Below are 57,671 nucleotides of genomic sequence, written 5' to 3'. Positions count from 1 at the left end.
ATCTCCGCAATTGGTTTATTGGGGGTATTGCTTGGTTTGGTTTATTTTCTTTTTTATCAGCCTTCAATAAACGCTCGAGTTGCCCTTGTTAGCTTGCATTTGGGTATCACTCAATTATTGACGAGCGTGGTTATTTATCGCGGCAAAGCGGTGGACAGTGCATTTCCTCGCAACATTTTAGCTACTGTCTTTGCGGGAGTTGCTTTAACCATGTTTATTCGCACTGGAATGGTGCTGTATCACGGAGAGCTGAACCACTATATGAGCGCAGGGTGGATGCATCAGGTGCCTTATCTTGCCTCTATGTTTCTTATCATGGCAATGTCGTTTAACTTAGTTTGGCTAGTGAATGGCCGTTTGATGCGTTCGGTGGAATCTTTATCAATGCGTGATAATTTAACGTCGCTTTATAACCGACGAGGCATGGATAAAATCGCTGCGAAGATGGCCAATGCAACGTTTGAAGATGACAGACCGCTTGTGGCAATGATGTGTGATATTGATAGATTTAAATCGATCAACGACCAGTTTGGTCATTTGACTGGCGATCAAGTGATTTCTCAAGTGTCAGAGCAAATTCGCATGCATGTTCGCGTCAATGATGTGGCGATTCGTTATGGTGGCGAAGAGTTTTTGATTATTTTACCCAGCACCACATTAAAGGATGCGCAAGTTATTGCCGAGCGAATTCGTGTCGCGATTCACGCCATGCCACCGCTCAATGCTCGTATGGGCGCTCTGTCCGTGAGTATTGGTCTTGCCGTTCAGCAGCCAAACCAAGATTTTTCGAGTTTGATTGGCGATACCGATGTTGCGATGTATCAAGCCAAGCAAAAAGGGCGCAATTGCATCGTTACTTATAATGATAAAGTTACTTATGATGATAAAATGACGCCTGAGTCAGTATCGGCGTGAAGGAAATATTGGCATCATTTCGGTGCCGCTTTAGTTATTGAAATTGGGTATTGAGATTAATTATCGAGAATAGTGGCAAACGGCATTGGAAGTGAGTTTTGCGCGTTTGCCTAGCGTGATAAAGTCATATTTCATTTGAGGCTGTACAATCCGACCACACCGCAAAGTGCTGCGATACCATATAAGCCATAAGATATCCACGTGCTCAGTTCAAGCAGCGGAACGGGGTCTTGGGCTAACCACATCATCATTTCTCCGTTGTTGTTTTTATTGTTGACAACATTGTAATTAATTGCGGTCGGCCATTTTGTGACGCCATAAAGGGTTTTCTTGCGCGACAAGTCAGCCAAAAATATAAAATGCGAGCTGGCTCCCAGCTCGAATTGAGGTGATTTTGCGTTCTCACCGCAACTCGAGCGGAATGTGGTATCACGGCAGCTCGGTTTTAACGCAATAAAACCGACCGCAATGGTGTCTTGCTAAGTGCTTTGACGGTGATAAAACTCAAACAGAGCGCAGAGGGGAACAAAATAACATCTCGAGCCAGATCTGAAATCCCATTCAGACCAAGCAGGTTCATCAATACGATGATCAAAAGCAAATGCAGTACGTAAACGCCAAGAATATGCGGCGTGAGCTTTGTTACCCAAGGAACAGCGCCAATATTGGGATAATTTAGCAGCAATAGAAATAACCCACAGGCCCACAATGGCGTACCGAACAAAAAATCATGACTATTGAACGCCACGTTCGCATTCATTAACCAGCGAGCTTCCGTAAAATGAAGAGCCATGCCTATCACGGTCAGTATGACGGCTGTCAGCGAAGAAAGTCGCCAGTGGCGCAGGGCTATGGTAAACCCTATTGCGATCATCAGCGTCGCAAAAAATGGTCCATTTCGAGTAAAAAATGGAGCTGGCCATTCAGTCAAAGTGATATAGCTACCTGCCATAACACCATAGAAGTAAAGTGCTATGCTGAGCGGCAATAGCCACGCGAGGAGCCGATAACGCGCCATGAGAGCAATTATTGCTACCCCACAGACCAGCGCCGGAATAAACCATAAATGCACCATTCCCCCTTCTAAAGCGCTATTTAGCGGCTGACTCAATAGGTATTGCCAATAGGCTTGGCGTTCGGCTAAGTAGCCTTCAGAAAGAACCAGGTGCCAGCGCAAAGGCACAAGCAAATAAATCACACTCCAGATCAGCCAAACTTTAAGTAAGGGGGCGCTATAACGTTTGAGGGTACTGATTGGCGTTTTTGATACTTTTGGCGCGATTAAGAAGCCCGCAATGATAAAAAACAGTGGTACAGCAAATCGCGCACACTGGTTAATGATATAGCCCACCCATGGAACGCCGTCCAATTGCCAATAGGTAAGTGCCATTTGGCAATGAAGACCGACAATGGCCACAATGGCGATAAGTCGGGCCAGATCAAAGCTGGCAATATGTTGGGTTGAGTTTTCAGTCATAGCAAAGCCGATAAAAAGTAATGTATACGCATCCCGCTTGAAGTAGCAGGGGTGTTGGTTGGTTCTGATAAACCTCATCACATAGTTTATCTATGTTGACGAAGTGCTCAGAGGTTTCGTTCGTTTTCCGATTACCTGAATTCTCAAGTAGTTTCGGCATAGAAGACTGTCTTAAGCACTGTGAAAACGCAATCGACTGCAACAAGTTTGGTGCATGTTGTACAAACATTGTGGCGCATTCTCGAAACAGGTCACGAATAGTGACAGCTCAAACTATTGCTCACTCTCCAATTAAAAACAGATGTGGTGTGAATTTAGTCTTGCAGAAAAAATGACCTATTTTATTGAGGCGCTAGGCTTGTTTTTTTGTTGAATATTTTGTTAACGTAATGTTAAGTTTTCGATTTATTGCAGACAGTGAAAGGAGTGGTGATGTCTTATAATTTCAAAAATTTCGTTTTTGAAGGTGGGGGCGTAAAAGGAATTGCTTACTTAGGAGCGCTTGAAGTTCTAGAAAGCAAGGGTATTACTGAAAAAATAGAAAGGATTGGGGGAACATCTGCGGGTGCTATAAACGCGATTCTTCTAGGGCTTGGCTACACACTTGATGAAACAAATGACATTTTATGGTCATTAGATTTTAATGAATTTATGGACGATTCATGGGGAGTTGTTCGAGATACTAACAGATTAATCAACGAATATGGTTGGTATAAAGGGGATTACTTTAGGAGCTGGATTGGTAAATTAATTAAAGAAAAGACAGGAAACAGTGAATCTACTTTTGCTGATCTTGAGGCACTGAAAGAGGCAAGAGGTTTTAAGTCACTGTATTTTATGGGTACCAACTTATCAACTTCATTTTCAGAAGTCTTTTCGGCAGAGCATACCCCGAGAATCTGTGTTGCTGATGCGGTACGAATATCAATGTCTATACCTCTATTTTTTGCTGCAAAGAGAAATATCCGCGGAGATGTATATGTAGATGGTGGATTACTAAATAACTACCCGATTAAGCTGTTTGATAGAGAAAAATATGCCAGATCGGATTCGTTAAGAGATACTGATTATTATTCTCGACTCAACACCGAAATCTCGCACCTTGCTAGACCTATATCTAAGTATATATATAATAAGGAAACGTTGGGTTTTCGATTGGATACTAAGGAAGAAATATCAGTATTCAGAGATCAAGCGGAACCGAAACGTGAAAATATCGATGATTTCTTTTCTTATAGTTGGGCTATGATAAATACGCTTTTGGAAGCACAACAGAGTAATCATTTACATAGTGATGACTGGGCAAGAACAGTTTATATAGATACTTTAGGCGTTAAAACAACGGATTTTGATTTGCCCAATCAAAAAAAACAAGCATTAGTGAATTCTGGAAAGCAAGGCGCGATAGATTATTTTAATTGGTTTGATAGTGAACTATCCAAACCAAATAAATAAGTTCATGGTTGATTTTATCGAGACAAATATGCATTAGTATATATTTGTCTCGATTTGTTTTTCATAATTAAATAAAATATAGCAGTAAACTACATCGCGAATTTTTTATCTGCATCCACTAGACTCGACGCTTCTGCTTCTGCTTCTGCTTCTGCTTCTGCTTCTGCTTCTGGTGAAATTTGACGCCAGAAGTCCAAATGAACTTTCGCAGCCTCTTCTTCCAATAAAGGACCGATTACTTCAACCTCTCTTTGTCCCGATGAAAATACGGTTCGGCAAGGTAAATCTAGAGTCGGATTTTCAGGGTGATTGCCAGTGATCTGCTTTAATCGATGTTCAGAACAGGCGTAAACTATTCTCCCTAATCCTGCCCAATAAGCCGAACCTGCACACATACAGCAGGGTTCTGCAGATACATACATGGTGCATTCAGCAAGAAATTCCGGTCGCCATGTTTTACTTGCGCGAGTCATTAATACTCGTTCTGCATGACCTGTCATATCGTGATAAGGGTGATATGCGTTAACTTGCTCCATCAGTACGTTACCCTCTTTGTCAGCTAGTATTGCTGCAAAAGGGTGGATTCCTTGAGCGGCGATTTTTTCAGAAATATCTATCGTTTTGCGTAATATCTCAAGATCTAGTTGGGTAGCGCTCATAAATAATCCTTATATTTGGTTTTGTTAATTAAGCGTTAGTTTAATGAATATTTATATAGATTCTCGACAAAAAGTGCTATTAAGAGATTAATCTTAAGTTATTTGATATGTTATATTTATTATTAACTAATGGATTAATTTTAATTACAAACATTTCCACTTATTATCATTAAATATTTAAGTTTATTTCTATTCATCTAAACTCCAGTAGAAAAAACTTTTTTGGATAAGTTTAATACTATGAAATAAAACTAAACTGATTAAGGAAAGTACCGCTAAAGATGCAAATGCTTGTGGGATCTTAAAATAAGATGTCGAAAATTGGATGAAATAACCAAGTCCTTCTTCCGCCGCAACAAATTCTGCAATGACCGCCCCAATAATCGCAAGAGTGATCGATACTTTAAGGCCACTAAAAATGTATGGGATGGCATAGGGCAATCTTATCTGCCAAATTTCTCTAGTGGGTTTTGCTTTTAATGATTTAGAAAGCTCAATTAATTCTTTCGGTGTTGCCTGCATTCCCGTTGTTGCGGCTACTACCAATGGAAAGAAAGTAATTAAGAAGGTAATCGCGAGACGTGGTGCATCTCCGGTTCCTAAAATTACAATCAACAATGGTGCAATAGCGACAACGGGTGTCGATTGAATGACAACCAGCATTGGGTAAATAGTCTTGCTTAGATACTCAGACCGCACCATAGCAACAGCTATTGGAATACTGACCACGATGGAGATTATAAACCCCACAATGGCGATATATAGGGTAGCCCATAAATGACGTAGCCAACGATCTGCTTCGACGGCAGCAAAGGCTTGCACAATATCAGATGGGGCAGGGAGTATATAGGAGGGGATCGAGCCTGCAAAACAGAGTAACTCCCATGAAGGTAATATCATTGTTAACGAGAACAGCGGCAAATATCGTTTAATTGTTTTTGTCATATTCACCTCTTAAGCTACAGTTTTGATTTCATTTTTGCCTGCAGATTTTTCGGCAGATTTAGATTGAGGTTCATAAATATATTTGCGTATACGAGCGGTGTAATTGGTAAATTCAGACTGCTGAATGGTGTCTGCGTTTCGTGGTCTAGGAAGATTAATTTCCATTTCTTCTGCAATTGTTCCTGGCCTTTCACTCATAACGAGAACTTTATCAGCAAGTAAAACAGCTTCAGAAATTGAGTGGGTAATGAATAGAACTGTTTTAGGCTTTTCTTGCCAAATTCTTTGCAGTTCGAATCCCATATCTTCGCGGGTTAACGCATCAAGTGCCGAAAATGGTTCATCCATGATAAGGATTTCTGGATCGAGCAGTAACGCTCGGGCAATGCCGATGCGTTGCTGCATGCCACCTGATAGCTCATCAGGTCGTTGTGACACGAAATCTCGGAGGCCTACGATATCGATGAGTTCATTTGCACGTTGCTTGTCTTTTTCGTTAACAAAATTAAATTTGTGTCTAAGTGGAAATAAAACGTTATCTAAAATGCTTAGCCAAGGTAATAACGTCGGCTTTTGAAACACGATACCAATGTCGTCCCTTGGTTCAGTAATCTGATGACCAAAAGCTGATACTTCGCCGTGAGTAGCAGGAATCAACCCAGACAACAATCGAAGAAGTGTCGATTTACCGCAGCCGGACGGTCCAACTACTGCAATAAACTGATTTCTTTCAATAGTGAAATTGACATCTTTTAGAGCCGGTACCATTTTTCCATTGTCCGTCACGTAGGTATGTGACACCGCCTTAAATTCAACAAACGCAGCCATTATTTGACCTCCGTTAAAAATGCACGGTTTATTGCTTCCTCTGGATCAAAACTCGCCTCATCGATCCCTTGTGCTGCTGATGCCCATTTCCATGTTAATGCCAAGTGCTTGGAATCAAATTGGCCTAACTTAGAAGTCTCACTGATTGGGTTGTAAACCAAACTATAAATAGAAGTGATCGTATTCGTCGCGACTTTCACATCTACTTCAGGCACAATTTTGTGAATTGATTTTGCGCTTTCAACTGGGTTCTCCCAGGTATATGCTACCGCTTCTTCAAAGGCCTTGATAAAGCGTTTCGCGACATCGGAACGTTCTGATAGAAAGCGGTCACTGGCAAGTAGTGTGGTTGCGTATTGTTCTAAACCAGCTTGGTGCCACGGTAAAACCTTAAGTGTTTTACCAGCTTGTTTGGCCTGACTTTTAAGTGCTTCTGTATTTGTTATCCACGCTATTACGACATCAGTGTTGCCCGTTGCGAGCATTGGCCCTAATGCGCCAGGATCAGCTTTGGTGAGTTTAATGTCATCTTTAGACAAGCCGCTGTGATTTAATACTATTGGAAGATAAAGGTTCGATGAAGTGAAGGGGGACGTTGCGACCCGTTTTCCTTTGATGTCCTTTATCGAGTTGATCGTTCCATCATCTACAACAAAAAATGCATGGGGTGCCTGACTAAACACCGAATAGACAGCTGATACAGGTACATCGTTGTTCGCTTTAGCAACAAGCAGGGCTGAGATATCAGCGGAACCCACGTCCGAAATACCCGCGGCGAGTTTTGTGATAGCCTCTGCCTGAATTGATACTGACTTCTAGATCGTGTTTGGCAAAGATCCCTTTATCAATGCCGACATAAACAGGAGCCTTCTCACCAGCAGGTAGCCAGTCGAGTTGAAACGTAACTTTATCGGCAGCAAAGGCAGACAAACTAAGCGTGGCGAGAAGTGATATTGAGCTGAGCGTTTTAAGCATACGAGATCCTTTTCGATGTTAATGAGCAATGTCTCTATCCGTCGATTTGGTTGGATAAACGCTTCTACTCTTGGTAATGACGTTACATGTTAGTTTTTCTTATCGTCTGAATTTCATAGGGTTTACTATGTGAAGTTCACTAACGCAATTTGCATGCCAAAAATGTAAAGATTTCATTACGCGCTAGAGTGAACCTGATATTAAGAGAATAACTGGAGGGCCATTGAATTAATGGTATTCAGTTGATCACGGCCGTTTGATTCAATCTGGGGAAGTGATGCACGAAAATTGTGCATGCTAGAGGTGGTCTATAAAAGGCTCTACAATAGCAAGCAGTTAAGTGTGAGATCTGGTCTGAGTTGAATAAAAGCACGACCGTGCTATAAAGGGCGAATGAAAAAAGGAACTCTGACGAAAGATCATATTTTGACCCAAGGCTTTGCCATGGCGAGTGAGAGTGGTTTAGATAGCTTAACCATTGGCGCACTTGCAAAACGTTGCTCGCTCTCGAAAAGTGGTCTATTTGCGCATTTTCAATCAAAGCAGAATTTGCAATTGGCGGTTTTAGAATTCGCCAATCAAACCTTTGCAGAGCGTGTGATAAGTCCGGCAAGGGCGTTAGGCGATGACCCTATCGAGCGCAAATTGCGTCAATTGCTTGCTCTATGGCTGGATTGGAATTACGCGTTTCATGGCCGCTGTATGTTTCTCGACGCGTGGCAGGATGGGCAAGTTGGCGATGATCCTTTGCAACAGGCGCTGCATGCTGCGGTACACCAATGGCTTGACTATTTGCAGATTCAAATCGAAAAAGGACAGCGAAATGGGGAATTTTGTTCGCAACTCAATGCCAAGCAAGCCACTTTTGAACTTTATGGCCTCTACCTCGCAGCGCACGTCTTTTATTCTCTTGAGAACGCAAAGTCGAGTCAGGCGCACTTTTGGCAAGGTGTGGACGGGTTATTGTGCCGTTGGCGTCGGCGTGATTATTCTCTATACCCAAGTGACCTCAAGATGCTGGATTCAGAGCCAGCTCACTGGGCTGAGAGCAAGGCAAACAACGCAGCGAAATAGCCAGTCTATTTTCAAGTTGTTTAACACAGCTATCGGTTCAGTGACTGGCTCCCAAAGGGCGAGCTGTCTTGGCTCATCAGCTTTGTTGACGATTTTCGATTGAGAACCACTCAATCTTCAAATCCTCGCCTCACTGATAAACCAAGTCATGCTCGCTGAACCATGCATCTTGAGGTTACTTGGGTATACCTACAACGCCAACTTGTTTGGCTATAAAGTAAAAATTTTTAATGTAAAAAAGCACGGTCGTGCTAAATGGAAAGGATGCCTCATGAGCGAAAAAATTTATTTTAATCCCAATCAGGGACGCCGGCTCAAACGTCGCTTGATTAATCTTTCAACGCGATTGCATCATCGTCTTGCGCCGCGTCATGCGAAACGTACCGCGCAAAAGCTGTTGCTAACACCGATGAAAACCCAATTGCGCCATACTATGCCTAAAGAGATGGTCGTAGATTCGGTGGTCGGGCGCGAAGGCAGCTTGCAAACTTACCGTTTAGGAACCGGACCTGTCTGGGTATTGACTCACGGCTGGTCAGGGAATGCGAATCAGTTTTTTCCACTGATGGAACATATCGCACAGGCCGGATTTACGGCATTGGCTTACGATCATCCAGGTCACGGGCAAAGTGAAGGAAAGTTTGGCCACATACCTGCGTTTGTTGCCGGGCTTGAGGCGGTGCTAGCGCAAGAGTCAAGCATTGCAGGTGTGGTGGCTCATAGTATGGGAACCGTCTCTGCGATAGAGTCGAGCGATGCTAAATTGCACGATAAGCCTCTGCTGCTTATCGCGCCAGCGTTAGATTACATTGATAATTTGTTTGGCAGTATCGAGCGCTCAGGCTATTCAATGCGCTTGTTTCATGCGGTGATCACCGACATCGAGCAGCAGTTTAACTACCCACTTGAGTCGATTGATCCCTATCGTAAATTGGCCGCTCGCGCCGCACAATCGATCATTGTGCATGATGAGCAGGACCGTTTCACCAGCCATGCCGTGTCAGCAAAAGCGGCCTCAGAGATGGAAAATGTGAAACTCATCAGCACTCAAGGGTTAGGGCATGGCCGCGTCATGTCATCGCCTGCGGTATTTGCGGCCTTTGATGCGCTGTATACCCAAGTAACCTCAAGATGCATGGTTCAGCGAGAATGACTTGGTTTGTCGGTAAGGCGAGGATTTGAAGATTGAGTGGCTCTCAATCGAAAAGCGTCAACAAAGCTGATGAGCCAAGACAGCTCGCCCTTTGGGAGCCAATCACTGAACCGCTTTTTGTTGTAAGAAAGTGCGTTAAACAACTTGAAAATAGACTCGCTATTTCGCTGCGTTGTTTGCCTTGCTCTCAGCCCTGTGAGTCGGCTCTGAATCCAGCATCTTGAGGTCACTTGGGTATATCAATCTCAATATCTATAAAGAACGCACTATTTCTGATTGCGAAAGTGGCTACTAACCGCTTCTCGTCTCGTAGATACTGCATCTGCGCTGCGCTCAACCGTGTGCTCAAATCCAGCTTTGACAAATTGCTGCACTGGGGTACGCGGGTGAATACGCTGCAATTGTGGGGAGTCGCTGTTCCCAGTAAGGCGGTAAATTTGTCGACCACGGCCTGTGTTAACGATGATCTCTTTACCATCAAAGTCGTAGCCAGTGGCAATGCGTTTGTTATCACGCTTAACGCCATATTGGTCAAACATCAATCGCTCAGTGTCATAATGTGGCGTGCCAATTTCGATCCACTCACCATAGACATAGCTAGGCTCAAATTGCGCTCGGTAGACGATGTAACCATAGTAGGCGGTTAAGGTTGTCACAATTGACATAATAATTAATAGCATCAGGCGCAAACGGCGTAGTGCCCGTTCGCGACGCTGAAATTTTTGCACCGTTGCGGAGGTTGTATTGAGCCTTCTTTGGCGAGGCGGGTAGCTCATAACGTTCGACATGTTGCGAAAATGTCGTTCCATTAAACACTAAATACGTCATTGATGGTAATAAAGTTGTTAAGAAAGCTAGCGCCATCGCATTTTTATCGCATGTCGTCTTGTTTGTTGTGAGTTGCAAACGCACTCATAAAATCGGCACTCGCCTCAAAGGTCATCGGTGTATGGTGATACGGGTGGGTAAGGGACAGCTGCTCCGCATGCAAATGCAAGCGAGTATCGCGTTGGCCGTAGAGGCCATCGCCGACAATCGGCATATTGAGCCCTAGTTGATGAGCGCAGTGAACACGAAGTTGATGCGTTCGGCCTGTGTGAGGGTAGAGATACACCGCCGTGCGCCCGTTTTGGCAGTCAATTCGCTCCCATGTGGTGAGCGCTGGCTTGCCGTGTTCAAAACAGATCAACTGCCTTGGCCTGTCATACAAATCTCCTCGCATTGGCAGATCAATTTGGCCGTGTTGTTGGTGCAATTCCCCTTCAATTACGGCGACGTAGCGCTTTTGAGCTTGCCGAGTAATAAATTGTTTTTGTAACTGCTTGTTGGCGCGACGAGTGAGCGCAAAGACCAAAAGACCGGAGGTTGCCATATCGAGCCGATGCACAACAAACACTCCTTCGGCCTCAGGAAATTGGTCGACCAAACGTTGATAAGCACTGTCTTGAATCGTTTTTCCTGGAACCGAAAGCAGACCTGACGGTTTATTCACCACCACCATAGCCTCATCTTGATAGACAATCTCAAGTGGTAAATCGGTGGCCCAAGCTTGCTCTAATGGGTTAGGTTCGACCGTGAGTCCCTTCAGCATAAATGTGAGGATCGGGTGGCATTTACTTTGACATGAGGGGTAGAAATGGCCGTGTTGGCGAATCTCTGATTTGGGGGATGCACCCCACCAAAATTCAGCCATCGCGATCGGTTTCAAGCCGTGCTGATAAGCGTAATTGAGCAATTTAGGTGCAGCGCACTCGCCTGATCCCGCTGGTGGCGTTGGAGTGGCCGTGCTCGCGAAGAGAGTATTGAGATCGCGTATTTCCCCTTGCGCATTGTGAAATTGATAGTGAGCAAAAAGGCGATGCTGCAATGCGTTAGAACGGTGTTTACGCTCTGAGCGTAGCGCTGATAGTTTTTGCTGCTCTATCGCAAGGGCCTGCTCTGTGGCGTGAATTTTTTCGTCCCATGCGGCTTTAAGATGCTTGAGGCTATTTTTCTCGGCGACACTCTCCTTGCCAAGGCGTGCCATCAGGGCATCAAAAGCCACTTTATCGTGCGGATCGGCATCGGCTCTGATTTTTTTGCGTGCCGCTCGCTGAGTAATGATTCTTTGTCGCAGCGCTTGCTCGGCAAGGTGATAATCGGCGCGCTCTCGCTCAAGCGTGCTCTGAACGGTGGCAAGTGTTGGGTCTTGCTCAAGTCGCATCAATGTCTCAGTGATAGCGTTAATTTCAGTGCTTTCTTGAGCGAAAAAACCATTAGGATCCAGCATGTCATACACAGGCGGCACAAAACCAGGTAACCAATTTTGCTCTGCTAACTTGCCCGAAAATGCGCAGAGATAACCAAGCTCACCATGAATATTTTCGACCACAAGCACGCCAAACATTTTGCCGATGGGCTCAAGCTCGGCAAGGGTGTCGCTTGCGCCGTTGGATGGCTGGTTTAATGCTTGAAGCGCATCATCACTGTGATTGCGCGCCATGGCCACTGACCCAAAATTATGTTGCCACTGCGTAGGCTGTAACAGCCTGCGTTGCAGCTCTTGCGCTGCGATTTGGCTGAGCGGGTGCGGCTGGTAATAAAATGGGAAAGTGAACGCCTGTGGGCGCTCAACGGCTTCAACCGACGTTTCAAAACGGGTAAAGAGACGTTCGGGTGAGTGACTATTAGGCAAAGTGTGCATGAGCAACCGTAACACGAGTGGCTTGGATAAGGATCGAAGCGCGATTGTACCCGTTTGCTCTTGAAACACCAGTAATGCGTTTTTGTTAACGCTGGTAGTTAGCATCAGCGCTAACGCGCCAGTGTTTGACGGTTCCGTTGCTGCGTTTCACCCAAAGATCGTTGTGATAGGCGCTGATTTTCCCGTTAATGGTCAGATGAAAGCTGTTTTCTTCCACTGCGGATACTCGCACAAAGCGATCGGTCGTGATCAAAAAGGGTGTCAGTTCATCAACATTGGCATCAAGACCAACCACAAAGTAGTGGATCTGACCTGTGGTCGCCGGATCGGTGCTGAGGGAGCGATAGCCGACCAGTTTAAACTCTTCAGCGATCGGTTTAGAGAGCACTTCTTTGCCTAGCGTGGTGTGTGTCGGGAGAAACAGCAGTGCGGCGGCGACCGCAATGGTGATGCCAACAAGCGCCAATGTCAGTGTCAGTTTTTTCATGAAGCTTTACCGTTACAGATCAAGAGCTGAGTATAATTGAGTTGCATGTGGAGGTGTTATACCCAAATCACTCTCGTTGAACCGTGCATCTTGAGGTTACTTGGGTATGTACCCGTCTGACTAGACATTACAGCAAAAATCGCGCATGAAAGCGCAAATGTTGTTCGATAAAAGACGCCACGAAATAGTAGCTGTGATCGTAAAATGGGTGCAGCGTTAAAGTGAGGCGATCATTTTCTACAGGCAACGCGTCAAGCAATGTGTTTGGGCGTAGTTGGTCGTTGAGAAACTCATCTTGCTCTCCTTGGTCGATCAAGATGGGCAGGGCGGTGCCATGCTGCTTGAGCAACTCACTGGCATCGTATTCAAACCAACTGGCTTTTAAAGGGCCAAGGTAAGTGCTAAAGGCCTTTTGTCCCCAATGGCACTCCATCGGGTTGCAAATAGGACTGAGCGCAGATATCGAGCGGTAACGATGAGCGTTGCGCAGACCAATGACTAACGCGCCGTGCCCACCCATACTGTGCCCGGCAATCGAACGTCGTGACGTTACGGGAAAATTTGCCTCAATGATTTGCGGTAACTCTTGGGTAACATAATCGTACATTTGGTAGTGTTCAGCCCAAGGCTGCTGAATGGCATTGACGTAAAACCCAGCCCCTTGGCCAAGATCATAACTGGGATCATCGGCGACCGATTCTCCGCGTGGGCTTGTGTCTGGCACCACAATCGCCAAGCCTAAATCGGCGGCAATACGAAACGCTCCTGCTTTTTGCATAAAATTTTCATCAGTACAAGTGAGACCGGAAAGCCAGTACACCACAGGCACTTGATGGTTGTCCTCAACTTTGGGCGGCAGAAACACCGAGAAACACATTTCGCTGCGATTGCATTGAGAGCGATGACTAAAACGTTGATGCCAACCGTTGAACGCACGATTTTCACTGAGTTTGATCAGGCCCCAATCTACGGAGTCTGCATTGTTTTGAGCTGTCGTTGGATCATGGTGCTTATGGTGGCTCATAGCGACGTCCTTTTACTGGTGGAAAAACGGGTCTTCTTTAAGTGCCGTGGTCGGTGGAATAATCGGCGATACAGCCAATAAATACCATGCAGCAAAGGCGGCGTGACCATCGCAATCGTAATGCCTATTAAGGTGAAAATGATCGCTATCCAAAAAAGATCATCGGTTGTCATACTTCATCCCACGCTATTTTTTTTGCGTAACGAGTGACTTGAGGCTCGGCACTTGAGTTGTCGTTTTGGGTTTCTTGATACCAACGCTTGTCGACGTGATTGATCGTGGCAAGCTGCTCAAGAATTGCGTTTTTATTAAGATAAAAATGCTGGTTAGCAAAGAGATCAGCGATTTTTACATCAAACGCATGCGCCAGCGCTTGATGCAAATCGGCGCGGCGCAATGAAGGGAAAAACAGCAATAAACGGCCATCGGCTTGCGTATAAACATCACCCTGCCGGCGCATGTGACAGTAGTGCGCTGCATGAGCAATGTCGATTGAGGAAAAAGGGATCAACTCGACCAAAGCGTATTCCAATTGGGTGCTATCGAGAGTGTCTATCGCATCGGCAATTAAAGCTTTAAAGGCGCCAAATTCCAGTCGTCCGGTTTGACTAAACGGCACATGATATTGTGCAACCAACTCTGAGACTTGCGAGGCAAAATGAGCCATTTCGCAACGATAAGCCAGCTGAATTTGGTCGTATAACTGCCCTTCAGATTTACGATGATCGACAATCGCCTGCACGCCAGAATTGATCAGTAAATGGAAATCAGGGTAGCGAATGCAAGGCTTGATCTCTTTGATAATGATGCGTAACTCGGCGCCAAAACGGTGTTTGAGATCGTTTACCTGCTCTGCCAGGGTAATAAGATCGTTGTGATTGGCGGCACTCAGTACCGCAACCGCTTGTTGGCAAACCATAAGACGACCGCGAAGTGCGGCAACGCTTTCAATCGGCTGATAACGGTGTTCATCAATAAACGCTAATGACGCGGCTTCAGTGGCAATAAAGGTTGGCAGTGGATTGGCAATATTGGTTTTTGGCGCCTCGCCAGTTAACGAAATGACTTTGTCGGCAAGTTGGTGGTCACTCACTTGGTAGGTCACAACCTTAAGCCATTGTCTCTCGTCACTGACATGAAATGTGGCAACGCAATGGTTTTCAAAGCGAAACGCCTCGTAATCCCCACCAAGTATGGGGTTGAGTGAGTCATTCAGGCAAAGCAGCGTGTAATGGTGCTCGAGTTGGCGCAAGTGACTTAATAGGCGATTGAACTCCTCGCTTGTGATCATATTTGGCGCCAGTAACAGCAGGGTGTGCCCTTGAGGCAAATTGAGCTGAGCAAAGTCGTGGAAAAATTGCGCCATTTCAATGTCATGGTCGGGACAGTAACAGGCGGAAAAATCGTGTTCTAAAATACCAATTGCTGCTTCGCCTTGATCTAATGCGCGCAACTGTTGGCTAATGGTCTCAATGCTGAGCTGGGAAGCAAATTGATCAAATTGATGGTGAATCAGCGGCAGTTGCCAATGACGAAGGATCAGCGATTGCAACACGTGCCAATCTTGAATGCCGATGATTTGTTGGATCATGCGCGAAGGGCTCCTTTGTGGTCACAAACGATTTCTTTGAGCCTAATACAAAAACGCTGAAATCACCGAAAAAATAGCAAAAGCGAGGGAGATCGAAAATACTTGTAGCTGGGCGCGGTGACGATAAAGGATAAAGGCTATGGGCATCATTTCAGTTCAAGGAGCAAATTGGGGCGTTGGAAGTAGTACGATTGCCGCCAATCTTGCCGCTGCGCACACCGATCTGCATCAGCGTGTATTAATCATTGAAGCAGACAGCCGCAACTTAATGGGCATGTGGTTTGGTCGACATGAACATCCTGATATCGGTTGGGCGCCGCATTACGCGGTGAACCAACGTTGGCAAGAGGGCTTGTATAAAAGCCCGCTTGGCACCTATTTTCTCCCCTTTGGTACCGCCGCACTTTCTTCACTTGAACTGCTTAATGCGTTGCAATCGATGCTTGTGACTGCTCGAGAACGTTTTGAACACACCATTGTTTTGTTACCAAATCAGTTTGATGGCAAGCAATTGGCGCATTTGGTCGATTTGCCATTAGTGGTGGTCAACCCATCACCGGGCACGGTGACGTTGCTGGCGCGTCAATTGGTGGAGCAGCAGTATGCCACTCGCACCCGTTATGTGCTCAATATGTGCCGCTACAACGCGCGTATTGCCCGTGAATTAACCTTAATTTTGGAAGATATGCTGGGCAGCAAATTGCTTTCGTCCTACGTCTGTTTTGATTTGGCGTTACAAGAGTCGGTTGCTGCGCTGAGCAATATTTTGGCCAAAGCGCCTAAATCTCAGTCGTGTGGTGAATTTCGTCAACTGGCCAGTTTGACCTTATCGCAACTTGAGCAGCTTAATCAGGCTTGATATGACTCTCTTGTGGTGCCTCCGCATTGAACCCGCGCACGATATTGGTGGTCGTGATGAGGGCAAACAGTACCAAGACGAGGGACAAATCATCAACGCTGTCGAGCCCCAAACGCACCAATGCCATACTGACTAACGACGAGGCGATCATCTGCCCGCCTCCAGACATAGCGGCCGCCGCGCCCGCTTGTCTTTGATACGGCAACATCACCATAGTCTGTGAACACGGCAATGCAATGGCGTTACCAAAAATCATGATCCATTGACCTATCATCAAATACAGCGGCTCTAACGGGCAAAAATACCACCAGATCGCCGCGGTCACATGCAGTGCCGGAGTCCAAAAAAGCATGGCTTTGGTGCCGATAATGGGCCGAACCCGATTGCAAAAAGCACTGCCCATCAGCATACCAATCGCGGGGATCACCGCCCACATCGCGTATTCATCCGACGTCATGCCGATGCGATTTTGCATAATAAAGGGCATCACCGATACCGTCGTGATCATCAAGCTAAAGTTGAGCCAACTGATGCTGGCAAAGCTGAGAAAGTAGCGCGAACGAAGCAGGTCAAGATATGTGCGCGCCATTTTAGGTACGCTTGGCAAAGGCGACGGTTGGTGAAGGCTCTCTTTGAACTTGAAGCTTATTACCAGAGCGGCAAATAGCACGTAGCCAAAAAGAGAGGTAAACACTTGCAACCAGCCATAGTGATAATTAATAAAGCCGCCCAGCACTGGCGCTATCACAGGTGTGATTGAGGCCACCATAGCAACGTAGGAGAGCGCCAAAGGCAAGTCATTACCATTAAATTTGTCTCGTACCGATGCGCGGGCCAATACGGCGCAGCAACCGGTGCCCAAACCTTGTAAAAATCGCCCTGCTACCATGCCGCTAAACGAATCACGCCACAAAATGATCGCAGCTAAACCAAGCAGCGCAATGGTTAAGCCAAATAACAACACCTTTTTGCGCCCGAGCGAATCGGAGATAGGACCGTAAAGAAATTGTGATGGGCCAAAACCGAGCAGGTAGGCGCTGACAAGTAATTGCGCGTGTTCAAGTGAGATCCCAAAATCTTTGGCTATCCATGGCAGCGAGGGAAACACCAAGCCCATCGAGAGTTGCCCGATGCTGATGATAAGGCAAGCTATAAGAATAAATTTAAAGTTAATACTGCGGTTCATTAACGCCTCAAATGAGTCAGCCGCACTGATACTCTTTCCACTTGAAGTTGCAGTGCACCTGCCTCTTCAAGTGGTTGGGAATAGGTCTTTTATAGACTCAGTGGGCACCACGACTCCGTGACATCCTATCTTTGAGGTTAAATCATGACATATTGTATGGTTTTTTGCGCGAACTTTATGCGTTCTATGTTTGGGAATACTCAAGTCGTGTCTTGATTAATTGCTGCGCATTAACCGAGCTTTGAACTGGCGACCTTTCATTCGACCATTTTGTAACTGTTTGAGCGCTTTATCGGCAACATCATGAGCGACAGCAACATAAGAGACCATCGCCATAATATTAATTTTGCCAATCCGTTTTCCATCGATTCCGGCTTCTTTGGTTAGAGAGCCCAAAATGTCACCTGCTCGCACTTTGGCTTTTTTGCCACCCAAAATCTGAATGGTGCGCATGGGCGCAATAAGAGGGCGCCATTGATGCTTTTCTGGCACGGTCGATTCATTAATGCTAAGGGTCATATAATCGGCAATGCGTTCCAAACGGTAGCGCTCTTTATCGGCAAAGAAACTAAAGGCTTTGCCTTCAGCGCCTGCGCGCCCAGTGCGGCCAATACGGTGAACGTGCACTTCAGGATCTCGTGATAGCTCAAAGTTAAACACGGCATCTAAGTTATCGACGTCCAAACCGCGCGCGGCAACGTCGGTTGCAACCAATACCGAGACACTTTTGTTGGCAAACATCACCAGTGCTTGGTCGCGTTCACGTTGTTCCATATCGCCATGCAACTCAACAACACTAAAGCCGCGATGAGCCAGCTCATCGGTCACATCCAGCACCTGTTTTTTGGTATTGCAAAACACCACTGAGGATTCGGGACGATAGTGGTGCAGCAAGCTTTCTAATGCATTATCACGCGCTTTATCATCGTCCAATTGGTAGAAAAATTGCTCGATGGTGCTGGTGCTATGCTGGCTTTCGACTTTGATCCAGCGGGCATCGCGCGTAATTCGCGCCGCAATCGCTTCGATTTGATCGGGGAATGTTGCACTAAACAACAAGGTTTGGCGTGATGGCGGTGTGGCCGCAATGATGGCATCAAGGGCTTCTTGAAATCCCATTTCCAGCATGCGATCCGCTTCGTCAAGTACCAGCGTGTTGAGTTCATTGAGCTGAATTCGACCTTTGGTCAAATGATCAAGAATTCGGCCCGGTGTCCCAACCAAAATATGCGCGCCATGCTCGAGCGAGCCAATTTGTGGCCCCATCGGCATGCCACCACAGAGCGTCAGCACTTTGATGTTGTGAATGCCGCGCGCTAAGGTGCGGATTTCTTGCGCAACTTGGTCGGCAAGCTCTCGAGTAGGGCAAAGCACTAGAGACTGAACGCGAAAACGCTGCACATTAAGATTACTTAATACGCCAAGCGCAAAGGTCGCTGTTTTGCCTGAGCCAGTTTTGCCTTGGCCAATGATGTCATGACCACTGAGTAACTCAGGTAGCGCTTGCTGCTGAATCGGCGTCATTTGGTGATACTCAAGTGAGTTGAGTGTCTCTAGTAGCTCGCGGCGCAGCGGCAAAGTGGAAAAGGAGGCTGTGGTCATGAGTGAAGTCTCTTATAAAAGGGCTGAGTATTATGCCGATTTTGCGCGCAAGCGAAAGTAAAATTCGCGCGGAAAATCGCCCGACTCTTGACAGTTAACGCTGCATCTCAAGATAGCCACCGCCATTGTGAACTCGTGTAAAACCGAATTGATGCAGTAATTTTTCCGCATGTGCAGAGCGTTGGCCACTGCGACAATAGACCACAATAGGCTGAGTTCTTGGGATCAGTTTGACCTGTTGCTCAAGTTCTGCAAGCGGGGTATTTATCGCGTGAGTTAGGTGACCGGCGTCAAATTCAGCTGGTGTCCGCACGTCAAGCAATAGCGCGCCTTGTTCTACCCAGGTCCAAGCTTGGTCGGCTCGAACGCTGGCTGATGAGGGAAAACTGATGACAAACGAAGCGAGGATCAGAAAAAGGGACGTGCGCATGGTGGTGTTCTCTTTGAGTGTCTTAAGCATTTGAGGTTACTTGGGTATAGACACGAGCTTATCACGAGAAAACAAAAAAGCGTGTGGTGAGCACCACACGATGAGTATTCCGTTTATTCACCTTTAAGCGCAAGTTTGACTGTGCTTTTCAGATTCTGCATGAAGGCTCTAAAGTGTGGCATAAAATCGACAAACAGCGGGTGTTTGCGATCGGCCATCATCACAGGGCCTAGTAAGCGCACTGCCACCGCCACCTTAGTGGCGACGTTAGGCTCTAGCCCACTGCCTTGCTGAATTTTTTCAACGGCCTTGAATAAGTCTTCGCGATCTTGATATTCAAACTGAAGAGTTTTGGGCTCATCGACGCCCATTTCTTCAATCGTGATCGTGTAATGTTTGTCTTTGCGAATGTTTAGGGCCATATGAGCTACCTTATTTCGTTTGGGAATTGGGGCTGTTATCTTGAATTAGCCATTAATAAAGTTGATAATATCAACCATAGTTTAAAAGGTTGACAATGTCAACCACATGCGTAAAGGAGTGAGTGTGTCTGAAAAAACATCACTGGATACGATTTTCAAACTGGTGCATAGCCTGAAAAGAAATCTGCAAGATAGGATTAACGCGTTAGAGTTGGCGATTGCGCCCATGCACGTGCGCGTGCTTAAAATCATTAGCAAGAAGCCGAATTGCACGGCGATGGATATCGCGCACTTACTCGATCGAGACAAGGCGCAGGTGACTCGACTACTTAATAATTTGTTTGAACAAGCGCTGATCGTCAAAGAGCCTAACCCTGAAGATAAACGGAGTCAGTGTTTGGGCCTTACTCAAAACGGGCAAATGATTGTGGCAAAGTTAGCGCAAATTGATGCCGCTATGCTGCGCGAGATACAGCAAGGCATTTCTGAGCAAGATTTAGAGTGCTTTCAACGGATAGCAAAGCAGATGACGAGTAATTTGTCTGATTTCTAATGGCAACAGCCACAGTGTGGCTGTTGCCTTTGTCGTATTTTCTCCGCCGATTAAGTTATTATTTCGACTTCATCGCCTCGGCCATCGCATTGGTCAGGCGTTCATTGTCATCACCAGCCAAATCCCACACAAATAAACCGGCATGGTTTTGCTGTTTCACCCAGTCCGCTTTTGCTTTAATTGAGCGCTCATTATCGTAGGAGATAAATACTTTTTTCTCCGCATTCCACAAATAAGGTGCTTCGGCTTTGGCGTCGTAGCCCTGTACATAACCTTCTTTAGCCGTGTAGTTACGCATTAAGTCCCAGAACATAAAGGCCCCCGGTTCGTCAGGGTGTGTGCCAAATTGAGCGCCTCGTTCTGAGGCGAGTTCTTTGGGCATGTTTTGACCATCGAAGTCTTTTGTCCCTTCCCAGCCACGGCCAAAATAGGTCGCGCCAATCACAATTTTATTTTTCGGCATACCGAGATCGATCATCTGCTGAACAAAGGCATCGGTGCCCATGCCCCACCAGCCTTCTTCTGTGGCAAATAAGTTGGTTAAATGGCCTGTTTGTGGGCCCCAAGCGCCAAGATAGTCGTATGTCATAGCAAACATCAGATCTAGATGTGGCGAGACGACGGGCCAATCCATGCTGGTGGCTTTGAAACCAACACCAACGGCGGTGCCAAGTTCATAAGTTTTTCCCGTGGTGTCACTGAGCGCATCGAGATGTTTGCGCAGTTCAGTGACGAGTAGGGTGAATGCCGCTTTTTCTTGTGCTTTTTGCGCATCCGTTAGCGCGGTTTTTTTATCCCAAGGTGAGGTTGTCAGGCCACCACCACCGGGGTATTCCCAGTCGAGGTCAATGCCGCCAAAAAAGTCGTACTGGGCGATAAGGTCAACCGCAGTTTTGGCAAACCATTTAATGTCTTCTGGGTTTTTCGCCATCGCGTGAAATGGTTCAGACATGGTCCAGCCGCCAAAAGAAGGCAGAATGCTGAGGTTGGGGTGCTCGCTTTTGAGTTGGGCCAATTGAGCAAAGTGGCCTTGATAGGGGACATCCACCGAAACCGGGCCAAAGTCGATGTTCAATGCGGCCTCTTGATCGACAACAACCGCAGTATAAGGGCGCTTGCCTTCACAAGCGGCGGCAATTTGTCCCTGCACACGCTCGCTGGCGGCAGTATGAGGGCCACACATACTTAAAAATGCATAGATAATGTGCGTCAGTTTGTCAGCTGGAATGTCTTGTACTGTGTAAGGGTTGGCTTCATTTTCATACTGCCAATCGGCAAAATAGCCTGCAACCACCGGTTCTTTGGCCAGAGCTGATGCCATTGGTAAGCTCATGGCGATAGCAAAAGCGAGTGCTTTTTTCATGGGATGTTCTCTCTTCATTATTCGTATTAGTGTCCAACTTGAAGTGGCCAATTTGTTGTCCGTCACTTCAAGTGGTTTGGGTGTATTTCATTTTTCAGCATGACGCTTGGGTGAAATAGTGTCAGATTGGCTGGCCATAAATACGAGAGAGTCCGCACGCGATGTACTGGATTTTCGAGCCATTACTCAATTTAACTCATTGTCTTAAAAGTACATTTGTAGAGTGAGTCGCAAAATGTGTTGGTATATACCCAAGTAACCTCAAGATGCATGGTTCAGCGAGAATGACTTGGTTTATCAGTGAGGCGAGGATTTGAAGATTGAGTGGTTCTCAATCGAAAATCGTCAACAAAGCTGATGAGCCAAGACAGCTCGCCCTTTGGGAGCCAGTCACTGAACCGATAGCTGTGTTAAACAACTTGAAAATAGACTGGCTATTTCGCTGCGTTGTTTGCCTTGCTCTCAGCCCAGTGAGCTGGCTCTGAATCCAGCATCTTGAGGTCACTTGGGTATAGACAACCTTAGATAGGGTGGGTATCTCTTGATGAGGAATCGGCAAGTGGCTTGAGCTCAACCACATTGCCTTGTGGGTCGCGAATGTAGATGGAACGGCCAAACCCGTAAGCACCATAACGCTCAATGAAAGGATTATTCGTCGGTTCAATCGGGATGTGATGATGGCGCAAGTGGGCGAGTAAAGCGGCTTCGTCGCAGGGGGCTAACGTGAGGCAGAAATGGTCCATATTGCGGCCGTTTTGCGAGGGTGATTTACCCCCTTGGCGACCGAGCTCACTATTGACTTCGACCAGATCAATTAACGCGCTACCTGCGCGCAATTGGGTTAACCCAAGATGAGGTAGGGCGCGTTCAAACACGCAGCCCAATACGGTTTGGTAGAAGTGGCGCATTGCGGTGATGTCGTCTGTGCGCAGCACAATATGGTCAAGCCCAAGTAGCGGGGGATGAAATTCCCCTGAAGGTAATGGCGTTTTCATGGGCTATTCCACGTGTTTTTGTCTTAGGTAAGGTTATTTAACTTTAGCAGTTCTATCCCCCCTTTTTACTTGAAACGTAAGACCTAACGCTCCTCGTCTTTGAGGTGGTCGGAATAACCCTTAGGCGGTGGTGTCCAACCACGCGCCGCACCTGCTTGGCTGTCATTACGATCGCGCTGCATTTCTTCGGCCATTTTATCTTCTAAGTGGCGAAAGAGGCGGCGATAATTATTATCAAAACGTTCTCCTTGGCTTTCATCAGCCCAAGCTTGATAGAGCGATTCTGATTTTCGAGCCTCAACCCGTTTAAACGTCATTTTTTGCTGTTCGATAAAGAAGGGGTGCAGTCCGAGTGCGCGCATCGCCTCTCCTGCCGACTCTAAAGCAGAATGGTACGTCTCTGATTCAATCCAGTCTGCGCCTGCTTGCCGCAAAAGGTAGCCGTGACCACGATCAAACGCACGAGCAATAATGAGGACATGCGGGTAAGCGTGTTTGACGTATTTAACTAATTCAGTTGCGCTCTCTTGAGTATCCATCGCCACAACAAGCGCTTTGGCGTGTTCGATGCCGGCGCTGTGCAGCAGATCTGGCCGTGTCGCGTCACCGAAAAACGCTTTCGTACCAAATTGTCTTAATAGGTCCACCTGTTCGGGCTGCTGATCTAGCATCACAGTCTTGATGCCATTGGTGCTCAGTAAACGATTCACGATCTGCCCGTAGCGCCCCATACCGGCAATAATGACACTGCCATTGTCACTAATATTGTCTTGCTCGCGTTGATTACTCTGTTTTTGATACCGAGGCATGATCAGTTTTTCAAAGATGATAAAAAGCCCGGGCGTTAGGAACATGGACAGCGCGACGACTAACGCCAACGTTTGGGTTAATTCGGCGGAGAGCACATGCTGCTGAAGTGAAAAACTTAACAAAACAAAGCCAAACTCACCCGCTTGAGCAAGACTCAATGTAAACAGCCAGCCATCGCTGCGCCGAATGCGAAATAGTAGCGCGAGAACCAGTAACACCAAGGCTTTGAGAACAATGATGCCCACCGTGAGGCCAATGACATCACCAAGGTTAGCGCTTAAATAGGCAAAGTTAATTCCTGCGCCAACGGTGATGAAAAACAGCCCTAACAGCAACCCTTTGAAAGGCTCAATGCTCGACTCAAGTTCGTGGCGAAATTCACTGTTTGCTAGCACGACCCCAGCCAAAAAGGTGCCAAGCGCGGGTGATAAACCAACCAAACTCATTAGCGCGGCAATGCCTATCACTAACATGAGCGCGGTGGCGGTGAAAATTTCGCGCAGGCCTGAGCTGGCGACAAAGCGAAATAACGGCCGGCTAAGCGTATGACCGCCGACGACTACCACCACAATCGCTGCGATAATCGCTAGTCCATACGCCCAACTTGGGAGTCCTGCCACCAAGCTTAAAGTGTCGTGATGCTCCGCGGCGTTTTGCGCAATCTCTTTGGCCGCCGTCACCGCCTCTGGCAGCGCCAGAAGAGGAATGAAAGCCAGCATAGGAATCACCGCAATGTCTTGAAATAACAGAACGGAAAAGGCGCTGCGACCTCCTTCGGTGCGACCTAATCCTTTTTCGTTGAAGGTTTGTAATACGATAGCGGTCGAAGAGAGTGAGAAGATAAGTCCTATGGTTAAGGCTACGCGCCAAGATTCCCCAAGCCACAGTGCCAACGCAAAAACCAAACCCGCAGTGAGGCTGACTTGCAATCCACCCAACCCGAGGAGTTTATGCCGCATCGACCAGAGCATTTTCGGCTCAAGCTCTAACCCGACTAAAAACAGCATCATTACGACGCCAAATTCGGCAAAGTGTTGAATAGTGATGGTTTCACTACCCACCAAGCCCACGACAGGCCCAATGATGACACCGGCCAGCAGATAGCCGAGCACCGAGCCAAGTCCAAACCGTTTGGCAAGTGGCACCGCAATCACGGCGGCGGCAAGGTAGATGAACGCTTGAAGAAACAGTGAGGTCATAACGAGCCTCCCAATTTAGCCGGTAAAATGTGCGCGTTGAGGGTTGCTGCTTCGCGCACAGTATCAAAGGGCAGGGTGTCTGTTTGCAATTGCTGCAGCAGGGTTTGCCATAGCGCAATATGGCCGTCAATGGTCTGCTCTTCTTGAGCGCTGCGTGCGCCATAAAGCATAAAGGGGGGCAGGTAGTCCATTTGAGTCAGGTTGGCCATCTGTTCAAGGGGAGCCAACAGCTCACGGACCGTGAAGTGATTGATACCATCATGACGATAAGCCGTCTCTCGCCCACCGGCGCTAATGGCGCATAAAAAGGTTTTTCCTTTTAGCGCGTTGCCTTTCGTGCCGTAAGCAAAGCCATATTCAAGAACCAAATCTTGCCACTCTTTTAAAATGGCAGGGGTTGAATACCAGTAAAGTGGAAAATGAAATAGGATCACATCGTGGTCGAGCAACCGACGCTGCTCTTTATCAATATCGATGTTGTAGGTTGGGTATTCGCCATAGAGATCAACACACGTCACGCCATCAATGCGCTGCGCTGCATGAAACATTGGCACATTGACTTCAGAACGTTGCTGTGACGGGTGGGCAAATAGGATCAGCACCCGCTTTACGCTGGCAGAGCTGAGTGTGTCATGAATCTCTATGCTTGATGTCATAATGGCCTCCTTGCCATTAAACTGAGCTGAGCGTTAGCGTGAATAACGTGCCGCCGCCGCTTCCTCCTTGGTCACCACTGTTTTCCCTATTGGTGCGAGCGAAATTGCCGCCAGTTTAAGGTGCTGCAGAGCGAATGGAATGCCGATGATGGTGACAAAACAGGCCACCGCCGACAAAATGTGACCGATAGCGAGCCAAATTCCGGCAAAAATGAACCAAATAATATTACCAATAACACCCAGTGGACTGGTGCCAATGTCGGTTTGGTTGGTTAACTCATCGCGAGAAATCGCCTCATAGCCAAAGGGCCAAAACGAAAAATTCCCCAAAACAAAACAGGCGCGTCCCCATGGGATAAAAATAATGCTGATAAACGCTAGCAGGCCAAAAAACCACCACGCGAGTCCCATAAAAAAGCCGCCGCAGAGGAGCCAAATTAAATTACCAATTGTTCTCATAGTGTTCCTTAGTTGAAGTCACTTGGGTATATCGAGTTAACAGAACCTAAGGGTGTGACTGCACAGCAAAGCATTGGTTCAAGCGCTGTTTCTGCTGGCCATGAGAATCAAAGTTACTGCTGGCTAACCACATCTGAAAACCCGGTTGCAATATTGGCCATTCATTGTCTAACACCGCAAACCAAGCGGTGTCTCGATTGCGACCTTTGTACACGCCAGCTTGGCGAAAAATGCCTTCAAAAGTAAAACCATAGCGTAGCGCAGCATGGCGCGAAGGTTGGTTAAGCGCATCACATTTCCATTCACAGCGGCGATAACCTAACTCAAAGGCTTTGGCCATCAGTAAATAGACGGTTTCGGTTGCCGCGGGTGTTTTTTGCAAGCGTGGCGAAAAGCACAGATGACCAATTTCGATGGTGCCTGCTTCAGGGGTGATGCGCAGGTAACTGATGACGCCAATAGCCTCACCCGAGGCGTTGTCCACCACCGCATAAAATTGAGGATCTTGGCTCTGCTCTGAGAGCGCAAGCCAGCTCTGATAATCGCTCAAAGTGGCAAATGGACCGTAAGGTAAATAAGTCCAAAGTGTGTCATCTTGGTTCAGCGCATTCGCGGCAAAGAGCGTTTGGCTGTGTTTGGCGACATTCAGCGGCTCCAAGCGGCAAAAATGGCCAGTTAATATCTCATGCGTGGGAAACGGCGGGGCTTGCCAGTTAGCAACGGCGTATCCTATGGGCTGAGTCATGGCGATTCTCCTAAATTTTTATGGTTGTGTTCGATGACGAATGATCAGTGCCATCTCATCAGCGTCGCTGTGGGGCTTGCCGCATAAATCATCGTATACCGAATCAATTTCTAGTTCGTGTAGTTGCAATTCTTGTTCAAGCATTGCCCGTGTGAAGTGCTGCAGCCAGTTATAGACGATTTGCTGACGCGCCGCTTCGATAACCGTGTATTTATCTAAAGTCACTAAGTCAGCATCATAGGTGAACGAGGCTTGAATACACCAATAATCGTCGGCGCTCCAAAAATGATTCATGGTGTTTTTGCCAAGCTGCAATGACGCTGGTTGTGCAGCAAATCGGCGCTGGGTGTACACATCAAGCGCAATGATGCCATTGGGAGCGAGTAGGGTTTTAAATTTGGCCAATAATTGCGCGCGTTGTGTTGGATTGAGGGCGCAAAAATCGCACATCACAAGCGAGATCAGATCAAATTTTCGCTCATCTTGATAGTCCAAGTAATTGCCGTAGTGGTATTCGATAGCGAGGTCGGCATGTTGGGCTTGTTCGGCTGCATAATTTAGTGAGTTACGTGAGAAATCCAGCCCGACAACGGTGCCGATACCGCGCGCTTTTAAGCGCTGCGTGTAGAGGCCTGGGCCACACCCAAAATCAATGGTACGTGATGTTTCGCTCAGCTGCCCTTGCTTGATTAACCAACCCACAGACTCATCAATAAAATCAAAATGTCGCGATGCCGCCGGAATGTTTGGGTTTAAATGGTATTGCAGCATCTGCGTGGCGATGTATGGGTCTGCCCATAATAGCTCGGCGGTGTAAGCCGACCACAGTGGCGGTTTTTCAGCAGCTTGCTCGAGGTGTTGGTACATGGGATCTGTATGCTCTGTTTCGTCGATTAAGGTGGCACGCCTTGAGTGCCGAATGTTTGTTAACCGTATATATCGAGGTTACTCGATTATATTACAACGAATTAACTGACATCGTCTCGGCTTATCGCTGCTGCTTTGTCGGCGCTAAATCGATTTCACGAATACAGACATTTTGTGGCTGCTGATAGGCAAACTCGACCGCACGAGCCACATCGTCGGCCATTAAAACACCGCCAATATCGACCTTCCATGCACTGTAATTTTTCTTTATCTCTTCCGAGGTGGTGTGTGACAGTAGCTCGGTTTCGACCGCCCCAGGCGCAATGGTAATGACACGGACGTTATGGTCTGCAACCTCTTCACGTACGTTTTCTGAGATCGCATGAACCGCAAATTTTGATCCACAATACGCCGCTCGGTTGGGGTATGTTTTTCGACCGGAAATGGAGCTGATGTTAATAATGGTGCCGTGATTTCGCGTCATCATTGAGGTTAACACGGTCTGCATGCCATTGAGCAGTGCCACCACATTAAGATCAAACATTTGTTGCCATTCGGCAGGATCTTGCGTATCGATTTGTCCCAATAGCATTACCCCTGCGTTGTTGATTAAGCAATCTACATCACCATACTGCGTTTGCGCTTTGTCGATGGCCGCGGTGAGTGAAGCGCGATCCAGCACATCAACGGCTTCACACAAGGTGTTAGGCAGCCCTAACGCTTGCATTTTATCCATGCGACGCGCCATCAGTAACAAAGGGTGACCCGCGGCGCTGAGCCGTTTGGCAATGGCGGCGCCAATTCCAGAGCTGGCACCAGTAATGGCAACGAGAGATTTCATTGTCAACGCTCCTTTTAGAAGAAGGGCATAAGCGATGGCAAAAGTTTAGTTGAGAATTGACGCTTCTTGTATCCGTGGTCGTAAGTCGCTATTGAATGAGAAAACCCTTTTCCGTCTTTGCTTGCTGTCTCATGTGCGAGAATTTGATAAATAAGATGAAAACCTCTTCTTAATAGCGGCATTGCCCGAGTTTACTGGTCTTGCGCATGGCGTGAGCCGTGGAAACGTCACCCAAAAGGGTGAGAGGGAAATTCATCGGCTGAGTGGAAATTCATGCTTATCGCGCTTGGTAGCTCACCTAAGCTAATTTCGACGTGGCGCTACCCGCTCAAACATTTTGACGTTGTGAACCGTGTGCAAGCGAATGGGTAGTGTCAAGCGTCGCCTAATTTGAATTTCATCATCGAAGATTGAATGGGGTAACTTATGAAGATCAAAGCTTTAGCCGTCGGCGCGATGCTCGCATCAGCCTCTTTTTTCTCGCTAGCAGACGGTCATGCCGCCAAGCCTGCCACTATGACCGTGGACATGGATTGTGAGGTGCTGTTAGGCCAGGACTATAGCTTGGTGCCTGTGGCCATTGGTTACATTGTCTCAGCAAACAGCATCACTGAGATTGCTCAGCTTGATCCGGTTGAGGTGGATGACATTGTTGAAGCGTGTCAGCAAGCGCCAAAAAGTAAAGTGAGCGATGTTGTGAAGAAAGAGATGACTAATTAGGTTAACAGACGTCACTCCTAAGATTGATTGAGCACACCGCTTGCGGTGTGTTTTTTTGTTTAAGAGCGCTTTTCGGTGTCACCTTGCATTTTTTGGTGATCACTTCGTCTTGAGGTACATTTGGCTGATTTTCATTATTGGGTTTGAATTATGTTGTCGGAATGGCAAGCGCATAAGGCGCAGTTACGTCAGTATGTGAGTAAGCGTGTCAAAGATATCGATGCGGTCGATGACATTTTGCAAGATGTGTACATCAAAGCCAGTACCAATCTGCATCAGCTAAAATCGCAAGGCAGCCTCAAAGGTTGGTTGTATCGGATTGCGCACAACACGATTATGGACTTTTATCGCAAGCACCAGCCTTATGATGAATTACCCGCCGATTTGGTAGCAGAAGAGGCCGATGACGGTTTGGAAGCACGCGAAGAGTTGGCGCAGTGTTTACTGCCGCTTATCGATGATATGCCAGAAAAATACAGTCTGCCGCTGCGTCTTGCTGAATTGGAGGGAGTGCCACAACAAGTGATTGCCGACAAACTGGGGCTATCTTTGTCGGGCGCCAAAAGTCGGGTTCAGCGCAGCCGAGTCAAATTTCGCGAAAAACTGATGGCGTGCTGCGATGTTGAAATCGGTCATGATGGCTTTCCAGATATGACGCCTAAGAAAAAGGGCGGCTGTTCGCGCTGTTAAAGTCAAAAATAAATTGCGTCTTTTACGATTGAGCGTCGTCTTATCACTATCTTAACGACGTGAATTGTGTAAATGACAGCAGTTTCTCCTCTTGGGCGCGATATCATCGCGCTATTGAACACACCAAAGAGCCAAGCCTCTTTAGCAATGATAACCCGTGGTATCGAACGTGAATCGGCACGTAGCCACACAAATCAGTTGGCAAATACCGCGCACCCAGCGGCACTTGGCGCGCCGCTGACGCATCCTTACATCACCACCGATTTTGCTGAAGCGCAGCTTGAGTTAGTGACACCAGCGCTCACCTCGCGCGCCGATACGTTTGCAGCGCTCGCGTCGTTACATCAGTTTGTTGATGCCAATTTGGCCGAGGGCGAGTGGATGTGGCCGACGAGCATGCCGCCTTATTTGCCAAACGATGATGCCATCGAGATTGCGCGCTACGGCGCTTCGAATCAAGCCAAGCTGAAAGAGCGCTATCGTCAAGGGCTGGCTCATCGCTACGGTAAACGTATGCAGCTCATTTCGGGCATTCACTATAACTTCTCATTGCCAGATCAATTTTGGCGCGACTTGCACCATGTTCAAGGACACGGTCAGCCGCTGGAAAGCTTTATCTCGGAACGGTATTTTGCTTTGATTCGCAACGTCATGCGTCACGGCTGGATCTTGGCCTACCTGTTTGGCGCTTCACCCGTGGTTGATCGCAGTTATATTGCGACAGAGGATCATGCGCTGCTGGCGTTTGATGAGACGAGTTTGTATTTGCCGTATGCCACATCATTACGGTTAAGTTCGATAGGTTACAGCAGCGCAGAGCAAGCGCGCTACCCACTGAGTTACGACAGCAAGGCGCAATATTTAGACGGTTTGTGTCAAGTGTTGCGCCAGCCCAGTCACCGCTATCAAGCTCTGCCCGCAGAAGGGCAACTTAATAGCGCGGTGATCCAGCTGGAAAATGAGCTGTATGGCGCCATTCGACCCAAAATTGTTGACGCCAATTTAAGACCGCTCAACGCGCTGTGCCACAAAGGGCTGCAATACGTTGAACTGCGCAGTTTGGACACCAATCCGTTTTTGCCTTTTGGCATTGATGAACACCAAAGCGCTTTTTTGGATCTGTTTTTACTCTACTGCGCGCTTGCGCCAAGTGACGCATTGAGTTTGGCTGAGCGGCAAAGCGTGGCTGAGCGACAAAATCAAGTGGCACTGTACGGTCGCGATCCAAATCTGCGCCTGCCAAGTGGCGAGGGCGCAATGAGTGTTAAAGCACTTGGCTTAGCGCTGCTTGAGCCGTTAGAGGCGCTGGCGACGCTGTTTGATCGCGCGCTGGGCACGTCGATTCATCAAAGCGCGTTGGCAGCTCAGCGTGCCAAATTGCACGACAGCGGTTTAACTCCATCTGCGCAGATGTTGCATGAAATGCAGACTCGCTCACAGAGCTTTGCGGTATGGGCGGGCGAAAAAGCCGCAGCGCACCGAGCGCAGTTTCGCAACCAAAGCGTTGATGAGGTGTGGAGGGCTCGTTTAACTCAAGCGGTCACTCAATCGCATCGCGCGCAAGCGGCGCTCGAAGCGCAACCACAAATGCCGTTTGATGTGTATTTGGCGCAAAAAAACCAGCTCGATTGCGATTGCACGAGCTTGGCGCTAACCGCGCGTGAACGTTCTGACTTACCACTGGCGCTTGGCGCATAAGAGGCACTATGTCGATACTTTGGGCATTGCGGCACTACATCATGCCGTATTGGCGTCGCTATGTGTGGGCGTTTTTGGCACTGCAATTGGTGGCGATATTAAATTTATTGCCATCTTGGTTGATTGGTGAACTGATTGACCGCATGAGTCAGCAAACGCTCACTAGCGAGAAAATCATTAGCCATGTCGGCGCAATGTTACTGGCTGCGTTGGCAATGTATGGGTTGCGTTACGTTTGGCAAAGCCAGCTTTATGGCGCGTCCATTGCGATTACAAAAGATCTGCGTTTGGCGCTGTTTGCGAAATTCAGCGCGCTCTCACCTCGCTTTTATGCGCGTCGTCGCACTGGAGAGCTGATGGCGCACGCGACAAGCGATCTCGATGCCGTGGAGCAAGCGGTCGGCATTGGCGTGATGACACTGGTAGATGCGTTTATTGCAGGCGTCACGGTAATTGTTGGCATGATTTGGGTGGTGAGCGGCAGTTTGACTGCCGCCGCTTTGTTGCCATTTCCACTCTTGGTTTGGGCCACGCATCGCTATGGTACTCAATTGCATCGCGGCTTTGCTCATTCTCAAGCGCAATACGGTCATCTTACCGAAGAGGCGCGCGAAACCGTTGCGAGTATGCGTGCGGTAAGAGCGCATGGGCTCAATACTCGGCAAACTCAGCGCTTTGATACCGCGCTGGATGACACCATGGCGGCCAATTTGACCGTTGCTAAGTTGGACGCCGCCTTTGCCCCGACGATACAGCTCATTTATGGCGCTTCATTGGTGGTATCACTTGGCTTGGGCGTATGGCTGATAGCAAAAGGGGAATTAACCATTGGTTTATTGACCACCTTTACCCTTTATTTATCGCAATTGCTGGGACCTTTTATGCAATTTGGCTGGCAATTTAATGTGTTTCAACGCGGGCGTACTGCATGGCAGCGTTTGGCCAACTTGTTTGATGATGACGATGAGATAACGCAAGGCACGACGGTGCTCGAAAAGCACGTGCCTAGCGACATCGCGTTTGATATTGGTGAGTTTCGTTATACCGACAAGAGCCGTCCGGCACTACGCAATGTGCGGTTTACACTGCCCAAAGGCGGGTTTGTTGGCGTGACAGGGCCAACCGGCGGCGGCAAGAGTACGCTATTGCGTTTGGCGCTGCGCCTGCATGAGTTGCCCTTAGCATCGACCATCTCAATTGGGGGCGCGTCTGGTGAAACATTGACCTTGGCTTCGCTGCGCCAGCGCATGGCGTGGGTACCACAAAAGCCGTTTTTGTTTCGTGGCACGATTGCGCAAAATATCGCATTTGCTAACCCAAGTGTGTCGCAAAGTGAGATTGAAATTGTTGCACGTCATGTCGGTTTGGCCGATGAGATTGCGGCTATGCCTCAAGGCTATGATACCGAGCTGCAAGAAGGGGGCGCCAATTTGTCGGGAGGGCAACGTCAGCGCCTAACCCTCGCGCGTGCGTTAATGTCGAGTGCCGATGTGCTGTTGCTCGATGATCCCTTTAGTGCGCTTGACCAAAAAACCGCAGCACTGGTGTTTGCCAATCTCACTCAGCATTACCGTCACAAAACGTGGCTTTTGGTGAGTCAGCGATTGAGCAATTTGCGTTATGCCGACCACATTGTGGTGTTAGAGTGCGGCGAGATCCGTGAGCAAGGCACTCATGAACAGCTTATCGCCCGCTCAGACTGGTATGCCAGTGTCTATCAACAACAGATGCTGGCGGCAAAGTCAAAAGACGATGTGGCGCTAAGTGCATCGATAACATCGACACACGCTTTGGAGGTGGTCTTTGATTACTCACACGCATAACGCTTTATTTGGGCGCATGACGGCCTTGGCACGCCCCTACTGGCGTCAGTTTACGTTCGCACTGATTTTGCTTGCGTTGTCAGTTGCCGCCGAAATGGCGATTCCTTGGCTAATGAAAGTGGTGCTGGATGATGTGGTGAGCCAAGCTGATTGGACGTGGCGAGAGGTTGCGCCCTATTTGATGGCTATCGCCATAAGTTACATCATCGGCGCGCTGCTGAGTTATCAGCAATCGTTGCGATTTCGTCACGGTGCTTTGCTGGTGGTGCGTGATGTGCGGCGGTCGCTGTTTGCGCGTTTACTGAAATTGCCGATGGCGCGCTTTGATAATACGCCGACAGGCCAACTGGTTTCACACATTACCCACGATACCGAATCGATGCGTGAACTGTTTGTCTCGACCCTGCCAACCATTTTGCAAGGCAGTGTTCGAATTGTGGCGATTTTTACCGCGATGGCACTGCTCGATTGGCGTTTAATGCTACTAAGTCTTGCGTTGATCCCTCTGTTACTTGGTGTGATGCAGCTTTATCGACGAGTGTCGATGGCCGCCTTTGATGGTGTGCGGCGCCAAGTGAGCCTTATCAATGGCGAAATTAACGAGTCGCTGCAAGGCATGACGCTAATTCAAGCGTTTAATCAGCAAGCGCGCATCGGCGCACAATTTGCCGATGAAAATCAGCAGTGGCAAGACTATCGTAATCAATCTGTGGCGATGGACAGTTGGCTATTGGTTCCGCTAACGCGTTTGATTGGCACCTTGACCGCTGCGGCGATCATCACCTGGTTTGCAGGAGCGTCGCTGCATACGTTTGTTGCGATTGGCACGGTATACGCATTTTTGAATTACATTGAACGCTTTTTTGACCCGTTTCGTCAGTTGTCGATGGAGCTGCGAAAATTACAAGTTGCCAGTGTGGCCGCTAAGCGGGTGTTTGAGTTGTTGGATGCACCAGCATATTTGGCCTTGGAGCGGGCGTCTGACGCACCACTTTCGCCGCGCTTAAACGCGCGTGACACACTGGATATTGAGTTTCGCGATGTGGATTTTTCCTATGACGGCACCAACCCCACGTTGAAAAACGTCAATCTCACGGTAAAGCAAGGCAGTTTTACCGCCATTGTCGGGCATACAGGCAGCGGAAAAAGCTCGCTGATTAATTTGTTGATGCGCTTTTATCAGCCACAACAAGGGGAGATTTACATCGGGGGGGCACCACTGTCGCAGCTCGATGAAACCGAACGTCGCGCGCTGTTTGGTTTGGTGTCTCAAGATCCGCTGCTACTTCGCGGCAGCGTTTATGACAATATTGCGCTTGGTAATGAATCGATCAGCCTTGACCGAGCCGAGCAAGTGGCGCGGCAGGTGAAAGCGGATGCCTTTATTACGCAGCTGCCTGACGGGTTTCATCACACTGCCAGTGATCACACCTTTTCCGTCGGTGAAAAGCAGCTTATTGCGCTCGCGCGCGTGCTCGCCCATGATCCTCAGATATATTTGCTGGATGAGGCAACCGCCAACATCGATAGCGATACTGAGTTGTGTGTGAAAGCGGCATTAGACCAGTTACCAAAAGGCCGCACCGTAATAAGCGTGGCGCATCGTCTGTCGACAGTGCGGCATGCCGATCAGATTTTGGTATTTGAACGAGGTGAATTGGCGCAAAGCGGAACTCATGAAACGCTCATTGAACACGAAGGGCCTTATCGCCAGCTTTATCTTGCGCAGCAGCAAGAGGCGTTACAAGCCCAGTCACAAGAGATAAGCGAGGTATTGCCGATATGCCCGCCACAAGAAATAACAATGTAATGGTGAACAGAATGACAATAGCCACAGATTTAAGTATCGCACTTGATGGAACGGCCTTAAATTCAACGAACTCGACCCCTTTAATGGCAACCCAGCTTTTGCCACCGCAAGTGATAGAAGAGGCGTGTGAGTGGGCCATTATGCATGGTGTCGCCTTTCGCCAAGGGGATAACAGCGCGCGTCATTGCCCGTTTAGCTTTGCACCTATGGTGATGGAGAAAAAGGCGTTTGCTCATCTTCAATTCGTTACCCCATTGATTGCTAAGTTGGTTGACGCGGTGTCCGAAGACGCTGATTTTTTGCAGCAACAGCTCGCTCCTATGGCACAAGCAGACGCGTTTTTTGGTCGTTTAATGGGGCTGCACCTGCAGATACACGGCTCAGCGGCTCAGCGTGCTCGCGGGGAGGTCATCCAACCACTGCGTCAACCGCTGCTGCTGATGCGCACTGATTATATGGATGACCGCCAGCAAGGCGCCAAGGTGATTGAGTTTAACGGTATTGCGGCGGGCATGGCTCCGTTTGGTCAGCGCGCTAGTGAATTGCATCGATTTTTACAACGCCAATGGCCAGTGGAATTTACGCGGTGGAGCGCGGCCAGTCAGGGTGAGTTGGTCAATAATGCGGGGATTGACCAGTTAGCCAAAGCGATTGAACAGGCGGCGCGGCGCATTCAAGCGGATTTCGCTTTTCAAGAGCCTCAGCAAGGCGCACCCACCTTTGTGATGGTGGTACAAGCCAACGAAGACAATGTTTACGATCAGCATCTGCTTGAGTTAGCCCTGCAAGCGCGAGGCGTTCGCACTGTGCGCCGAACCTTTGCACAGTTGCATCACACGTTGCTCAGTGGTGAGAATGGTCGCTTGTTGCTTGACGGGATAGGCGCAGTCGATGTGGTCTATTTGCGCGCCGGTTACCAGTGCCAAGATTATTGGTTGGATGATGAAAAAGAGTGCTGTCACACTCTAGGGCAAACGCGACGTATGATTGAACAGCATCGTGTGGCGTTGAATGCCACTTTGGGTCAACAGTTGGCGACCAGTAAAACCATGCAAATGGTACTGACTATGATGCCAGCGCAGGCGTATTTGCAATGGGGCTTAACCATAGAAGAAGCCAATGCGGTCAAAACTGTTTTAGCGGAGATGAAGCCGCTCAATCCAGAGACCATCGCTTGGTTTTTTGACCACGCTCAGCAGAAGGATTGGGTACTAAAAAACCAAGGTGAAGGTGGTGGTCACTGTGTGTTTGGCTCGGCGATTGGCGAAAAATTGGCGTCATTGCATGAGAATGAGTACAACGCTTGGCTATTAATGCAGCGCTTATATCCGCACGAACGAGATACACCAGCACTGGCCATTCGTCAGGCAGCGGCGACGCAAGTGGATGATTTAGTGAGTGAGATAGGGCTATTTACCGCGTTTTATCAGGGTGAGCCGATGACAGACTATGCTGGGTATGCAGGGTATTTGATCCGCAGTAAACCAGCGTCCGAAAACGAAGGCGGGATTCACAGCGGGCAAGGTATTTTAGACTCGCTGATGGTGGTCTAAAACGAAATATACCCAAGTGACCCCAAGATGCTGGATTCAGAGCCGGCTCACTGAGCTGAGAGCAAGGCAAACAACGCAGCGAAATAGCGAGTCTATTTTCAAGTTGTTTAACGCCGCTATCGGTTCAGTGATTGGCTCCCAAGGGGCGAGCTGTCTTGGCTCATCAGCTTTGTTGACGATTTTCGATTGAGAACCACTCAATCTTCAAATCCTCGCCTCACTGACAAACCAAGTCATTCTCGCTGAACCATGTATCTTGAGGTTACTTGGGTATAAAATCCGCCCACACAAAGTGTGGGCGGATGCATGGTGACGAAACCTTGGTGTTTAATTATGCCAACTCTTCGGTCAGTACCACACTGTTGTCTGTGCCAAAATCATTGGCGACATACGTGTCGGCTTGAGGATCATTGTCCCAATGTGTGTCATCAAATAGGTAGCGAAACTGAACTTGCTGCGCTTTTGGCAGGCGTGTTTTAAAGCGAAATTGGCCCTCTTTTTTGTTCAGTTTCATTGGCTCTGGTTGCCAATTGTTGAAATCCCCCGCAACAGCGACAGTCGCCCAATCTTGTTGTGCCACCTCAAAAGTGACTTCGACTTCATCTTTTGTTTTGAAAAAGCGTTTTTTTAGCATGAGTGTGTCCTTCCTCTCCTCGAAAATATCACCATGAACCCAAGGGATGCGAGCGAACTGTGATGCCTGATTGTGGTGCTAAGTTCGCCGCATAATGAGAGCACGTGAATATAAATACTATTACTCTGGTTTCATAAGGTTTGCAAGTCACAAGCGGTGAAATTGATAAGGCTTGTCAAGCTGTTGAGGTAAAATCGCAACAAACCAGTTACTGGCGCGGTTCGTTGCGACGTCCGTTACTGCGTCGCCCGAGCGCATAGCCAAGCCCCAGTGGTGCAAAGAATATGACCAAAACCACTAAAATGAGATAGACCGCCGTTTGCTTAATCAAAGTGGTTAATTGCTGCATGATTTGAGTAATCGCATCTTGAGCCAGCGTATCAAGATCCTGAGCGATTTTTTGTCGTTCATTATCGACAATTTCTGCCAGCGCTTTGCGCTCACGTTCAATTAATTGAACTAACTCGCTTCGTTCTCGCGCAACCATGGTATCGAGTGCCATGCGCTCTTGACTGAGTTTGGCCAGTTGCGCGCTGGTTTTGCTATCAATCTCTGTCACCAAAGGCTGTAATTGAATCGCCATCTGTTTCGCTAAGTCTTCCATATATTCTGGGTTGTTGTTGACGAAATCTTGAAACGCTTGTGAGGTGGCTTGCACACTATTTAGTGCAGCGGAGATTTCATCAGTACTGATGGTGCTATTTAATGCGATCAGTTCGGCTTTCCACGACAGTAATTTAGGGCCTTGATTGGCGGCTAGAGCCAAGCGGTTAGACACATCACCAATGGCTTCCGGAATGGTGCCCAAGGTGGTGACGGCATCGCGCGCCGAAATGCCATTTGCTTTTAACCACTCATGGTAGGCGGGCGTGCGAATAAAGCTGAGATCGGCAAACGGATAGCGCTTCGCAAACTGTTCGACAAACGACAGGTTTTTGTCAAATTCACTTTTGGTTAAGACGCTCCTAGCCATCTCATCTGCGGCTTGTTGAAGATGATTTGCCGTCACTTGCGCGACGGTCAGGCCTTGATGATCACCGGTGTCGATTGGGCTAAATAAGGTATTGCCCGCCCCGGTATTAAAAAATGCCGCCATTTGATGGGCAAAAACCCAAGAGTCAATCAAAGACGCGATTGGAGAGAGCTGATAAGCGGCGTGTTGCATTCCCTCTTCGGCATTGATCTTCCACAGCAAAATGTACGACTGATGAACCTTATCTTCTTTTGGGTAATAGTCGTGTAAGTGATCCGCCGCCTGCTCGATTTGAGCAAAGAACTGCACTGCGTATTCACGGGTTTGCAATCGAGTGTTCAACTCTTCGGTTGTCAGCGGAGTGGATTGGCTGTCTAAGCTAATGTCGAGCAGTGAGCAACCGCTAAGTGGGCCAAGCAAAGCGCCAAGAAGCATAAGTTTAGAGTAACGATGGCGAAAACCGAACATGGAAGTAAGCTCCAAATAAAACAAAGAGTTGTGATAAATAAAACATTCTACACCTAGCGTAACAGAGAGGATTCGAGGTGGAGAGCAAAACGACGCGAAAGCGCGTGAGTCTAAAATATGTGGCAAGTCGACTGAAATGAAACTGTGATTTGCCGTGCGATTTTATTCGATTTCTCTTGGTTTTTTGAGAGCATCGATGACAATGCTGGCGCGGATATGCACGCATTTAGGAAATACGCGATGAACCAAAATTCAACCACCACAGCACAGGTTATTGACGCTCACCACAGCGGTCCTTCACTGGCCGAAACGGAAGCCAAAATGCATGGGCAAGAGGTTTACTTTTGCAATGATGAAACGCTGGTGAAAGCGCAGCAGCAGTGTATGGAAATTCAGTATGATTTTAACCATACGCGACCTTCTGACATGGAAGGCCGTCAGGCGTTGATGAAACGTATCTTCGCTTCAGTGGGCAAAGAGTGTTATATCGAGCCGCCGCTGCGAGCCAATTGGGGTAAAAATACCCACTTGGGTGATTATGTCTACGTTAATTTCAACTTAACCTTGGTGGACGATACCGAAGTGCACATTGGGGACTATGTTATGATTGGCCCGAATGTGACCATTGCCACTGGCGGCCATCCCGTGCTGCCTGAGCTGCGGCGAAAGTTTGGTCAGTTTAATTTACCGGTACGCATTGAAGCGGGAGTTTGGATTGGCGCACATTCTGTGGTGTTACCTGGGGTGACGATTGGTGAAAACAGCGTGATTGGCGCTGGCAGCGTTGTGACCAAAGACATTCCCGCCAACGTGGTGGCATTTGGTAACCCATGCAAGGTGATTCGAGAGATTGGTGAATACGATAAGCAGTACTTTGCTCGTGGGCGTCGTATTGATCCAGCTCTGCTGCACTCTGATGTGGTTTGAGTATACAATCGTTATTTTCCAACGTTAGGTTGGACTTGGTAGAAAATCATGGGAGAAAAAGTGCAATACGAGTGGATTTTATTTGATGCCGATGAAACCTTGTTTCATTTTGACGGCTATCAAGGATTGCGTTTGATGTTTTCTCGTTATGGTGTCGATTTTGATGAGCAAGCTTTTGCTCAATATCAGCAGATCAATAAACCGCTTTGGGTGGAATACCAAAACGGTACGATCACCGCAGATGAACTTAAACAAACCCGATTTCAAAGTTGGGCGCAAAAGCTCGATACGACAACACAGGCGCTTAATACCGCCTTTTTGCAGGCGATGGCAGATATATCAACGCCACTGCCCGGAGCGCGTGAGCTATTAAATGCGTTACAAGGGCGAGCGAAACTTGGCATTATTACCAATGGTTTTACTGAGTTGCAGGCAGTACGACTTTCACGCAATGAGATGAGTGACACCTTTGAGCATGTCGTGGTTTCAGAAGAGGTCGGTGTCGCAAAACCTGACGCCAAAATCTTCGCTTACACTAGCGCATTGATGGCACATCCCGACCCTAAAAAAGTGCTTATGGTAGGCGATACGTTGCAATCTGACATTCTTGGCGGTGCGCGCGCAGGGTTTGATACTTGTTGGCTAAACCGACATGATGCACCGAGCGATCCTGACATTCAGCCGACCTTTACGGTTTCATCACTTGAGCAGCTACAAGCTTTGCTGTTTGCTGCGTAATCGTATTTTGAGCAAAAAAGGCCTTTGAATAGAGCCGCACTTCAAGGAGTGCGGTTTTTTTTCACCTTAAGGGTCGCGTTCTTGCGCCTGACGTTTCGTCAACTCTCTCCTAAGGTGTAATGGTATGGGTATGGGCGAGCGGGTTTACGCGATCAAAGAAGGAGTTAGCTCAACAATGAAAAAATATTGGTTAACGGCGCTGTGTTTTATTTTAGCTTTGCTTAGTGTGGTGGGATGGATCTGGATGGATGCAGAACCGAGCAACCCGCTGGAGTCTGATGGCCCTAATGCACTTGAGCCTTTTGCTTGGGGCTTTTTCATTTTAGGTGTCATGACATTCATTGTGGCAAAGCTGCGAAAGTAAGGATATACCCAATCGACTTCACTTTCTTAAAGCGACAAAAAGCTTGAGTAGCAACGTAATTACAGGTAAAACAATTCTTCTTTAAGGAATGAATTGAAATAAGGATATGACGATGGCTATCAAAGAAAGCAGCTATTTTGAAGGTAATGTAAAATCGCTTGGTTACCAAGAGCAGGTGGATAACATCAGCGTTGGCGTTATGTTGGCGGGCGAATATACCTTTGGCACCGCAGCACCTGAGCGCATGAGCGTGATCAAAGGTGAATTGACCGTGAAGCTGCCCGGCCACGTCGATTGGCAAACATTTTCAGCCGGTCAATCATTTGAAGTTGATGGCGATTCTTCGTTTAACGTCAAAGTGGCTGCAACCACAGCGTACCTTTGCGAATATCTGTAACGCCAAGTTATTGGGATATCAGCGGCTCAATTTTGTTGAGCCGCTTTTTTATGCGTTCTATACCCATTAAACGGCTTATAACGGGTAGAGCGATGCGTTATCGTCGTTGGCGTAAGCGTGAGAATAAGGTATAAACCACCCACTGCATTCCTAGGTTCATGAAGGCGCCAACAGTGGTGCACCGTCATGGGGAAGGAATAAGCTGTTTTGGATCTTTGAGAGTGACTATGACTTACGCCAACATCAAATTTATCGCCGCCGATATGGACGGCACTTTGCTTAACGAGCATGGCCAGTTGCCCGCTAATTTTTATGATGTGTTTGCGCAGCTTGATGCCAAAGGCATCTACTTTTGCGCTGCATCGGGCCGTCAGTATTACAGCTTGTGTGAGACGTTTGCGCCAATCAAAGACCGTTTGGTCTACGTGGCGGATAACGGCACCATGGTGATGTATCAAGATAAGTTGTTGTACAGCAGCACCATGGACAAAGCGGACACCGACGCCATTGTCACCACAGCGCGTGCCATTGAAGGAACGTATACCGTGCTGTGTGGTAAAAAATCGGCGTACATTGAAACGCAAGATCCTCAAGCATTAGCAGAAATCAGTAAATACTATGCTCGCTGCGAATACGTTGACGATTTGCTGGCGGTTGAGGACGATTTCATTAAAGTGGCGCTGTGTCATTTTGGTGGAACAGAAGCACTGGTCTACCCAACGATGCGCGACCAGTTTGCAGCAACACATCAAGTGGTGGTCAGTGCCAAAATCTGGCTTGATTTGATGCATGCAGACGCGTCAAAGGGCGCAGCCATTGAGCATTTGCAGCAGACGATGGGCTTTACTCGCGCGCAAACCATGACATTTGGTGACTATTTTAACGATGTTGAAATGCTGAAAGTAAGTGATTATTCCTACGCTATGGCTAACGCTCATGAAGAGGTGAAAAAATTTGCCCAATTCTCCGCGCCAAGTAATCGTGACAATGGTGTGATGACGGTCATTGAGCAAACCGTACTGGCACAAGATTAATTTATATACCCCCTTCCACTCTAAGCGGCGCGATCGCGCTGCTAGGGGAGAAGCGCTGTCATCAGCTCATCATGCGGTTGATGACGGCGTTTTGATACTTCAAATAAATCGCTGCACCCGCAATTTTGCCGTCCGTCGCGTTAGAGTGACGACCCATCGGTCACTTACTGTCTACCCTTAGTCAAAGACGCAGCGAAGTCGCTTAGGGAGACTGGCGAATATGAAGAATCACTATTTTATTGGTGTGGTTGCAGGCTTGCTCTCCGGTTTGACTTGGGCGCTCAATACCACCTTGATTGGCGTGAGTATTCATAGCGACATCCTTGCCGACCCTGCGCTAGGCCACAAAGTCCCTTTTCTAAGTAATTTTCTGAATGATATTTTTGTCACTCTCTGGATTTTACTTGCGGTCATTTTTACGCGAAAACTGGGTGTGGCGTTTCGCACCTTGTTCAGCCGCCGTGGCGGTTTGCTGGTGATTTCGGGTATTTTGGGTGGCCCGCTTGGCATGCTGTTTTTTGTATTAGGAGTAAAATACGCGGGCGTTGGCTATACCTCGGTAATATCGTCGATTTATCCGGTCATCGGCGCGGTTCTCTCCGCTTTTTTACTCAAAGAAAAACTCAGTGGCAAAAACTATCTCGGCGTGGTTGTTATCGTCATTTCCGTGAGTTATTTGTCGTATCAAACCTTGAGTCATCCTGCCGATCATCTCACTTTGGGAGTGATGTACGCCTTCTGCGCTGCGCTCGGTTGGGCAGTACAAGCGGTCTTTTTAGCTTGGTGCATGCGCGACAGCGACGTTCCTTCTCATGTGGCACTGCTTATTAATGTCAGCTCGGCGCTGCTGATTGATTTGACGGTCTTGTTACCTGCGGTCGATGCGATGCATCTTATCGAGCCTGTGATGGTGTCCCAATCAGGCCAAATTGCGTTTGGCGCGGCAACCATAGGCGCCATTTCAACTTGGATGTATTACGTCTCCATTCGTCGAATTGGCGCAACAAAAGCGATGGGGCTCGACATTACCTATGGGGTATGGGCGGAAATCATACAAGTAGTGATAACGCCGCAGAAAGCGGCGGCGAAGCTGGTGGTCACCACAGCGGTGATTGCGTTTGGCGTGATCCTCACCATCACTCACGATAAACTGCGTAACTGGTTTGGTCATGAAGATCCGCCTTAAACTGGGCGTTTCAGTGTGATTAGCCTCAGAGCGACGCTACGCGAGAAGAAGATCATAATTTTAGATTATTAAAAACATAAATAATGATAATTTCATATTGTTGCTTCGGCTGAGTATGCTGTTCCTCAACCACTGATTGCCATGCGGTATCAGGCTGCGAGGCAACCTTGCCATGAGGAAAGGCTGATGAAATTATTGCACACCATGATTCGAGTAACGGATCTCGACAAATCTATCGAATTTTATACCAAAGTGTTGGGTATGAGCGTGTTGGATCGCTTTGAGAACCCAGAGTATCGTTACACCTTGGTGTTCGTTGGTGACGCTAACGATCCGAACAACGCCACGATTGAACTGACCCACAACTGGGATACCAACGCCTACGAAGTTGGTAATGCGTTTGGTCATCTTGCCCTAGGAACCACTGACATCTACGCGGCGTGCGCTGAAATTCAGGCGCAAGGTGGCGTGATCACTCGCGCTCCAGGTCCAATGAAAGGCGGTAGCACTCATATTGCCTTTATTCGTGACCCAGACGGTTATTCGATTGAACTTATTCAACTTGAAGAGAAGTGAGGTTGGCAATGACAGTGAAATTATTTGAATCACACACTTTGGGTCAATTGACATTGGCAAACCGCATTGTGATGCCGCCAATGACCCGTTCGCGCGCCACTCAGCCGGGCAACATTGCCAATGATATGATGGCGCAATATTACGCTCAGCGCGCGAGTGCAGGCTTGATTGTTGCTGAAGGCACGCAGATCTCTCCAGAGGGACAAGGCTATGCGTGGACTCCCGGCATTTACACTCAAGAGCAAATTGCAGGGTGGCGTAAAGTGACCGACGCGGTGCACGCAAAAGGCGGTGTTATTTTTGCTCAGCTCTGGCATGTGGGGCGCGTGACTCACCCAGACAACATTGGCGGCGCGCAGCCTATATCGTCCTCGGCGTTAAAAGCCGAAGGCGTGAAAGTGTTTATTGATAATGGTACTGACGAGCCGGGTTTTGTTGACGTGGTTGAGCCTCGGGCGATGACCAAAGCCGATATTACCGAGGTGATCGGTCAATATCGACAAGCGGCGCTCAATGCAATTGAAGCAGGCTTTGATGGTATCGAACTTCACGCGGCAAACGGCTATCTCGTGAATCAGTTTATTGATTCACAAGCCAACAATCGCAGTGATGAGTACGGTGGTTCGATTGAAAATCGTCTGCGCTTTTTGGGTGAAGTGGTGGAAGCTATGTGTGACGCCATTGGTGCAGATCGCGTGGGTGTGCGCTTAGCGCCATTTACCTCACTCAATGGCACGGTGGACGACACGCCTGTAGAGACCTATTTGGCTGCGGGTGAGTTGCTTAACCGTTTGAATATTGTCTATTTGCATATTGCGGAAGTGGATTGGGACGATGCGCCAGAAACGCCAGCAGAATTTAAAGTGCGTCTGCGCCATGCGTTTCGTAACACGCTGATTTACGCTGGCCGTTATCAAGCGCAAAGTGCTGAGCATCTGTTGACAGCCGGTCTTGCAGATATGGTGGGGTTTGGCCGTCCGTTTATCGCAAATCCAGACTTGCCAGAACGCATCAAGCACAATTACCCAATCGCCGCGCACGATCCTGCAACGCTGTTCGGCGGTGCTGAGAAAGGCTTATTGGACTATCCAAGTTATCAGGCTCAGTAATTGAGTAATGAACCCCAAATAACGTCACGTTATTTGGGGTTAGATCGTGCTATCCCCACAAACCTTCACCGTATCCCATCGCTTATATTCCCATTCACATCGACAAGTGTTTTGTCATAACCGCGTTCACCATATATGGACTAGTCCAAATGGGCTTTTGATCGAGCGATTAGGCAAAATAGAAACAGCAATACGAGATTAATTTGCCCAATTTCTCGTCAAATGAAACCTAAGTGCCACAGAATATTAGTTAAAGTGTCAAGATCGTTGCGCGAAATCGTCATATTCGCTTCTTAACATAACAGTAATTTACTGACCTAGTCCAAAGGGATTAAGAGAATGAAATCACTGTTTTGCTGTTCAACAAGAATGCCGAAAAAATTCATCGCGCGTGCCATGTTAGTCACCGCCGCACTGTCTATGCCAACCCTAGCCCAAGAGAGCGATTTGCAATCGCTGATTAAAGCGGCGCAGCAAGAAGGCGCGGTATATAGCGTCGGCATGCCAGACAGCTGGGCTAACTGGAAGGGCACATGGGACGATCTGCACGCCCATTATGGTCTAAAACACCAAGACACCGACATGAGCTCGGCGCAAGAGATCGCTAAGTTTGAAGCGGAAAAGAAAAACGCCACCGCGGATATCGGCGATATTGGTGTCGCCTTTGCGCGTGTCGCAGTGAAAAAAGGAGTGACTCAGCCATATAAACCGAGCACTTGGGACGATATTCCCGATTGGGCAAAAGACAGTGAGGGCCACTGGGCATTAGCGTATACCGGAACGATTGCGTTTATCGCGAACAACAACCTAGTAAAAGACGCGCCAACTTCTTGGGCTGATCTACTGACAGGCGATTACAAAGTGACGGTTGGTGATGTGGGCATTGCCGCGCAAGCGAATAACGCGATTTTAGCCGCAGCGTTTGCGAATGGTGGTGACGAGTCAAACTTAAAACCGGCAATCGAGTTTTTCGCTAAACTTGCGAAACAAGGTCGCCTCTCCTTTACCGATCCGAACCTTGCCACACTGGAAAAGGGTGAAGTTGAAGTGGCGATCATGTGGGATTTCAACGCACTGAATTATCGTGACAAGATTGACCGCGAACGCTTTAGTGTCAATATTCCTCAAGATGGCTCAGTCATTTCCGGTTACACCACCATCATCAACAAATACGCCAAAAACCCCAATGCGGCAAAACTGGCCCGAGAATACATTTTCAGCGATAAGGGGCAGATCAATCTGGCGCAAGGCTACGCGCGTCCAATTCGCACTAACATCACGCTACCAAAATCGATTCAAGACAAATTGATTGCTAATGAGCAATACCGCAATGTTCATCCAGTGAGTGATTTTTCCGCATGGGAAAAATCTGCGCGCAAATTGCCGCGTCAATGGCAAGAAAACGTTCTAATTCACCAACAGTAACAGGCAATAACAATGAGCAATAAGGTTATCCTTGTTGTGCTAGATGGCCTGAATTATCAAGTCGCCCGTGATTGCATGGGCTACTTGAATGGTCTTTTAGAACACCATTTACCGTTATCTGATGCGCGAGCGTCACTGTATTGTCTGCAAAGCGAGCTGCCATCTCTGTCGCGGCCGCTGTACGAATGCATTTTGACCGGGGTTCGTCCGGTTGAAAGTGGCATAGTGAGTAATGATATCGTTCGCCTGTCAAAGCACGACTCGATTTTTAGCCTAGCCAAAGCGCAGGGCAAAATCACCGCAGCGGCGGCTTATCATTGGGTGAGTGAGCTGTACAATCGCGCGCCGTATGATGCCACACGCGACCGCTTTACCTGTGATGAATCGCTTAACATTCAACACGGCTGTTTCTACCAATGGGATCATTATCCAGACGAGGCGTTGTTTTTGGATGCCGAACATTTAAGACGGACCCATCAGCCTGATTTTTTGCTGATCCACCCGATGAATATTGACGACATGGGGCATAAGCATGGTTTGAACTCGCCTCAATATCGCAACAGCGCGCGTCGAGTCGATATCATTTTGTCTCACTATATTGAGTCTTGGATTCAAGATGGCTACCAAATATTGGTTACCAGTGATCATGGCATGAATGACGATCGCTCTCATGGCGGCACCTTGCCAGAAGAGCGCGATGTGCCGCTGTTTGTCATCGGCCATTCATTTAGTCACCAAGCCTGCTCCGTCAAACAAACTGAACTGTGTGGCAACGTATGCCAACTGCTCGGTCTGGCGCACACAAAGCCTTACACTCAGGAACTCTTCGCATTATGAGTCGCTCGGTTTCAATCTCTGTACCGCGTGATGCGCAAGCAACGCGCGCACGACACTACGCTCAGTTGAATCGACTCAAACCGCTGCTGTGGTTTGCGCCGTTTGCACTGTTCTTTTATTTATTTCAGCTCGCTCCAATGGGTTGGGTGCTGCTCAATAGTTTTATTTATGAGGGCGAGTTCTCTTTGGATAACTTCCAAGAGGTGTTTGATTCTGCATTTATTATGCAGGGATTTACCAATAGCCTGTGGCTTGCCGTTATCTCAAGTTTGCTGGGGTTAGGGATTGCAACACTGTTTGTCTCTTCATTGCGCCGAGTCAATTCGACAATTCGCGATGGCGTGATTGCCTTTACCAACATGAGCAGTAATTTTTCCGGCGTGCCGCTTGCGTTTGCCTTCATCATTATTTTGGGCACCAATGGCGCGATCACCTTATTGCTAAAACAGTATGGTTTGCTGGGTGATTTTGATCTCTACGGCAAATGGGGGCTTTTGGTGATTTATGTCTATTTCCAGATCCCATTGGCGGTCTTGCTGCTCTATCCCGCATTTGATGCTTTGAGCGATGATTGGCGCTCGGCGGCCGCGCTGCTTGGCGCTCGCTCCTCGCAATATTGGGCTAAGGTGGCTCTGCCAGTGCTTTCGCCTGCGCTTTTGGGCACCTTCATCATATTAATCGCTAACGCCATTGGTGCGTATGCCAGTGTCTATGCATTGACTGCAGGTAATTACAACGTCATCACGGTGCGGATCGCCAGTTTAGTCTCAGGAGATCTGTTTCTTGAACCTAACTTGGCGGCGGCAATTTCAGTTACGTTGATGGCTTTGCTTGCTTTTATTACTTTAATTAATCAATGGCTTGTGTCTAAAAGCTATGCCGGTAGGACGTCGTAATGTACACCGTGAATCACAGATACCACAAAGGCGTGGTGTATTCGCTCATGGGATTGATGTTGATCCCGATTGCCGCAACTTTGATTTACTCATTGTCATCACGTTGGGGTGCGACAATTTTACCCGATGGGTTTACCTTGCGCTGGTACGCAGAGCTGCTGACCGACCCGCGTTTTTTACACGCATTTGGGCGCTCGCTGTTTATCTGCATCACCGCATTGGCGCTCAGTGTCGCCTTGATTTTGCCAGCGATTTTTGTCGTGTTTTACTATTTTCCCAAGCTCGATAAGCTGATGAACATTCTGATCTTGCTCCCGTTTGCGGTACCGCCTGTGGTCTCTTCAGTCGGGTTATTAAAGCTTTATGCCGATAGTGACATTGCTCTGATTGGCACGCCGTGGATTTTGATTGGCACCTATTTCACCATTGCTTTGCCTTTTATGTACCGAGCGATTGGCAACAGTTTTGCGGCAATTCAACTGCGCGATTTAATGGACGCGGCGCACTTGCTTGGCGCGAGCACCAGCAAAGCGTTTTTGTTGATTGTGCTGCCGAACCTTAAAAAAGGGTTAATGGCTTCGCTGTTCTTGTCTTTTTCGTTTCTGCTGGGGGAGTTTGTCTTTGCCAATATATTGGTCGGCACTCGCTACGAAACCTTGCAAATTTACTTATACAACATGCGTCAAACCAGCGGACATTTTACCTCCGCGCTTGTTATGGCCTACTTTCTGTTTATTTTTATTCTGACTTGGCTGGCAAGTCGTTTTAGCCAAGGAGTCAAATCATGAGCTATGTTACTGCAACCCACCTGACCAAACGTTTTGGTGAGAATACTGTGTTTGAGAGGGTTAACTTCACCATTGAGCAGGGCGAGTTTGTCACTCTGCTCGGCCCAAGTGGCTGTGGAAAGTCGACATTGCTGCGCAGCTTAGCCGGGCTCAATCCGGTTGATGGTGGGCAAATTTGGGTCAATGGCGAAGACATTACTCATCAAATACCTCAAGAACGCGGTATTGGCATGGTCTTTCAATCTTACGCGCTGTTTCCAAATATGACAGTGGAAGGCAATATCGCATTTGGGTTAAAGATGCAAAAGCGCGCACCAAAGGACATTCAGCGCGAGGTGGCGAAAATCATAGCATTGGTCGATCTCAAAGGCCGAGAAAAGCACTACCCGCATGAACTGTCCGGTGGCCAACGCCAACGCGTGGCACTAGCGCGGGCATTGGTGGTTAAGCCGCGCATTTTACTGCTCGATGAGCCATTGTCGGCGCTGGATGCCAAAATTCGCAAACATCTGCGTCAGCAAATTCGTGACATTCAAACTGAGCTGAACCTCACCACGATTTTTGTTACGCACGATCAAGAAGAGGCGATGATCATGTCAGATCGCATTTTTTTGATGAACAAAGGCGAGATTGTTCAAGCTGGAACGCCAGAAGAGATATACACCCATCCGGCAAATGAGTTTGTCGCCAGTTTTATGGGCCACTACAACCTGGTCGCCGCGAACAAAGCCAAGCAGCTGTTTAATATTGAAACGCCTTGGAAAGTGGCAATTCGTCCAGAGTCGATTTATGTGAAAGAGCACGGCCGCCACTACGATAAACACATTTCTGCGCCGCAAACCGGCACCATCATCAACCATCAGCTATTGGGTAATGTGATTCGCTATCAAGTCGATGTTGGGGAGTGTGAATTGACGGTTGATTTGCTTAACCGCTCATCGGAGCGTTTGCTTGCGCGTGGCAGCCAGCTTGAGCTGCTGTTTAATCTCAATGAAATTCAACCCGTGAGGGCATAAGGATGACTAAGCCTTTGTATGTCTTTGACTTAGACGAAACCTTGATATTCGGCGATAGCGCTATGATATGGAATGAATTTATGGTGGAAAAGAGCATCGCAAGCGCGCCTGATTTTATCGCTGAAGATCGCCGCTTAATGGCGCTCTACGCCAAAGGCGAGCTGGATATGGCGCAATATCTGGCTTTTGCGATGGCGCCGCTGGCCAAAATGCCGATTGAGCAAGTGAATGCCTTAATGGATGAATGCGTTGAAACGCGCATTTTAGCCACGCAATTTTCCCAAGCGAAAAGCTTAATTGCTGAGCTGCTCAATGATGGCATCGATATGATGATCATTTCGGCCAGTGCGACGTTTATCGTCGAAGCGGTGGCGCGCCGCTTTGGGATCCCCACCGCGCTTGGTATCGATTTGGTTGAAAAAAATGGCTGCTATACCAGTGAGATCAAAGGCACGCCAAGTTTTCGCCAAGGTAAAGTGATTCGATTACAGCAGTGGCTTGAAAGCCAAGGTGAAAATTTCAGTGAGATTCACTTTTACACCGACTCAATAAACGATTTGCCACTGTGTGAATACGCTGACCGAATTTATTTGGTTAACCCTTGCCCGCGTTTAAGCGCGCATGCAAAAAATAATACGGATTGGGCCGTGCTTAAGTGGCAGGTATAAATTGAGAGTCTTCAAAAAAGAGCGATAGTCGCTCTTTTTTTTTACCGCCATTTTTATAGCGTCAATACCGTTTTCTGTTTATGCACTTTACTATGAGCAAGCGCCTCTGGCATTTGTTCAAAGGGGTAACAGGCGATTGGCGCGATAGCGATATTGCCTGCCTCGATCTGCTCTAGTAATTGCTCACCTGCGTGCATTAACACCTGCCAATCTTCTTCATCACCGTAGGTGTGAAGCGCGCCAAGCGCGATTTCATGATAAGAGATGGTTTTCGTAAATGCTGGGTCAAGTGGCGCTGGTATGCGGTCTTGAATACAGATGATATGGCCATTGGCTTTCAGTTTTGGCACGAGACTCGCGGCATGTTCACTGCCAACCGCGTCATAAATGGCAAAGTAGTGTGATGGCACCTCGGCCAAATCACGCAGCACATGACGTACACCCAATGATTGTGCCTGCTCTGCGCTAAGGCTTTGCGACAAAACATCTACCTGAAAACCGTGTTGAACCAGATATTGAGTGAGTAAGCGATTAACCGCGCCAAATCCGGCAACCAACACCGAGGCGTTGGCGCGCAATGGAATTTTTTCAAACGCTTGCCACGCGGTCAGCATTGGGCAGGGCAATGCCGCCGCTGTGGTGAATGCCATCGCATCGGGCAGTGTGAGAACGCGCTCGGCCTTCATTAACGTAAATTCGGCAAAACTGCCATTTAACGCCAGTGCGGCGTGGTAAGCCACCCGTTTACCAAGCCAGCTTTTATCCACATTCTGGCCGATTTCCACCACAATGCCTGCCCCGTCAACGCCTGGCACATGACCGACAGGCCAATTCAGTGGATTGGTCTCGATCAATTTCCAATCGACAGGGTTAATCCCAATTGCGGCATTCGCGATGAGCAGCTCGCCGGCTTGAGGATGGGGCCGTGCCGATGTTTGAAACTCGACCGAGGCGTTCTTGGGCTGATAGCCCCAAATTTGTTGTGTGGTCATTGCCTTTCCTTATTAAAGCCAACCTTTACGTTTGAAATACAGATAGGGCGCAAAACCAGAAGCGAGCATCAATAGCAGCGCCGCAGGGTAACCCCAGCTCCAATCCAGCGAGGGCATAAACTTGAAATTCATCCCAAAGATACTGGCAATCACTGTTGGCGGTAGAAACACCACGGCAGCGATGGAGAAAATTTTGATGATTTGATTTTGCTGTATGCTAATGAAACCTTGGGTGGAATCCATCAAAAAATTTATCTTATCGAACAAAAAGGTGGTGTGAGACATCAAGGACTCCACATCGCGCGCCACATCTTGAATGCGCTCTTTGTGGCTCTCACGGGATTTTAAATTGCGCAGTAAAAAGGAGAGCGCTCGCTGAGTATCCATTAAGCAGAGCCGAACTTTCCCATTGCTGTCTTCAAGAGCAGCGAGTTGGTTGATGCACTCTTCAAGATCCGCATCTTGCTCTTCAAGCACTTGATGGCTGATTTTTTCTAGCGCTCGATGAATGTCTTCAAGCATATCGGCGTGGTTTTCTATCTTCTGCTCTAAAATGGTGATGATCAGACTTTCCACATTTTGGCAGCGTATTTGTTGCCGCCGAGCGCGAAAGCGCAGCAAGCGAAAATCGGCAATATCTTCGTCGCGAATGGTGACTAGTCGCTGGTGTTGCAAAATACACGCTACCGAGGTATTGAGATAACGCCCATCACTGCGCTGAAGAAACAGAGAGTGAACATGAACGCCGCTTTTGTCGACGAAAAATCGCGCCGAGGTTTCTATCTCTTCTACCGCTTCGGTTTCTGGCAGTTCGATCTGCAATAGCTCGCTGATTGCTTGGCGTTCATCATCTGTTGGGTCGAGCGCATCAATCCATACTGCCTGTTTGGCCAGTTGAACGCGGTCTCGAGATTCATCGTGAGCCATCTCAAGTAGCAAGCCCGCTTCAATGGTGAAAAACCTCAGCATAATAAGCTCTCCTTTTACCTGATGCGCGCTTATTAGCGATATACCCGTCCTACTTGAAGTTGCAGCGCTTTTCTTCAAAAAATTAAAGGGCTGGCTCTCACAAACACCATCACATAGTTCGTCTATGTTCACGAAGTGCTCTGAGGCTTTGCTCGTTTGCCACCTAGCTGCAACTCCAAGTTGTTTGGGTATAAGTGTGGAGTTGAACCTGAATAATTGCCAGTATCAACCGGGCGATATGTTGATTATTTGTTTCAGGGTGGCTTTTTATAGATTGAAATTATTATTTATTTTTCGTTTTTATTTCTATTTGGAATATTGGCGAAAGACCGGTTTTGTGAAGGTAGCCTAATTATTGAACAATGTGATGAATGTCATTTTGTTAAATAATATGATGCAATAAAAGTTAATTAATAGCGTTGTGATATAGTGCAATAAAATGACATCCAATTAACTTATGAATTCATTTTATCTCAATGATGAAATTCGAGAAAAAGGCATATTGATTTTCTTAAAATGATGAGTAAATCAATTATCGAAATATTGATATTAATGTCTGCCTCACCCCCTTTATTGGTGGTTTTTTCTCGTTAATTGCTATTTGGTTGGTTTTATTGACTGCTATTTCGTGATCTGTGCGAGATTTAGCACCATTGCTCAATTTTTATCTAATTCTTGTTTTTTGAGAAAAGGCGATTAATTGACTCGTCCTAATAGGCAATGTTCTGATAAATTCTTTTAGGTCGGGTTTCTTGAATTCATTGGCAAATGCGAATATTTTGATGGCCCGATATTAACTGAATGATGTTTTTATGTTGATTTATTGAGGGTGTTTTTCGAGCGAAGTGCTCGAGTGAACAATTCATCACCAATAAACATAATAATTTGGCTATAAATCGAGTTATTAATTAAGAGCAGAAATCAATAACACGTAGAAGGAAAGGGAAGATGAAAGGATTATCTGTTGCAGCTGCACTGACTGTCGCATTGACAGGATTCTCATACGGTGAGAGTGCGCACGCTAGCGAGCAGTTTGTCACCATAGGTACCGGTGGCCAAACTGGTGTCTACTATGTGGCAGGACAGTCGATTTGTCGTTTTGTAAACCGCGGCAACGATAGCCACAGCATCAAATGTAATGCCCCAGCCAGTGGTGGCGGTGTGGCTAACGTGAACGGCTTGCGTAGTGGTGAATACAACTTCGGTATCATGCAGTCGGATCACCAATACAAAGCCATGAACGGGGTTTCTCCATTCCAAAACGCGGAGCCTATGAGTGACATTCGCGCTGTATTCTCTTTGCAAAGTGAAGTGTTCACCATTTTGGCGCGCAAAGATGCCAACATCTCTGATTTTGAAGCGTTGAAAGGCAAGCGTGTCAATATCGGCAACCCAGGCTCTGGTCAGCGCGACACGTTTGAGCAAATCATGGCGGCGAAGCAGTGGAACAACGATGTATTCAGCTTGGTTTCCGATCTTAAGCCTGCAGAACAAGCGTCTGCGATGAGCGACAACAACATCGATGCGATGAGCTACTTCGTTGGTCACCCAAATGGTGCGATTCAAGAAGCGTCTACTACAACGGATGCGGTTTTGGTTCCTGTCACTGGTCCTGAAATTGACAAGTTGCTGGCTGAGAAAACCTACTTCACCAAAGCGATCATTCCTGGTGGCATGTACCGCGGCAACCCGAACGATACCGTTTCGATTGGTGGCAAAGCCGTGCTTTCAACCACAGCGCAAACCGATCCTGAGTTGGTTTACCAATTGGTTAAATCCGTTTTTGATAACCTAGATCGTTTCAAGCGCCTTCACCCTGCATTTAAAGATCTGAAAGAAGAAGAGATGATCAAAGTTGGTTTGACCGCTCAACTTCATGACGGTGCGGTGCGTTACTACAAAGAACGCGGCTGGATGTAAACACACCAGCGGTGCACAGGAGCTCTAAATGGCTTGCAGTAGAGCTCCTTTCTTATTTTTTCCACTGTTTTCGCTGCCAATTATGGCTTGCTCAAGCCCGCTTGGGAGCAAAACGGTGGCATGATACCTAAGCATCTTGAAAGAAAAGCATCTTGAGCGTAGAGCATCTTAACTAATGCGACTTGGACACAGGCCGCTTAGTCGACAGGTTGCTTTGGTATTTCTCATTAATCCACCCTTTGGCTGTCGTAATTGGCCGATTTTATTTGCTTCAAATTTGAAGCCGCAAACACATTGAGCATTAAGTTTCGCCATTTTTGCGCGCATAAACTTATCGAATAAGAGAGAGATTCCTCATGGACAAAGCGATGACGCAGACAGATGCGCCTTCAGCGGAAGAGATGATTGCCCAAGACGTGGGCGCGCGACTTCCCGGTGGCGTGATGGAAAAATCCATCGCCGGTTTAGCCCTACTCTGGTCGCTATTTCAATTATGGATTGCCTCCCCATTGCCCTTTATTATTGGGTTTGGGGTAATGAATGATACTGAAACTCGTGCGATTCACTTAGGTTTTGCCCTTTTGCTCGCGTTTTTGGTGTTTCCGGCGTTTAAACGCTCGCCTCGCGACCATGTTCCAGTGACCGATATTGCGTTTGGTTTGATTGCCTGCGCCGCGTCTTTATACCTGTTTGTGCTTTATGAAGCCTTAGCTCAGCGCCCCGGCAGTTTAACCACAGGCGATTTTGTGACCGCCATGATTGGTTTGCCCTTGCTGCTTGAAGCCGCGCGTCGCGTGCTTGGCCCAGCTTTGCCAGTGATTGCGCTGGTTTTCATTGTTTATAGCCTTGCTGGTCCATACATGCCTGGGCTGCTCTCACACCGTGGCGTGCAGCTCGATGCGCTAGCCAACCATCAGTGGATCACCACCGAAGGTGTGTTTGGTATTGCGCTTGGCGTTTCAACCAGCTTTGTCTTTTTGTTCGTTCTATTTGGCGCGCTGCTCGAACGAGCGGGGGCTGGCCATTACTTCATTCAACTGGCATTTTCGATGTTAGGGCATTTGCGTGGCGGCCCAGCAAAAGCGGCGGTTGTGGCATCAGGCCTGACCGGACTCATCTCTGGCTCCTCGATTGCTAACGTTGTGACCACTGGCACCTTTACCATCCCAATGATGCGCAAAGTGGGCTTTTCTGCGGAAAAAGCGGGCGCGGTGGAAGTCGCCTCTTCGGTTAATGGTCAGATCATGCCGCCAGTTATGGGCGCAGCCGCGTTTTTGATGGTGGAATACGTTGGTATTCCGTACGTTGAAATCATTAAACACGCATTTTTACCTGCGGCCATTTCCTATATTGCGCTGCTGTATATTGTTCATTTAGAAGCGCTCAAATTGGGCATGCAGCCACTTGAAACGGCGCGGGCCAAACCTTGGTTGGCGCGATTAACCGGTTTTGCGTTTGGCGCGGCGTTGGTCAGTGGTTTATCGCTGGCCGTTTACTGGGGCCTTGGCTGGTTAAAACCGCTGCTGGGGGACTTTGTGCTGCCGGGTATGGCGATACTGCTTGCACTAACCTACCTTGGCTTGCTGAAAGTGGCTGCGTCAAATGAGCCTTTACCCGAAGAAGACCCTAACGCGCCGCTAGAGAGCCTACCTAATACGCGCGCAGTGTTACTTTCTGGTTTGCATTATTTGCTACCAGTTGTGGTGTTGGTGTGGTGTTTGATGGTGGAGCGTTTATCACCTGGACTTTCGGCGTTCTGGGGCTCGGTGATTTTGATTGTCATCGTATTGACTCAGCGCCCATTGCTCACGTGGATGCGTGGCGACGATTCGCACCATCACGGCACATTTAAAGATGGCGTGGTGGACTTGCGTGAAGGCTTAATTGCTGGTGCGCGTAACATGATTGGTATCGGCATCGCAACGGCCACCGCTGGTGTTATTGTAGGCGCGGTATCGCAAACGGGTGTCGGTCTGGTTTTGGCCGATTTGGTTGAAATGCTTTCAATGGGCAATTTGCTGCTCATGCTGATGCTCACTGCGCTGCTTAGCTTGATTTTGGGCATGGGCTTGCCAACTACCGCAAACTACATTGTCGTATCAAGCCTTCTTGCGCCAGTGATTGTGACGCTAGGCCAGCAGCACGGCCTGATTGTGCCTTTGATTGCGGTGCACCTATTTGTGTTTTACTTCGGCATTATGGCAGACGTGACTCCGCCTGTTGGTTTGGCGTCGTTTGCGGCCGCTGCGGTATCAAAAGGCGACCCAATCAAAACCGGTTTGACTGCGTTTTACTACAGCTTGCGCACGGCAGCGCTGCCTTTCTTGTTTATCTTCAATACCGATTTATTGCTGATAGATGTGGATTGGGCGCACGGCATTGCCATTTTTGTTGTGTCGACCATTGCTATGCTGATTTTTGCTGCCGCAACACAAGGTTGGTTCTTAACCCGTAACCGTTGGTATGAAACCGTGCTGTTGCTATTAGTGGCCTTTACTCTGTTCCGTCCAGGCTTTTGGATTGACCAAGTGGTGGACCCATACCAATCGTCTAACCCTGCCGAGCTTGCGCAAACGTTAGAACCACTAGAAGAAGGCGGTGTGCTGCGCATGCGAATTGCCGGAGAAGATGCGGTCGGTAAATGGCGTGAATTTTCGGTTCTGCTTGAAGTGCCTGAGGGCGAAACGGGCCAAGATAAGCTTGATGCGCTGGGCATTATGACCTACGAGCAAGATGGCAAAACATTAATTGATATGGTGACGTTTGCCAGCCCAGCAGAAGCGGCAGGTTTAACGTTTGATCAGCAAATTGTGGATATACGCATCCCGGTTGAACGCTACCGTAAAGAGTGGATGTGGATCCCAGCCGCCATGCTGTTTGTGCTAGTCATAGCGCTGCAACGTCGCCGAGTGCGCTCGCAGTTGCAAACCGCAATCGCATAGCGAAAATAAATTAAGAGGCCGCCCAGTAATACTGCGCGGCCTTTTTTTATATAAATAAATGAGCAGATGAAGGTTTGCAAGCGCCAGCCAACAACGCTGCAACTTCAAGTAGAATTCAGGTCTTTGATTAAACTCAGTAAAAATATAAGTAATTATTGATATGGTATGTGTTCATAAATGATCTGTTTAACACAATGCTTACTGTTCTCAGTATAGAACAGGATGATTTGCACTTACACTGTGACGTAAGGCAATGAATAAAAGA

At 47.9% G+C, this 57,671-nt stretch carries 55 protein-coding genes and 1 pseudogene (1 of these 56 running past the window's edge); 28 read left to right on the top strand and 28 right to left on the bottom strand.

Annotated features, from left to right (window positions below):
* A protein-coding gene (locus tag HGP28_RS03220; protein ID WP_168834993.1) for a GGDEF domain-containing protein crosses the window boundary here: on the top strand, positions 1–915 show its 3' portion. It extends 288 nt beyond the left edge of the window; 915 of the gene's 1,203 nt are visible here — the last part of the coding sequence; its start codon lies beyond the left edge, outside the window; the stop codon is at positions 913–915.
* Positions 916–1,360: 445 nt separating this feature from the next.
* Here HGP28_RS03220 and HGP28_RS03215 read toward each other — a convergent pair whose 3' ends face one another.
* Positions 1,361–2,392 (bottom strand): acyltransferase, encoded by a 1,032-nt coding sequence (locus tag HGP28_RS03215; protein WP_168834992.1) that lies wholly within the window; start codon positions 2,390–2,392, stop codon positions 1,361–1,363.
* A 432-nt stretch (positions 2,393–2,824) separates the two neighbouring features.
* On the opposite strand from HGP28_RS03215, the gene HGP28_RS03210 reads away from it, so the two are divergent.
* On the top strand, positions 2,825–3,847 hold the full coding sequence (locus HGP28_RS03210) for a patatin-like phospholipase family protein (protein ID WP_168834991.1): 1,023 nt from the start codon (positions 2,825–2,827) through the stop codon (positions 3,845–3,847).
* A gap of 89 nt (positions 3,848–3,936) precedes the next feature.
* Here HGP28_RS03210 and HGP28_RS03205 read toward each other — a convergent pair whose 3' ends face one another.
* The 5 genes from HGP28_RS03205 to HGP28_RS19160 form a co-directional block, all read right to left on the bottom strand.
* Entirely contained in the window at positions 3,937–4,506 is a 570-nt protein-coding gene (locus tag HGP28_RS03205) for a nucleoside deaminase (RefSeq protein ID WP_168834990.1), read from the bottom strand.
* Between the two features lie 189 nt (positions 4,507–4,695).
* Positions 4,696–5,451: an ABC transporter permease gene (locus HGP28_RS03200; RefSeq protein WP_168834989.1), complete on the bottom strand. Its 756-nt coding sequence runs from the start codon at positions 5,449–5,451 to the stop codon at positions 4,696–4,698.
* Positions 5,452–5,460: 9 nt separating this feature from the next.
* Positions 5,461–6,279, bottom strand: a complete 819-nt coding sequence (locus tag HGP28_RS03195; RefSeq protein WP_168834988.1) for an ABC transporter ATP-binding protein — start codon at positions 6,277–6,279, stop codon at positions 5,461–5,463.
* Positions 6,279–7,037 (bottom strand): ABC transporter substrate-binding protein, encoded by a 759-nt coding sequence (locus HGP28_RS03190; protein ID WP_343033789.1) that lies wholly within the window; start codon positions 7,035–7,037, stop codon positions 6,279–6,281. The genes HGP28_RS03195 and HGP28_RS03190 overlap by 1 nt, the downstream gene beginning before the upstream one ends.
* On the bottom strand, positions 7,024–7,254 hold the full coding sequence (locus HGP28_RS19160; protein ID WP_246225519.1) for a hypothetical protein: 231 nt from the start codon (positions 7,252–7,254) through the stop codon (positions 7,024–7,026). Before HGP28_RS19160 ends, HGP28_RS03190 begins: the two co-directional genes overlap by 14 nt.
* Positions 7,255–7,647: 393 nt before the next feature.
* Between HGP28_RS19160 and HGP28_RS03185 the strand changes: the two are divergent.
* Positions 7,648–8,235, top strand: a pseudogene (locus HGP28_RS03185) (TetR/AcrR family transcriptional regulator); the annotation flags it as partial.
* Positions 8,236–8,599: 364 nt separating this feature from the next.
* A complete protein-coding gene (locus HGP28_RS03180; protein ID WP_168834986.1) occupies positions 8,600–9,481 on the top strand; it encodes an alpha/beta hydrolase in 882 nt (293 codons plus the stop codon).
* A 266-nt stretch (positions 9,482–9,747) separates the two neighbouring features.
* Here the strand turns inward: HGP28_RS03180 and HGP28_RS03175 are convergent, their stop codons facing one another.
* The 6 genes from HGP28_RS03175 to HGP28_RS03150 all read right to left on the bottom strand — a co-directional run bounded on the left by HGP28_RS03175 (position 9,748) and on the right by HGP28_RS03150 (position 15,266).
* Positions 9,748–10,290: a DUF2850 domain-containing protein gene (locus HGP28_RS03175; RefSeq protein ID WP_246225518.1), complete on the bottom strand. Its 543-nt coding sequence runs from the start codon at positions 10,288–10,290 to the stop codon at positions 9,748–9,750.
* 62 nt (positions 10,291–10,352) lie between these two features.
* Positions 10,353–12,164 carry an RluA family pseudouridine synthase gene (locus HGP28_RS03170; protein ID WP_168834985.1) on the bottom strand — a complete coding sequence of 604 codons (1,812 nt, stop codon included), beginning with the start codon at positions 12,162–12,164 and terminating at the stop codon, positions 10,353–10,355.
* Between the two features lie 85 nt (positions 12,165–12,249).
* On the bottom strand, positions 12,250–12,651 hold the full coding sequence (locus tag HGP28_RS03165; protein WP_168834984.1) for a hypothetical protein: 402 nt from the start codon (positions 12,649–12,651) through the stop codon (positions 12,250–12,252).
* Between the two features lie 127 nt (positions 12,652–12,778).
* Positions 12,779–13,675: an S-formylglutathione hydrolase gene (gene fghA / locus HGP28_RS03160; protein ID WP_168834983.1), complete on the bottom strand. Its 897-nt coding sequence runs from the start codon at positions 13,673–13,675 to the stop codon at positions 12,779–12,781.
* A 12-nt stretch (positions 13,676–13,687) separates the two neighbouring features.
* On the bottom strand, positions 13,688–13,828 hold the full coding sequence (locus HGP28_RS03155) for a hypothetical protein (protein WP_168834982.1): 141 nt from the start codon (positions 13,826–13,828) through the stop codon (positions 13,688–13,690).
* A gap of 16 nt (positions 13,829–13,844) precedes the next feature.
* On the bottom strand, positions 13,845–15,266 hold the full coding sequence (locus tag HGP28_RS03150; protein ID WP_168834981.1) for a BcsE family c-di-GMP-binding protein: 1,422 nt from the start codon (positions 15,264–15,266) through the stop codon (positions 13,845–13,847).
* 139 nt (positions 15,267–15,405) lie between these two features.
* Between HGP28_RS03150 and HGP28_RS03145 the strand changes: the two genes are divergently transcribed.
* Positions 15,406–16,125, top strand: a complete 720-nt coding sequence (locus HGP28_RS03145; RefSeq protein WP_168834980.1) for a cellulose synthase operon protein YhjQ/BcsQ — start codon at positions 15,406–15,408, stop codon at positions 16,123–16,125.
* On the opposite strand, the gene HGP28_RS03140 is transcribed toward HGP28_RS03145, so the two are convergent.
* The 4 genes from HGP28_RS03140 to HGP28_RS03125 form a co-directional block, all read right to left on the bottom strand.
* Complete coding sequence (locus HGP28_RS03140; protein ID WP_168834979.1) at positions 16,112–17,311, bottom strand: multidrug effflux MFS transporter; 1,200 nt, start codon at positions 17,309–17,311, stop codon at positions 16,112–16,114. The genes HGP28_RS03145 and HGP28_RS03140 overlap by 14 nt on opposite strands.
* 216 nt (positions 17,312–17,527) lie before the next feature.
* On the bottom strand, positions 17,528–18,913 hold the full coding sequence (dbpA, locus tag HGP28_RS03135; protein ID WP_168834978.1) for an ATP-dependent RNA helicase DbpA: 1,386 nt from the start codon (positions 18,911–18,913) through the stop codon (positions 17,528–17,530).
* A 94-nt stretch (positions 18,914–19,007) separates the two neighbouring features.
* On the bottom strand, positions 19,008–19,373 hold the full coding sequence (locus tag HGP28_RS03130) for a rhodanese-like domain-containing protein (RefSeq protein ID WP_439333824.1): 366 nt from the start codon (positions 19,371–19,373) through the stop codon (positions 19,008–19,010).
* Between the two features lie 83 nt (positions 19,374–19,456).
* Positions 19,457–19,765 carry a DUF3861 domain-containing protein gene (locus HGP28_RS03125; RefSeq protein WP_168834977.1) on the bottom strand — a complete coding sequence of 103 codons (309 nt, stop codon included), beginning with the start codon at positions 19,763–19,765 and terminating at the stop codon, positions 19,457–19,459.
* A gap of 124 nt (positions 19,766–19,889) precedes the next feature.
* Between HGP28_RS03125 and HGP28_RS03120 the strand changes: the two genes are divergently transcribed.
* Complete coding sequence (locus HGP28_RS03120) at positions 19,890–20,318, top strand: MarR family transcriptional regulator (protein ID WP_168834976.1); 429 nt, start codon at positions 19,890–19,892, stop codon at positions 20,316–20,318.
* Between the two features lie 58 nt (positions 20,319–20,376).
* Here the strand turns inward: HGP28_RS03120 and HGP28_RS03115 are convergent, their stop codons facing one another.
* The 8 genes from HGP28_RS03115 to HGP28_RS03080 form a co-directional block, all read right to left on the bottom strand.
* Positions 20,377–21,681: a glycoside hydrolase family 18 protein gene (locus HGP28_RS03115; RefSeq protein ID WP_168834975.1), complete on the bottom strand. Its 1,305-nt coding sequence runs from the start codon at positions 21,679–21,681 to the stop codon at positions 20,377–20,379.
* A 521-nt stretch (positions 21,682–22,202) separates the two neighbouring features.
* Positions 22,203–22,676: a VOC family protein gene (locus tag HGP28_RS03110; RefSeq protein WP_168834974.1), complete on the bottom strand. Its 474-nt coding sequence runs from the start codon at positions 22,674–22,676 to the stop codon at positions 22,203–22,205.
* 83 nt (positions 22,677–22,759) lie between these two features.
* On the bottom strand, positions 22,760–24,685 hold the full coding sequence (locus HGP28_RS03105; RefSeq protein WP_168834973.1) for a monovalent cation:proton antiporter-2 (CPA2) family protein: 1,926 nt from the start codon (positions 24,683–24,685) through the stop codon (positions 22,760–22,762).
* Positions 24,682–25,341 carry an NAD(P)H-dependent oxidoreductase gene (locus HGP28_RS03100; protein ID WP_168834972.1) on the bottom strand — a complete coding sequence of 220 codons (660 nt, stop codon included), beginning with the start codon at positions 25,339–25,341 and terminating at the stop codon, positions 24,682–24,684. Before HGP28_RS03100 ends, HGP28_RS03105 begins: the two co-directional genes overlap by 4 nt.
* 33 nt (positions 25,342–25,374) lie before the next feature.
* Positions 25,375–25,800 (bottom strand): YccF domain-containing protein, encoded by a 426-nt coding sequence (locus tag HGP28_RS03095; RefSeq protein ID WP_168834971.1) that lies wholly within the window; start codon positions 25,798–25,800, stop codon positions 25,375–25,377.
* A gap of 46 nt (positions 25,801–25,846) precedes the next feature.
* Positions 25,847–26,545, bottom strand: a complete 699-nt coding sequence (locus tag HGP28_RS03090; RefSeq protein ID WP_168834970.1) for a GNAT family N-acetyltransferase — start codon at positions 26,543–26,545, stop codon at positions 25,847–25,849.
* A gap of 18 nt (positions 26,546–26,563) precedes the next feature.
* The gene (locus tag HGP28_RS03085) at positions 26,564–27,412 is read right to left on the bottom strand and encodes a class I SAM-dependent methyltransferase (protein WP_168834969.1); all 849 of its coding nucleotides are present in this window, start codon (positions 27,410–27,412) and stop codon (positions 26,564–26,566) included.
* A 121-nt stretch (positions 27,413–27,533) separates the two neighbouring features.
* Positions 27,534–28,253 (bottom strand): SDR family oxidoreductase, encoded by a 720-nt coding sequence (locus HGP28_RS03080; protein ID WP_168834968.1) that lies wholly within the window; start codon positions 28,251–28,253, stop codon positions 27,534–27,536.
* 426 nt (positions 28,254–28,679) lie between these two features.
* Here HGP28_RS03080 and HGP28_RS03075 point away from each other — a divergent pair, with 426 nt between their 5' ends.
* The 6 genes from HGP28_RS03075 to HGP28_RS03050 all read left to right on the top strand — a co-directional run bounded on the left by HGP28_RS03075 (position 28,680) and on the right by HGP28_RS03050 (position 36,547).
* A complete protein-coding gene (locus HGP28_RS03075; protein WP_168834967.1) occupies positions 28,680–28,973 on the top strand; it encodes an HdeA/HdeB family chaperone in 294 nt (97 codons plus the stop codon).
* Between the two features lie 150 nt (positions 28,974–29,123).
* The gene (gene sigZ / locus HGP28_RS03070) at positions 29,124–29,663 is read left to right on the top strand and encodes an RNA polymerase sigma factor SigZ (protein ID WP_168834966.1); all 540 of its coding nucleotides are present in this window, start codon (positions 29,124–29,126) and stop codon (positions 29,661–29,663) included.
* Positions 29,664–29,735: 72 nt separating this feature from the next.
* Positions 29,736–31,361 (top strand): glutamate--cysteine ligase, encoded by a 1,626-nt coding sequence (gshA, locus tag HGP28_RS03065; protein WP_168834965.1) that lies wholly within the window; start codon positions 29,736–29,738, stop codon positions 31,359–31,361.
* An 8-nt stretch (positions 31,362–31,369) separates the two neighbouring features.
* Positions 31,370–33,184 carry an ABC transporter ATP-binding protein gene (locus HGP28_RS03060; RefSeq protein ID WP_168834964.1) on the top strand — a complete coding sequence of 605 codons (1,815 nt, stop codon included), beginning with the start codon at positions 31,370–31,372 and terminating at the stop codon, positions 33,182–33,184.
* The gene (locus HGP28_RS03055) at positions 33,165–34,994 is read left to right on the top strand and encodes an ABC transporter ATP-binding protein (RefSeq protein WP_246225517.1); all 1,830 of its coding nucleotides are present in this window, start codon (positions 33,165–33,167) and stop codon (positions 34,992–34,994) included. Before HGP28_RS03060 ends, HGP28_RS03055 begins: the two co-directional genes overlap by 20 nt.
* Before the next feature lie 83 nt (positions 34,995–35,077).
* A complete protein-coding gene (locus HGP28_RS03050) occupies positions 35,078–36,547 on the top strand; it encodes a glutathione synthase (RefSeq protein WP_168835098.1) in 1,470 nt (489 codons plus the stop codon).
* Between the two features lie 331 nt (positions 36,548–36,878).
* Here the strand turns inward: HGP28_RS03050 and HGP28_RS03045 are convergent, their stop codons facing one another.
* Together HGP28_RS03045 and HGP28_RS03040 are read right to left on the bottom strand one after the other, a co-directional pair.
* A complete protein-coding gene (locus HGP28_RS03045) occupies positions 36,879–37,181 on the bottom strand; it encodes an isoamylase early set domain-containing protein (protein ID WP_168834963.1) in 303 nt (100 codons plus the stop codon).
* A 208-nt stretch (positions 37,182–37,389) separates the two neighbouring features.
* Positions 37,390–38,622 (bottom strand): OmpH family outer membrane protein, encoded by a 1,233-nt coding sequence (locus HGP28_RS03040; protein WP_168834962.1) that lies wholly within the window; start codon positions 38,620–38,622, stop codon positions 37,390–37,392.
* Positions 38,623–38,943: 321 nt separating this feature from the next.
* On the opposite strand from HGP28_RS03040, the gene HGP28_RS03035 reads away from it, so the two are divergent.
* The 14 genes from HGP28_RS03035 (at position 38,944) to HGP28_RS02970 (ending at position 50,583) form a co-directional block, all read left to right on the top strand.
* A complete protein-coding gene (locus tag HGP28_RS03035; protein ID WP_168835097.1) occupies positions 38,944–39,549 on the top strand; it encodes a sugar O-acetyltransferase in 606 nt (201 codons plus the stop codon).
* Between the two features lie 60 nt (positions 39,550–39,609).
* The gene (gene yjjG, locus HGP28_RS03030) at positions 39,610–40,287 is read left to right on the top strand and encodes a pyrimidine 5'-nucleotidase (RefSeq protein ID WP_168835096.1); all 678 of its coding nucleotides are present in this window, start codon (positions 39,610–39,612) and stop codon (positions 40,285–40,287) included.
* A 175-nt stretch (positions 40,288–40,462) separates the two neighbouring features.
* Positions 40,463–40,651 carry a hypothetical protein gene (locus tag HGP28_RS03025; RefSeq protein ID WP_168834961.1) on the top strand — a complete coding sequence of 63 codons (189 nt, stop codon included), beginning with the start codon at positions 40,463–40,465 and terminating at the stop codon, positions 40,649–40,651.
* 112 nt (positions 40,652–40,763) lie between these two features.
* Positions 40,764–41,048, top strand: coding sequence for a pyrimidine/purine nucleoside phosphorylase (ppnP, locus tag HGP28_RS03020; protein WP_168834960.1), 285 nt, complete (start codon positions 40,764–40,766; stop codon positions 41,046–41,048).
* Between the two features lie 227 nt (positions 41,049–41,275).
* On the top strand, positions 41,276–42,082 hold the full coding sequence (locus HGP28_RS03015) for a Cof-type HAD-IIB family hydrolase (protein WP_168834959.1): 807 nt from the start codon (positions 41,276–41,278) through the stop codon (positions 42,080–42,082).
* A gap of 220 nt (positions 42,083–42,302) precedes the next feature.
* Positions 42,303–43,268 (top strand): DMT family transporter, encoded by a 966-nt coding sequence (locus tag HGP28_RS03010; RefSeq protein WP_168834958.1) that lies wholly within the window; start codon positions 42,303–42,305, stop codon positions 43,266–43,268.
* Between the two features lie 186 nt (positions 43,269–43,454).
* A complete protein-coding gene (gene gloA, locus HGP28_RS03005; protein WP_168834957.1) occupies positions 43,455–43,844 on the top strand; it encodes a lactoylglutathione lyase in 390 nt (129 codons plus the stop codon).
* An 8-nt stretch (positions 43,845–43,852) separates the two neighbouring features.
* A complete protein-coding gene (locus HGP28_RS03000; protein WP_168834956.1) occupies positions 43,853–44,953 on the top strand; it encodes an alkene reductase in 1,101 nt (366 codons plus the stop codon).
* A 339-nt stretch (positions 44,954–45,292) separates the two neighbouring features.
* Positions 45,293–46,378 (top strand): ABC transporter substrate-binding protein, encoded by a 1,086-nt coding sequence (locus tag HGP28_RS02995; RefSeq protein WP_168834955.1) that lies wholly within the window; start codon positions 45,293–45,295, stop codon positions 46,376–46,378.
* 12 nt (positions 46,379–46,390) lie between these two features.
* A complete protein-coding gene (locus tag HGP28_RS02990) occupies positions 46,391–47,215 on the top strand; it encodes an alkaline phosphatase family protein (RefSeq protein WP_168834954.1) in 825 nt (274 codons plus the stop codon).
* A gap of 14 nt (positions 47,216–47,229) precedes the next feature.
* Positions 47,230–48,111, top strand: coding sequence for an ABC transporter permease (locus tag HGP28_RS02985; RefSeq protein WP_343033793.1), 882 nt, complete (start codon positions 47,230–47,232; stop codon positions 48,109–48,111).
* On the top strand, positions 48,111–48,899 hold the full coding sequence (locus tag HGP28_RS02980; protein WP_168834952.1) for an ABC transporter permease: 789 nt from the start codon (positions 48,111–48,113) through the stop codon (positions 48,897–48,899). Before HGP28_RS02985 ends, HGP28_RS02980 begins: the two co-directional genes overlap by 1 nt.
* On the top strand, positions 48,896–49,915 hold the full coding sequence (locus tag HGP28_RS02975) for an ABC transporter ATP-binding protein (RefSeq protein ID WP_168834951.1): 1,020 nt from the start codon (positions 48,896–48,898) through the stop codon (positions 49,913–49,915). Before HGP28_RS02980 ends, HGP28_RS02975 begins: the two co-directional genes overlap by 4 nt.
* A gap of 2 nt (positions 49,916–49,917) precedes the next feature.
* The gene (locus HGP28_RS02970) at positions 49,918–50,583 is read left to right on the top strand and encodes an HAD family hydrolase (protein WP_168834950.1); all 666 of its coding nucleotides are present in this window, start codon (positions 49,918–49,920) and stop codon (positions 50,581–50,583) included.
* Between the two features lie 53 nt (positions 50,584–50,636).
* On the opposite strand, the gene HGP28_RS02965 is transcribed toward HGP28_RS02970, so the two are convergent.
* Both HGP28_RS02965 and corA read right to left on the bottom strand, forming a co-directional pair.
* A complete protein-coding gene (locus HGP28_RS02965; RefSeq protein WP_168834949.1) occupies positions 50,637–51,575 on the bottom strand; it encodes an alcohol dehydrogenase catalytic domain-containing protein in 939 nt (312 codons plus the stop codon).
* A gap of 12 nt (positions 51,576–51,587) precedes the next feature.
* Positions 51,588–52,544 (bottom strand): magnesium/cobalt transporter CorA, encoded by a 957-nt coding sequence (corA, locus tag HGP28_RS02960; protein WP_168834948.1) that lies wholly within the window; start codon positions 52,542–52,544, stop codon positions 51,588–51,590.
* Positions 52,545–53,492: 948 nt separating this feature from the next.
* Between corA and HGP28_RS02955 the strand changes: the two genes are divergently transcribed.
* Both HGP28_RS02955 and HGP28_RS02950 read left to right on the top strand, forming a co-directional pair.
* Positions 53,493–54,464, top strand: coding sequence for a TAXI family TRAP transporter solute-binding subunit (locus HGP28_RS02955; RefSeq protein WP_168834947.1), 972 nt, complete (start codon positions 53,493–53,495; stop codon positions 54,462–54,464).
* A gap of 356 nt (positions 54,465–54,820) precedes the next feature.
* Complete coding sequence (locus tag HGP28_RS02950; protein ID WP_168834946.1) at positions 54,821–57,406, top strand: TRAP transporter permease; 2,586 nt, start codon at positions 54,821–54,823, stop codon at positions 57,404–57,406.
* Positions 57,407–57,671: the final 265 nt, after the last annotated feature.

This window comes from Vibrio agarilyticus, assembly GCF_012641465.1.
Taxonomy (GTDB): Bacteria; Pseudomonadota; Gammaproteobacteria; order Enterobacterales; family Vibrionaceae; genus Vibrio; species Vibrio agarilyticus.
The sequence above is the reverse complement of the archived record's forward strand: the minus strand, read 5'-3'. Positions and strand labels throughout refer to the sequence as shown.

Bases quoted from the DNA above. Each gene is read 5' to 3' on its own strand.
- HGP28_RS03215 (WP_168834992.1), bottom strand. From the start codon at position 2,392: ATGACTGAAAACTCAACCCAACATATTGCCAGCTTTGATCTGGCCCGA.
- HGP28_RS03210 (WP_168834991.1), top strand. From the start codon at position 2,825: ATGTCTTATAATTTCAAAAATTTCGTTTTTGAAGGTGGGGGCGTAAAA.
- HGP28_RS03205 (WP_168834990.1), bottom strand. From the start codon at position 4,506: ATGAGCGCTACCCAACTAGATCTTGAGATATTACGCAAAACGATAGAT.
- HGP28_RS03200 (WP_168834989.1), bottom strand. From the start codon at position 5,451: ATGACAAAAACAATTAAACGATATTTGCCGCTGTTCTCGTTAACAATG.
- HGP28_RS03195 (WP_168834988.1), bottom strand. From the start codon at position 6,279: ATGGCTGCGTTTGTTGAATTTAAGGCGGTGTCACATACCTACGTGACG.
- HGP28_RS19160 (WP_246225519.1), bottom strand. From the start codon at position 7,254: ATGCTTAAAACGCTCAGCTCAATATCACTTCTCGCCACGCTTAGTTTG.
- HGP28_RS03180 (WP_168834986.1), top strand. From the start codon at position 8,600: ATGAGCGAAAAAATTTATTTTAATCCCAATCAGGGACGCCGGCTCAAA.
- HGP28_RS03175 (WP_246225518.1), bottom strand. From the start codon at position 10,290: ATGGAACGACATTTTCGCAACATGTCGAACGTTATGAGCTACCCGCCT.
- HGP28_RS03170 (WP_168834985.1), bottom strand. From the start codon at position 12,164: ATGCACACTTTGCCTAATAGTCACTCACCCGAACGTCTCTTTACCCGT.
- HGP28_RS03165 (WP_168834984.1), bottom strand. From the start codon at position 12,651: ATGAAAAAACTGACACTGACATTGGCGCTTGTTGGCATCACCATTGCG.
- fghA (WP_168834983.1), bottom strand. From the start codon at position 13,675: ATGAGCCACCATAAGCACCATGATCCAACGACAGCTCAAAACAATGCA.
- HGP28_RS03150 (WP_168834981.1), bottom strand. From the start codon at position 15,266: ATGATCCAACAAATCATCGGCATTCAAGATTGGCACGTGTTGCAATCG.
- HGP28_RS03145 (WP_168834980.1), top strand. From the start codon at position 15,406: ATGGGCATCATTTCAGTTCAAGGAGCAAATTGGGGCGTTGGAAGTAGT.
- HGP28_RS03140 (WP_168834979.1), bottom strand. From the start codon at position 17,311: ATGAACCGCAGTATTAACTTTAAATTTATTCTTATAGCTTGCCTTATC.
- dbpA (WP_168834978.1), bottom strand. From the start codon at position 18,913: ATGACCACAGCCTCCTTTTCCACTTTGCCGCTGCGCCGCGAGCTACTA.
- HGP28_RS03130 (WP_439333824.1), bottom strand. From the start codon at position 19,373: ATGCTTAAGACACTCAAAGAGAACACCACCATGCGCACGTCCCTTTTT.
- HGP28_RS03125 (WP_168834977.1), bottom strand. From the start codon at position 19,765: ATGGCCCTAAACATTCGCAAAGACAAACATTACACGATCACGATTGAA.
- HGP28_RS03115 (WP_168834975.1), bottom strand. From the start codon at position 21,681: ATGAAAAAAGCACTCGCTTTTGCTATCGCCATGAGCTTACCAATGGCA.
- HGP28_RS03110 (WP_168834974.1), bottom strand. From the start codon at position 22,676: ATGAAAACGCCATTACCTTCAGGGGAATTTCATCCCCCGCTACTTGGG.
- HGP28_RS03105 (WP_168834973.1), bottom strand. From the start codon at position 24,685: ATGACCTCACTGTTTCTTCAAGCGTTCATCTACCTTGCCGCCGCCGTG.
- HGP28_RS03100 (WP_168834972.1), bottom strand. From the start codon at position 25,341: ATGACATCAAGCATAGAGATTCATGACACACTCAGCTCTGCCAGCGTA.
- HGP28_RS03095 (WP_168834971.1), bottom strand. From the start codon at position 25,800: ATGAGAACAATTGGTAATTTAATTTGGCTCCTCTGCGGCGGCTTTTTT.
- HGP28_RS03090 (WP_168834970.1), bottom strand. From the start codon at position 26,545: ATGACTCAGCCCATAGGATACGCCGTTGCTAACTGGCAAGCCCCGCCG.
- HGP28_RS03085 (WP_168834969.1), bottom strand. From the start codon at position 27,412: ATGTACCAACACCTCGAGCAAGCTGCTGAAAAACCGCCACTGTGGTCG.
- HGP28_RS03080 (WP_168834968.1), bottom strand. From the start codon at position 28,253: ATGAAATCTCTCGTTGCCATTACTGGTGCCAGCTCTGGAATTGGCGCC.
- HGP28_RS03075 (WP_168834967.1), top strand. From the start codon at position 28,680: ATGAAGATCAAAGCTTTAGCCGTCGGCGCGATGCTCGCATCAGCCTCT.
- sigZ (WP_168834966.1), top strand. From the start codon at position 29,124: ATGTTGTCGGAATGGCAAGCGCATAAGGCGCAGTTACGTCAGTATGTG.
- gshA (WP_168834965.1), top strand. From the start codon at position 29,736: ATGACAGCAGTTTCTCCTCTTGGGCGCGATATCATCGCGCTATTGAAC.
- HGP28_RS03060 (WP_168834964.1), top strand. From the start codon at position 31,370: ATGTCGATACTTTGGGCATTGCGGCACTACATCATGCCGTATTGGCGT.
- HGP28_RS03050 (WP_168835098.1), top strand. From the start codon at position 35,078: ATGGCAACCCAGCTTTTGCCACCGCAAGTGATAGAAGAGGCGTGTGAG.
- HGP28_RS03045 (WP_168834963.1), bottom strand. From the start codon at position 37,181: ATGCTAAAAAAACGCTTTTTCAAAACAAAAGATGAAGTCGAAGTCACT.
- HGP28_RS03040 (WP_168834962.1), bottom strand. From the start codon at position 38,622: ATGTTCGGTTTTCGCCATCGTTACTCTAAACTTATGCTTCTTGGCGCT.
- HGP28_RS03035 (WP_168835097.1), top strand. From the start codon at position 38,944: ATGCATGGGCAAGAGGTTTACTTTTGCAATGATGAAACGCTGGTGAAA.
- HGP28_RS03025 (WP_168834961.1), top strand. From the start codon at position 40,463: ATGAAAAAATATTGGTTAACGGCGCTGTGTTTTATTTTAGCTTTGCTT.
- ppnP (WP_168834960.1), top strand. From the start codon at position 40,764: ATGGCTATCAAAGAAAGCAGCTATTTTGAAGGTAATGTAAAATCGCTT.
- HGP28_RS03015 (WP_168834959.1), top strand. From the start codon at position 41,276: ATGACTTACGCCAACATCAAATTTATCGCCGCCGATATGGACGGCACT.
- HGP28_RS03010 (WP_168834958.1), top strand. From the start codon at position 42,303: ATGAAGAATCACTATTTTATTGGTGTGGTTGCAGGCTTGCTCTCCGGT.
- gloA (WP_168834957.1), top strand. From the start codon at position 43,455: ATGAAATTATTGCACACCATGATTCGAGTAACGGATCTCGACAAATCT.
- HGP28_RS03000 (WP_168834956.1), top strand. From the start codon at position 43,853: ATGACAGTGAAATTATTTGAATCACACACTTTGGGTCAATTGACATTG.
- HGP28_RS02995 (WP_168834955.1), top strand. From the start codon at position 45,293: ATGAAATCACTGTTTTGCTGTTCAACAAGAATGCCGAAAAAATTCATC.
- HGP28_RS02990 (WP_168834954.1), top strand. From the start codon at position 46,391: ATGAGCAATAAGGTTATCCTTGTTGTGCTAGATGGCCTGAATTATCAA.
- HGP28_RS02980 (WP_168834952.1), top strand. From the start codon at position 48,111: ATGTACACCGTGAATCACAGATACCACAAAGGCGTGGTGTATTCGCTC.
- HGP28_RS02975 (WP_168834951.1), top strand. From the start codon at position 48,896: ATGAGCTATGTTACTGCAACCCACCTGACCAAACGTTTTGGTGAGAAT.
- HGP28_RS02970 (WP_168834950.1), top strand. From the start codon at position 49,918: ATGACTAAGCCTTTGTATGTCTTTGACTTAGACGAAACCTTGATATTC.
- HGP28_RS02965 (WP_168834949.1), bottom strand. From the start codon at position 51,575: ATGACCACACAACAAATTTGGGGCTATCAGCCCAAGAACGCCTCGGTC.
- corA (WP_168834948.1), bottom strand. From the start codon at position 52,544: ATGCTGAGGTTTTTCACCATTGAAGCGGGCTTGCTACTTGAGATGGCT.
- HGP28_RS02955 (WP_168834947.1), top strand. From the start codon at position 53,493: ATGAAAGGATTATCTGTTGCAGCTGCACTGACTGTCGCATTGACAGGA.
- HGP28_RS02950 (WP_168834946.1), top strand. From the start codon at position 54,821: ATGGACAAAGCGATGACGCAGACAGATGCGCCTTCAGCGGAAGAGATG.